Consider the following 47,255-nt stretch of genomic DNA (forward strand, 5'->3'; position numbering starts at 1 on the left):
CTTAACCATCCCCTCGTATGAGCGAGGCGTGGCGCGGCTTCTGAGGTATGATCGCCATCCTTGACCAGCTAATACCCGACAGATAATCGCCATGTTTAACCACGATCTAATCCTCAACCACATCAACGAGATATTTGGACAGGACATGCATGCCAAGCGTGTTCTTTCCCTGGCCAATGCAACCCTCGGGGTTATCGAATCCGGTTCGCTGGCCATCCACGCCATCGGGAATGGTCTCTCCTTGGCCAATGGTCTCGAGCGCAAACATGCGGTGAAACAGGTGGACCGCCTGCTCACTAACACCAAGCTCAACGTCTGGAGCCTCTTTGACGATTGGGTTCCCTATGTGGTCGGTGAACGCACCGAGATCGTGGTATCCATGGACTGGACCGAATTCGATGCCGATGATCACAGCACCTTGGTTATCAGCCTGCAAACCAACCATGGCCGCAGTACTCCGCTGCTGTGGAAAACCCATCGAAAATCGTTGCTCAAAGGGCAACGCAATGCCCATGAGAAAGAGCTGCTCACCAAACTCAAGCAGACCCTGCCAGAAGGTATCTTCGTGACGGTAGTCGCTGACCGTGGGTTTGGTTACATGGAGCTGTTCGAGCGCCTGGAACAAGAGCTAGGCTTTGCCTATATCATTAGATTTAAAGGAAATATTTTGGTTGGTTACTCTGGTGGAGAGCAGGTTCCCGCCCGCGACTGGCTAACGCCGACCGGGCGCACCCGAACCCTCAAGGAGGTGGAGCTCACTGGGCAACGACAGCCTGTCGAGCGGGTCTATTGTTGTCACAAGAGTGGCATGAAAGACGCGTGGTTTCTGGCCAGTAACCGGACCGATCTGAGTGCCGCCAAGGCGTTGCAACTATACGGCCAGCGCTGGGGTATCGAGACCAGTTTTCGGGATATCAAAGATTACAAATTCGGCATGGGTATGGGAGATGTGCACATCAGTAATCCGGTCCGGCGTGACCGACTGTTTTTGTTCAGTGCCTTGGCCATCGTCTTGCTGACGCTGCTGGGTAAGGCTGGAGACAGTGTCGGTCTAGAGAGAACGATCAAGGTCAATACCAGCAAGAGCCGAACCTATTCGTTCTTTCGGCAAGGGGTCATTTATTACCAGTTGCTGCCTAAAATGAAAGAAGCCAATGCGGTCTTGTTGATGGGTAAATTTATCTACTACCTGAAGCAACACCGCTTATATACCCGCACACTTGGAATTATTTGAGTCTCTAAAAATGAGGGGATCTCTGAGGCTTGCTGGATGACAAAAAGCCTAGGACTCGATCTTGCGCTCTTCAGCCCCAAATCAACAGCCAGCCTTCGCGCTGCGCCCTTGCCCTGTGGTGAGATGATTCGTTCAGATATCTCGTGCTACATTGCTCCCCTGATAAACGCCCTGTGAACCAATGGAGTGTCCCATGTCTGTCGTCCCCTATTCCGTGCTGGATCTGGTGCCCGTTCCCGAAGGTGGTCTGCCGGCCGAGTCGTTTCGCCACTCGCTGGATCTGGCTCGCCATGCGGAGCGCTGGGGTTACCATCGCTACTGGCTGGCGGAGCACCACAACATGCCGGGCATTGCCAGCGCCGCCACAGCGGTGTTGATTGGCCACCTGGCCGGGGGCACCACGACGTTGCGGCTCGGGGCTGGCGGCATCATGTTGCCGAACCACTCCCCCCTGGTCATTGCGGAGCAGTTCGGTACGCTGAGTTCCCTCTATCCGGATCGCATCGATCTCGGCCTGGGCCGCGCCCCTGGCAGCGATCAGCGCACCATGCAGGCGCTGCGCCGCCAGCGCAGCGGCGAGGTGGATGACTTCCCGGCGGATGTGCGCGAACTGATGAGTTATTTTGGCGACGAGGTCGGCGCCGTGCAGGCGGTGCCGGGTCAGGGACTCCATGTGCCCATCTGGCTGCTGGGATCCAGCCTCTACAGTGCCCAACTGGCAGCGGCCATGGGGTTGCCGTTCGGCTTTGCTTCCCACTTCGCTCCCGCCATGTTGCTGCAGGCGCTGGAGATCTACCGTACCCAATACCGTCCCTCTGCCCGCTGGCCCAAACCCCATGCGGTGGTGTGCGTCAATCTGATCGCCGCCGACACCGATCGTGAGGCCCGCTTCCTGTTCACCACCCTGCAGCAGCAGTTCCTGCGTCTTTACCGGGGGGATGCCGGCAAGCTGCCACTGCCGGTGCAGACGCTGGGGGATGAGTGGTCTCCCCGCGAATTGATGGCGATGGAGCAGACCCTGGCTCGCTCCCTGGTGGGGGAGCCGGATCGGGTACGCCACGGCCTCAAGGCTCTGCTGGCAGAGACTGGAGCGGACGAGCTGATGTTCAACGGCCCCATCGTCGATCATCAGGCGCGCCTGCGCTCCTTCGAGATTGGTGCCGAGCTGATGCAGGGGTTGTAACCCCCCGTGACGCCTGGCCGCCAGCGGCACGCCAAGCCTGGCTGCTCGGGGAGCAAGAGCCACGATTGCGTGGTAGTAAGATTTTGATTTTTAAAGGAAGTCAGGTGAGTGTCGGCCATCTGTCGTGTCGCCTCTCATCCCCTTTCCCTATGCTGGCCCTGTCAATCACCACAAGGAGCGCAAGATGATCGTCAGGAAGTTGAGATTGCAACGGGGATGGTCCCAGGAACAGCTGGCGACCCTCACTGGCCTGAGCGTTCGCACCATTCAGCGAATAGAGCAGGGACAACAACCCGGACTGGAATCCCTCAAGGCCCTGGCCGCCGTCTTCGAGCTCGATGTGACCCAACTGCAGGAGAGCGAGATGAAAGGGAATGAGGGCGAAGATCGGGGACGCGTGCAGGTGGCGCGGGATGAGCGGGAGGCGATGAAGTTCGTGGAGGGGCTCAGGGGCTTCTATGGCCACCTCATGAGCTATGTGCTGGTGATAGGGGGGCTGTTTGTCATCAACTACCTGAGCAACCCGGACTATATCTGGGCCTGGTGGCCCATGCTGGGATGGGGGCTGGGGCTGGCTTCCCACGCCATCAACCTGTTTCAGCCCTTCAAGCTGTTTGGCCCGGAATGGGAGCGGCGCCAGGTCGAGAAACGGCTGGGGCGCAGGCTCTGATCCGCTCATCATGAAAAAACGGGCCCGGCATTGCCGGGCCCGTTCTGTTTTCAGCTCCATTTCGCAGGAGAGGGCATTGCTCTCCTCTCAACGGCGGATCATTCCCTTGTTCCGCAGAGAGCCGCTCTACTTGGCATAGGCCGGGCAGGGGGTGGCGATCAGGGCGTCGTCCTCGTAGCGCCACAGGGTGAGGCTGTTGCCCCAGACGCACCCGGTGTCGAGTCCCTTGATATCGGATTTGCCGGTGTTGCCCATCAGGGCCGCCCAGTGGCCGAAGACCAGGATGGGGTCATCCACATGGTGCTCGCGCTGCTCGAACCAGGGGCGCAGGCCCGGGGTCGATTCGGTGGGGCCCTTCTTGCATTTGAAGTCGAGGCGCCCGTCGAAGTAGCAAAAGCGCATCCGGGTGAAGCTGTTGATGATGTAGCGGTAACGTTCTATGCCCAGCAGGTTGTCGTTCCAGCTGTCGGGCTGATCGCCATACATGTTGTGCAGCAGCCAGCTGTACTGATCCCCGCGCAGCAGGCTCTCCACCTCCCGGGCACAACTGCGGGCGGTGTGGGCGTCCCAGGCGGGGGAGAGGCCCGCATGCACCATCATGATGGGCAGGTCGGGGTGTTCTGCCAGCAGGGGACGGTGACGCAGCCACTCCAGCAGCTCGTCCCGATCCGGCGCCTCCATCAGCGCCTGCAGCTTGTCTTTCTTCTTGAGCGGGGCGACCCCGTGGGCCACCGCCAGCAGGTGCAGGTCGTGGTTGCCGAGCACGGTGACGGCCTGCTGCCCCAGTGATTTGACGAAACGCAGGGTGTTGAGGGAGTCCGGCCCCCGGGCGACGAGATCGCCGCACAGCCAGAGCGTGTCGTTATCGAAGTCGAACTCGGCAAGATCCAGCAGACGGCGCAAATCGTCGTAGCAGCCCTGAATATCACCGACGAAACAGTTCGCCATGAAACCTCAGTTGATTATGTTGGGGACGGCCAGCGTGAAGGGGGCGATGGGGGCTTCGAATTGTTGCCCCGATTCATCCTGCAGGATGTAGCTGCCTTCCATCACGCCAAGCGGTGTGGCGAGGGGAACGCCACTCTGGTAGGAAAAGGTCTCGCCGGGGGCGATCAGGGGTTGTTCACCGACCACGCCGGGACCTTCCACTTCCAGCATCTTGCCATTGGCATCCGTAATGAGCCAGCGTCGATGCAGCAGTTGCACCGTGCCCGGACCCAGGTTCTCAATCTCGATGCGATAGAGAAAATGGTAGGGATCTGCGGTTCCCGCCACATAGCTTGGGTGGGGGCGGACCACTATCCGGGCTTGGGTCATGGGATCAGGCCTGTTGCTGGTCGGCCAGCCAGTTGGCGATCGTGACGAACTGCTCGAGGGAGAGATTCTCCGGGCGCAGGTTGCCATCGATGCCAAGCTCGGTCAGCTGGGCGTCGGTGATGAAGTTGGAGAAGCTGTTGCGAATGGTCTTGCGACGCTGGCCGAAGCCTTCGGTGCAGACCCGGTTCAGGCAACGAATGTCTTTCGCGACGATAGTCGGGTTCTTGTGCGGGATCAGACGCACCACGGCGGAATCCACCTTCGGCGCCGGCTTGAAGGCGCCCGGGCCCACTTCCAGCACCGGCACTACCTGACAGTAGTACTGGGTCATCACGCTCAGACGGCCATAGGCCTTGCTGCCCGGGCCGGCGGCCAGACGCAACACCACTTCCTTTTGCAGCATGAAGTGCATGTCCTCCACCCGGTCGGCAAATTCGCACAGGTGGAAGATGAGCGGGGTGGAGATGTTGTAGGGCAGGTTGCCGAAGATGCGCAGCGGCCCCTTGCCTTCCCCCATCAGGGTGCTGAAGTCAAAGCGCATGGCATCGGCTTCGATGACGGTCAGCTTCTCTTTCAGGGTCGGGTGTTCGCGCAGACGTGCCGCCAGATCCCGGTCCAGCTCGACCACGGTCATCTTGTCCATCTGGGCGGCGACCGGCTCGGTGAGCGCTGCCAGACCCGGGCCAATCTCCACCAGATTCTGACCCGGTTGCGGGTTGATGGCGGCCACTATCTGGTCGATCACATACCGGTCGTGCAAGAAGTTCTGACCGAAACGCTTACGGGCCGTGTGGCCCATGTGCACCTTACTGCTCATATCTTTTTTTCTCTACCATCTGGATGGCGTGGTTGATCGCGGTGGTGAGGCTGCCGGGGTCTGCCAGGTTCTTGCCTGCCAGATCCAGCGCGGTGCCGTGGTCCACCGAGGTACGGATGAAGGGAAGTCCGAGGGTGATGTTGACCGAGTTGCCAAAGCCTTTGTACTTGAGCACGGGCAGCCCCTGATCGTGGTACATGGCGAGTACCGCATCCGCATCCTTGAGGTATTTGTCCTGGAACAGGGTATCGGCCGGCAGCGGGCCGACCAGATCGATCCCTTCCTGGCGCAGGGCGACCAGGGCGGGTTCGATGACATCGATCTCTTCACGGCCCAGATGACCCCCTTCCCCGGCATGGGGATTGAGGCCGCAGACATAGATCCGGGGCTGTTTGATGCCGAATTTGCGCTTGAGATCCGCATCCAGGATGCGGATCACCTTGCCAAGGCGATCCTCGGTGATGGCCTTGGCCACATAGGCAAGGGGAATATGGGTGGTCGCGAGGGCCACTCTCAGCCCTTCGGTGGCCAGCAGCATCACCACATCGGCGGTGTCGGACTGCTGGGCGAAGAACTCGGTGTGACCGCTGAACGAGACGCCCGCCTGGTTGATGATCCCCTTGTGCACCGGCCCGGTCACCACGGCGGCAAATTCGCCGCTCAGGTTGCCGTCGCAGGCGCGCTGCAAGGTAGCCAGCACATAGGCGCCGTTGCCCTCATCCAGCTTGCCTGGCACCACGGGGGCGCCGAGCGGCACGGGGCAGACGGTCAGAGTCCCCGCCCGCTGCGGACGGGTGGGGGCGCTTTCGTCATAGGGTTCAAGCTCGACGGACAGCCCCAGCAGGGCGGCCCGTTCGCGCAACAGGGCGGGATCGGCGATCACCACCAGCTGATGGGGCCAGGCCCGCTGGGCAATCTGCAGGACCAGATCCGGGCCTATGCCAGCCGGTTCACCCGGGGTGATGGCAAGCCGGTGGCAGCTCAGCTGTGCCTCGGCGTGCCCTGGATGCGCCTTGTTCATCTGCTTGTCGCCCATCAATTGGGTTCGATCTGGATGTAGGCTTCGTCGCGCAGCTCATCCAGCCAGGCCTGGGACTCTTCGGCGAAGCGGCGGTTGAAGATGAGCTGGTAGGCGCGTTGCTCCTGGGCCTTGCCGGTGGCGTCCTGGCTGCGGCGATCCTCGAGCTGCACGATGTGCCAGCCGTGGCTGGTGCGGAAGGGTTCGCTGATCTGGCCCGGTTGCAGGCGCCCCAGCATGTCGCGGAATTCTGGCACATAGACGTTGGGATCAGACCAGCCCAGCTCGCCACCCTGCACCGCAGAGCCCGGATCCTCGGAGTATTTCTCTGCCATGCTGGCAAAGCTGGCCTTGCCGCTCTTGATGTCGTGCAGGATGCCGTCCAGGGTGCCCTTGGCCTTCTCCTCGCTCAGGATGATGGAGGGCTTGATCAGGATGTGGCGCGCCTTGACCTCGGTCTGCATGACCTGTTGCTGACCCTTGGTGTCGAAGATCTTGATGATGTGCAGACCGGCGCCGGAGCGCAGCGGGCCGACGATGTCACCCTTGCCGGCCCCTTGTACGGCTTCCGCCATCAGGGTGGGCATCTCCTGCGGGCTCAACCAGCCCCAGTCACCCCCTTCCAGCGCCTTGGGACCGTTACTCTCGGCAATGGCCAGCTTGCGGAAGTCGGCCCCCTCTTTCAGGGAAGCCAGAATGCGTTCGATCTTGGCTTTGGCAGCGTTGAGCTGCTCGGCATTCGGGTTGTCCGGCAGCGCGACCTGGATATGGCCGATATGATATGACGTCTGTTGCTGGCCCTGTTTGCTCAGGGCCTCGACCACCTGCTTGACCTCCTGATCGGAGATGTTGATGCGACGGCGGACCTGGCTGCGGCGCACCTCGTTCATCAGGATCTCGCGGCGTACCTCCTCACGGTACTGGGCGTAGGTCAGGCCTTCCCGCTCCAGTTGGGCGCGCAGTTGCTCCAGGTTCATCTTGTTGTCGGCGGCGATGCTCTGAATGGCCTGTTCCAGCTGGGTGTCACTGATCTTGAGCCCCTGGCGCTCCGCCAGTTGCAGTTGCAGGCTCTCCTGGATCAGGCGATCCAGCGCCTGCTTGCGCAGGGTGACGTCATCGGGCAGGGACTGGCCGCTCTCCTGGGCGGAGGCCTTGACCTTTTGCACCAGGGCCTCCTGCTGACTGGCCAGCACCACATCCTTGTTGACCACGGCAAGCACCTTGTCCATCAGCTCGGGGGCGGCGAGGGCACCCTGGCTCATGACTCCGAACAGGCCTGCGGTCAGCAGGGAAATCAACGTCTTCTTCATATCCATCTCTCAAGGCGTTTGCCAGACCGATTACTGGTCTCGCAGGTTAAACGGACGAATGTAAGGCAGTGCTTCGGTGTCCAGGGAAGTGCCCTTGGAGCCGGTACCCACGCTACCCAATCCTTTCATTTCAAATTGAATGCCGAGGCTGCGCTCGGACGTCGGGGTCAGGTTCACGTTGTCTGGCGTGTTGACCCATTCCAGGTTGAAGTTGATGCTCCAGCAGCAGGAGTCGTATTTCAGACCCACCTTGCGGTCCACTTTGACGTTCTGATTGAGCTCCTGATAGTAGCCGCCATAAAGGTGCCAGCGATCGTCCAGCGGGGTGGTCAGCAGCAGGCCGATCTGGTTGAGATCCGTCACCTGCCCCTTGTGGTCGAGGTCGTAGTTGGCATCCCGCACGAAGCGGTGGTTCAACTGACTGATCAACTTCTCGTGACGGTACTCCAGGGCGCTGTTGGCAGAGCTTATCTGGCGCTGTTCCATATCATATTGTGCCCCCGCATGGGCATACCACTGCTCGTTGATCTTGGCGTCACCCTCGAACGACAGCGGGGAGCGGGTATTGGTACTCAGCTCATCGCTGCTGTAAAGCTTGACCCTGGGCGCCACGAAGTCGAAGGCTTGGGCAACGGCCAACCGGATTCGTTCATCCCCGGCCGGATCATAAATGCGGGTGGTGACCCCCAAGGAGAGCCGGTTGGAGTCGCTGATGCGGTCCAGACCGGCGAAGCGGCGATCGCTGAAGAGGCTGTAGTAGTCCTGGCGCATGGTGGTGGAGTCATAGACGCCGATGTTGTCCTGATCTTTATAGGGCACATAGAGGTACTGGAATTCAGGCTCCAGGGTCTGGTTGGCTCCCTCGCCAAACCACTGCTGATCCCGCTCGAAGGTCATGCCACCCTTGAGACGGAACGAGGGCAGTACCCGGGTGATGGTCCCCTCTTCCAGGGTGACGTCGCCGCCCTCTCTCGGGGTGAAACGATTGGTGAAGGTGCTGCTCATCTGGTCAGGCACCGTCTGGTCGTAACGGGTGTACATCAGCTTGTACTGGCTGTCGAGGAAGTAACCCGCCTCGTCAACGAGGGGGATGGTCAGGGTGGGGGCCGTGTAGACCCGGGTGCCGGTGTAGGCTTCACCCTTGTTCTGCTCGATGGCCTGATCGTTGTTGTAGCCGAAGTTGGTCAGTTCGGTATTCCAGGCCAGATCGTACCAGCTTCCCTGCTGGTAGTAGTTGTGGTTGATGCGCGGCATCAGCTCGTGGGGCTGCTGGGCGCTGGCCAGCAGGATCTGGTAGGTCCGTACCTCGGCATCGAGGTTCCAGTTCTGCTGGTAGTAACCCGCCTTCAGGGATTGCTGCAACTGGTTGTCGACCTGGGTCCCCACCTTGGGGGTGAAGTCGTTGAAGTAGTTGTAGTCCTGGTCCCGTACCTTGGTGTAGTCCACCGACACCCGCATGGCGTTGTCCATGAACATGGAGGTGTGGCGGGCACTGAGCAGGTAACGGTGACCATCAGAGAGATGCTGATTGAGGCTGGCCGTCTCGTCGTACTGCTTGTCGTCTGCCAGGTTCTCGAAGTAGAGGTTCCCCACGTGGGCCGGGTCCGGCATGTAGCGGAACTCGACCTGTTCCATCAGGCCCCGTCTGTCCATGAAGCGGGAGGTGATGGTGGCATCGTAGTTGGGGGCGATGTTCCAGTAGAACGGCTGGGTGATGTCCATGCCGTTCTTGGAGCTTTGGGTATAGCCCGGGTAGAGCAGACCGGTCTTGCGCTCATCCTTGATGGGGAAGTTGATATAGGGGAAGTAGAAGACCGGATAGTCATAGAGCCAGAGGCTGGCGTTCCAGGCCTCCCCGAATACCTCGGACTGATCGATGTCGATGCTGCCGGCCTTCAGGGTCCAGGCCTCCTGGCCCGGTGGGCAGGTGGTGTACTGGGCCCCTTCCAGAGTGATGTTCTGGTTGTTGTTGGTCATGGTCACCTTTTCGGCGAAGCCGCGCACCGGTGAGCCATGGACCTGATATTTGCCCTCTTCCAGCTCGGAGTTCTTGGTGTCCAGGTTGGATTTCAGGGTCTTGTCGCTGGTGACCGTGATCTGGCCATCGTTGTAATAGATGTTGCCGATGGCGATGACATCCCGGCTCTTCTGGTCGAGCTGGGCATAGTCGGAGTCGAACTTGCGCACGCCCTGGCGCACCTTGACGTCACCCTCGTAGACGGCGGTACCGCCCTGCTTGGCCTCCAGGCGATCGGCATCCACCTCGACGGGCTGGGCATTGGCGTCCTGGTCCGCACTGGGCTTCTCTATCTTGGGAACATAATCATAGCAGAGGCTGTCGAGGATCCCGGTAGCGGGTGGCGCATTGAGTGGCGCTGCCTGGGCCATGAGCGGGCTCAGGGCAGGAACAAGGCTGATGGTCAGGGCGATGGGACAGGAGTATCCCAGTGTCCATTTTGTCATGTGAAAGGCTCGCGCAATCCGTAGTAAAAACGGTGGATTCAGGGCATGCATTTTATGTCAGGATCCATCGAGTTGACATTGCATGTCATTGCTTTATGTTAGCCGGCAATGATAAAGCATTATTGCGGCCAGGGCTAACAGCCAAGTGCTGCTTTCCAATTTGGTTCCCGACTCATGCACGATCGCGCTTCCCTGCTTTTGCAATGGGCTCGCCGGATTTCCGGTGACGCCAACCTCTCGTTGACGCTTATTTCCGGTGACGCCAGTTTCCGCCGCTACTTCCGGGGCGGCGGTCTGGTGTGGGTGGATGCTAATCCGAAAACCGAAAAAAATCATGAATTCGTTCGCAATGCGGCCGCCCTGCACGATGCGGGGCTGCTGGCCCCCGAGGTAAAGGGGGTCGACTACGAGCAGGGATTGCTGGCGGTGACGGATCTGGGGGATACCCAGCTTATCGGCTGCCTGAACGAAGAGAGCGTACTGGCCTGGTATGGCAAGGCCATCGCCCTGCTGCCAGGGCTCGGCGCCGTGGCGCTAGAGCTCGAGCCCTTCGATGAGGCCTTCATGGCCCGCGAAAATGCCATCTTCCCCGAGTGGTTGCTGGGACATCACTTGCAATTGGCCCTGAGTGATGAAGAGCAGCAGTTGCTGGCGGAGACCTTCGCCTGCCTCACGGCGAGCAACCTGGCCCAGCCACAAGGAGTGATGCACCGGGACTTCCACAGCCGCAACCTGATGGTGTGCGGCGGGACGAATCCGAAGGAGAGCGACCTCGCCCTTATCGACTTCCAGGACATGGTCATCGGGCCGCTGAGCTATGACCTAGTTTCCCTGCTGAAAGACTGCTACGTGCGCTGGCCGGACGCGGTGATCGAGCAGGGCATGCGACTTGGCTTCGACACCCTGCAAGAGGCCGGCCTGCTCGGCAATCTGGACTATGCCGTGTTTCGTCGCGCAGCAGATCTCACCGGCATGCAGCGCCATCTCAAGGCGGCGGGTCTCTTCACCCGCCTCTATCACCGCGATGGCAAGGCCGGCTACCTCAAGGACATTCCTCGTACCCTGGGCTACGTGGTCGATGTCTGTCGCAGCCATGGCACCGCCTATCCGGTGCTGGCTCGCTTCGGCCAGTGGCTGGAGCAGGTGGTGCTGCCCGGATTGGCGCGCACCGGGGTGACACCATGAAGGCGATGATCCTGGCCGCGGGGCGGGGGGAGCGGATGCGCCCGCTCACCGATCTGCTGCCCAAGCCGCTGCTGGCGGCGGGGGGCAAGCCGCTCATCGTGCACCACATCGAGAAGCTGGCTGCTGCCGGGGTGACCCAGCTTGTGATCAACCACGCCTGGCTCGGACACAAGCTGGTGGCGGCCCTCGGCGATGGCAGTGCGCTCGGGGTATCCATCCACTGGTCGGCCGAAGAGAGCGCGCTCGAGACTGCCGGCGGCATCGTGCAGGCGCTGCCCCTGCTGGGCAGCGAACCCTTTCTGGTGATCAACGGCGATACCTGGCTCGACCTGGATTATCGCGCTCTGGTGAGCCAGCCGCTTGGGGAGGATCTCGCCCACCTCTGGCTGGTACCCAACCCTCCCCAGCATCCGCAAGGGGACTTCTCCCTGCAAGCGGGTCGGGTGCTGGACACCCCGGCCCTCACCTTCAGCGGCGTCGGTCTCTATCACCCCGCTGCCTTTGCTGGCTTGCCCTGCGGGGCGCGCAAGCTGGCCCCCCTGCTGCGCTACTGGATGGCGCAGGGACGGGTGGGTGGCAGCCTGCTGGCAGGCGAGTGGCGCGACATCGGCACCGTCGATCGGCTGCGCGAGCTGGACGAGAAACTGCTCGCCGGCACCCATTAACATCACGAGGTCTTGAACCATGCGTATTTGGGGCAAGGTGCTTGGCACCTTCTTCGGTTTTCTGCTCGGCAACATCTTCGGTGCCCTGCTGGGCCTGTGGATCGGCCATCGCTTCGATCGGGGCATGGGGATCCGCGGGGCCTTCCAGCGGGCACCCAGCCAGCAGCAACAGGCCGTCTTCTTCCATGCCACCTTCGCCGTCATGGGCCACATCGCCAAGGCGAGCGGCCAGGTCACCGAGCACGAAATACGGGTCGCGTCCAACCTGATGGACAGGATGCGTCTGGCCGGAGAGCAGCGGGTACGGGCTCAGGAGTCGTTCCGCCTTGGCAAGGAGAGTGACTTCCCCCTGCGCGAGACCCTGGCGGAGTTTCGCCAGGCGAGCCTGGGGCAGCGCGACATCCTGCGCTTCTTCCTCGAGGTCCAGCTGCAGGCCGCCTTCGCCGACGGTCAGGTGGAGGCGAACGAGCGGGCCATCCTGCAAACCATCGCCGACGAGCTGGGGTTCAGTCGCATCGAGCTGGCCCGCATTCTGGCCATGGCCGAGGCGCAGATGAATTTCTTCCACCGCCAGCAACAGCAGGGCGGTGGCCAGGGGCAGCAATACCGTCAGGAGCCCCCCTCCCGGGATCGCCTCAAAGATGCCTATCAGTTGCTCGGGGTGAATGAGAGCGACAGCGATCAGGAGATCAAGCGTGCCTATCGCAAGGAGATGAGCAAGCATCACCCTGACAAGCTGGCCGCCAAGGGATTGCCCCCCGAGATGATGGAGATGGCCAAGGAGAAGACCCAGGAGATCCAGCAGGCCTGGGAGTGGATCCGTGAGGCCCGCGGTATTCGCTGAGCCCTGAGCCCGCCATAAAAAAATGCCCGTCGATGACGGGCATTTTTGTTTTCAGAGTCTGGTTTTCTTTTCATGGAAGAAAAATCAGTGGGCATCGACCCAGACAAACTTGAGGACGAAGAGCAGGGCTACCACCAGCACGCAGGGGTTGATCTCGCGCCAGCGGCCGGTGCCCGCCTTCATCACGCAATAGGAGATGAAGCCCACGGCGATCCCCTCGGTGATGGAGAAGCTGAACGGCATCATCACCGCGGTCATGAAGGCCGGCACCGCTTCGGTCAGGTCTTCCCACTTTACCCGGGTCAGCTCGGAGCACATCAGCACGCCCACGTAGATGAGAGCCCCCGCTGCGGCATACGCCGGTACCATGGCGGCGACCGGAGAGAAGAAGATGGCCAGCAGGAACAGGATGCCCACCACGATGGCGGTCAGGCCGGTGCGACCGCCGACGGCGACGCCGGAGCTGCTCTCGATGTAGGCCGTCACGGACGAGGTCCCCATGAAGGCGCCGCCTACGGAGCTGACGCTGTCCACCACCAGGGCCTGCTTCATGCGCGGGAAGTGCCCCTTGTCATCGGCCAGCTTGGCGCGGTTGGTCACGCCGATCAGGGTGCCGGAAGAGTCGAACAGGTTGACCAGCATGAAGGAGAAGATGATCCCGGCGAGGCTGATGTCCAGCGATCCCATCAGGTCCAGCTGGCCGAAGACCGGTGCAATGCTCGGCGGCACGGAGACGAAGCCCTTGAAGGTGACGTCGCCGAACAGCCAGCCCAGGGTGGTGGTCACCACGATGGCGATGAGCACGGCTGAGTGGACGCCGCGGGCGGAGAAGATGCAGATGAGGAAGAAGCCGAGCATCCCCAGCAGGCAGGGCAGGGAGGTGAGGTTGCCCACGGTCACCATGGTGGCGGGGCTCGCGACCACGATGCCGGCATTGTGCAGGCCGAGCAGGGCGATGAGCAGACCGATGCCGGCGGTGATGCCGACCCGCAGTGTCAGGGGAATGTTGGCGATGAGCCAGTAGCGTACCCGCAGCAGGGTCAGGATCAGCAGGCCCAGCGCACCCCAGAAGATGGTGCCCATGCCCACTTGCCAGGAGTAGCCCATGCCGGCCACCACCACGAAGGCGAAGAAGGCGTTGAGGCCCATGGCGGGAGCCAGGGCGATGGGTAGGTTCGCCAGCAGACCCATCAGGATGCTGCCGACACCGGCGATGAGGCAGGTGGTAACGAACACGGCCTGGGTGTCCATGCCTGCCGCAGAGAGGATCTGCGGGTTGACGAAGACGATGTAGACCATGGTCAGGAAGGTGGTGATGCCGGCGATCACCTCGGTGCGGGCCGTGGTGCCATGACCGCGCAGGGCAAACAGGCGCTCGAGCAATCCCTGCCCGGCAGCCGGGCTGGCGGTCTGCCCGGTAGCGTGATGTGGTTGATTCATGTTGGATTCCAATGGGTGACGTGAAATAGGCAGCAGGGGGCCCGGCCCATCCATGCGGGGCGACGGACCCTGATTCTGGCGGTGAAGTGACCAGACTCGTCCTGATACCGTGACAGCGCGCACATTTTCACACAGGCGGCCAGGTTTACAAACCCCGGATGTGCGAGGCGGATCAATGAATAGAGTAAAAATTCAAACGTTTTCCCTCAGAGGCAGGAGAAAGGGGACCAATAGAGCCCCGTTTCCACATCGGGGTCAACGGTTTTTCTGGTAGCGTTCGATAAGCTGGCTCAGCACGGCATCGCTCTGCTCCAGCAAGGGATCGAGGGCCAACCCCATGCGTTGTAGCAGCAGGGTGGCCTGGGTTTCGCTCAAGGGACGGCCATCGAGGAAGTAGGCCTGCTCGGCCAGTTGCTTGTCATGGCGGGGCAGCAGCACCCAGTGCACTCGTCGGGGTTCGATGGCGGCGAGGATCCGGTTGGCGGCCGCGCAGAAGGTATCGATGTGCTGCTTGCCATCCGGCCCCAGACAGCCGGGTTCGAGCCGGATCTGGATGGTGAGTCTGGTGGTGGAGGCTTGGGTCATGGGTCGCTATCGCTGGGGTAGAGGTGAAGATTGTAAGTCAGAAGAGGCAAAAAAGGGGAGCCCCGGCTCCCCTTGTGACGTCATGCCTGGTGGCGCGGCTGTTGCCTCGCCTTACTTGGCAATGCGCTTGTACTTGGCGCGGCGCGGCTGGATAGCCTCGGCACCGTAGGTCTTCTTCTTCCACTCTTCGTATTCGGTGAAGTTGCCTTCAAAGAATTCGATCTTGCCCTCGTCCTGGTAGTCCAGGATGTGGGTGGCGATGCGGTCGAGGAACCAGCGGTCGTGGGAGATGACCATGGCGCAACCCGGGAACTCCAGCAGGGCGTTCTCGAGGGCGCGCAGGGTTTCGATGTCCAGATCGTTGGTCGGTTCATCCAGCAGCAGCACGTTGCCGCCGGTCTGCAGCAGCTTGGCCAGGTGCAGACGGCCACGTTCACCACCGGAGAGTTCGCCGACCCGCTTCTGCTGATCGGCACCCTTGAAGTTGAAGCGGCCGATGTAGGCGCGGCTCGGGAACTCGTAGTTGCCGATGCGCAGGATGTCCTGGCCGTCGGCGACTTCCTCGAACACCGTCTTCTTGTCGTTCATGCTGTCGCGGAACTGATCCACGGAGGCCAGCACCACGGTGTCACCCAGGGTGATGGAACCGGAATCCGGTTGCTCCTGACCCGACATCATGCGGAACAAGGTCGATTTACCGGCACCGTTCGGACCGATGATGCCAACGATGGCACCCTTCGGAATGGAGAAGGAGAGATCGTCGATCAGCTGGCGGTCGCCATAGGACTTGCAGAGGTTGGCCACCTCCACCACCTTGTCGCCCAGGCGCGGTCCTGGCGGAATGAACAGCTCGTTGGTCTCGTTGCGCTTCTGGTAGTCGTTGGTGTTGAGCTCTTCGAAGCGAGCCATACGAGCCTTGGATTTGGCCTGACGGCCTTTCGGGTTCTGACGAACCCACTCCAGTTCCTTCTCGATGGACTTGCGACGGGCAGCTTCGGAACTCGCCTCCTGGGCCAGACGGGCATCTTTCTGCTCCAGCCAGGAGGAGTAGTTGCCCTCCCAGGGGATGCCTTCGCCGCGGTCCAGCTCCAGGATCCAGCCCGCCACGTTGTCGAGGAAGTAGCGGTCGTGGGTGATGGCCACGACGGTGCCCTCGTAGTCGTGCAGGAAGCGCTCCAGCCAGGCCACGGATTCTGCATCCAGGTGGTTGGTCGGTTCGTCCAGCAGCAGCATGTCCGGTTTTTCCAGCAGCAGGCGGCACAGCGCCACCCGGCGGCGCTCACCCCCGGAGAGGTGCTTGATCTGGGCATCCCAGGCCGGCAGGCGCAGGGCGTCGGCCGCGCGCTCCAGCTGGTTTTCCATGTTGTGGCCGCCCTGGGCGGCGATGATGGCTTCCAGCTCGCCCTGTTCGCGGGCCAGCTTGTCAAAATCCGCATCTGGGTCGGCGTAGGCTGCATAGACCTCGTCGAGGCGCGCCATGGCACGTTTGACGTCGCCGACCGCCTCTTCGACCGCTTCGCGTACGGTCTGCTCCGGATCCAGCTTCGGCTCCTGGGGCAGGTAGCCAATCTTGATGCCGGGCTGCGGACGGGCTTCCCCTTCGATCTCGGTGTCGATACCCGCCATGATGCGCAGCAGGGTCGATTTCCCGGCGCCGTTCAGACCCAGCACGCCTATTTTGGCCCCCGGGAAGAAGGAGAGGGAGATGTTCTTGAGAATATGACGCTTGGGCGGCACGACCTTGCCAACCCTGTTCATGGTGTAAATAAATTGAGCCATTGGCTAATTCTCTTCCTTTCAGCAGTTTAATGTCTTGGCATTAACAAACTGATGTCGTGGTGGGGCCGGGTCGACGGGCCGTCAACCCGGTTCCAAAAAACCCGTCGATTGTAAACCAATGGGAGAGGGGCGGCAAAGCCGGGCGCCGCAGGCCGGGACGGCCGACAGGCGCGAGGGAAGAGGGGCAACCGGGCAAGCTCAGCGCGGTGAGCTGCGGCGGGCCGGTTTGTCAGGATCCTGCCCCGAGTAGTAGAGCACCCGCTGCACATACTCCTGGGTTTCCTGATAGGGCGGCACACCGCCGTGGCGCAGCACGGCTTGCTCCCCGGCGTTGTAGGCGGCGCTGATCCTCACCCAGTCCGGACCGAACTGCTTCTCCAGCCACTTCAGGTAGATCATGGCACCACGGATGTTCTGCTGGGCATCGAACGGCCGGGTCACGCCGAAGCGGGCCTGGGTTTCGGGAATGAGCTGCATGACGCCCTGTGCCTGCTTGGAGGAGACGGCGGTGCTGTTCAGATTGGATTCGGCGATGGCGATGGCCAGGGCGAGCTGGGGGTCCACTTTGTGACGCTGGGCGGCCTGGCGGATCATGACGGCCAGCTTTTGCTTGGCCTGTGACTGTCTGGCCAAGTAGCGCTCCTGATCAAAGGGAGTACTGGGGCGCACCCAGGGGGCTCCGCCACCGCCTCCGATGCCGCAGGTACCCAGGGGGGCATTGCCGACCCGCTCGTTGTAGTAACGGGCGGCCTGCTGGTTGCCAAGGCGCATGGCCATGGCCAGGTAGGCGTTGGCGCTGCGGGCATTGCGGATCCCCTGGGGGCCGCGGGCCAGCAGGCGGCCGATGCGGTAATAGGCTTCCGGGTTGCCAAGGTTGGCGGCGGTGCAGTAGTGGGCGATGGCCTGCCTCGGATTGCCCTGTTCCATGGCGGCGCCCTGGCGCAGTGCGCTCATGGCCTTGGGGGCCTGACGAAAGGGATCTGCGTGGGAAGTGGTGGCCAGCAGTATCAGGAGTCCCCAGCCCCAGAGTCGTTTTTTCATGGAAACCTCGTCTTTGGTATCCGCAACATATAGGCCCGATCCGGGGAGGGACGCCAGCCAGCAGATGGAACATCTGGTTATGTGGGTGAGCAACAGAGATGAAAACGGTATGGAACTTTTGGTGCAGGGGAGAGGCGGTATGGTTCCCGGGTCAGTGACTGCTTTGACAGATTTGTTAATTGAGGTTCAATATGCTGACACAGTTGTTTTCTAACGCCTTGTATTTGCATGATGTCAGCCAGGCCACGATGCAATGTCGTCGGGTCGGCCGGGTGAATCGATAGCGCCTCGGATGAGGGCAGGATATGCATATGGTCGAATCGGTCGATATCTCTGTCGTGGTGCCTGCCAAGGATGAGCGGGACAATCTGGCCCCGCTCGTCGGCGAAATAGATGCCGCCCTTGGGGGCAGGTTCGAGTACGAACTTATCTATGTGGACGATGGCAGTGTGGACGGTAGTCATGTGGTGCTGCGCGATTTGCAGACGCGTTTCACCAGGCTGAGGGTGCTGTGCCATGTCCATGCCGTGGGCCAGAGCATGGCGGTGCTGAGCGGGGTGCGCCACGGGCGTGGCGACTGGCTGGTGGTACTCGACGGCGATGGTCAGAACGATCCCGCCGACATTCCCGCCATGCTGGAGGAGGCGATGCGCCGCTACCAGAGCGATCCATACCAGGTGGGCCTCATCGGCCACCGGGTCAACCGCCGTGACGACTGGGTCAAGCGCCTCTCTTCAACGCTGGCCAACGGCTTTCGCGATCTGCTGCTGCGCGACGGCATTCCGGATACCGGCTGCGGGCTCAAGGTGGTGCGTCGCGACTGGTATCTGAAACTGCCTGCCTTCAATCACATGCACCGCTACATCCCAGCGCTGATCCAGGCTCAAGGGGGGCGCATGGCGCCCTGGCCGGTCAACCACAGGCCACGCCAGGCGGGCATCTCCAAATACGGGGTCTGGAACCGGCTCTGGGTCGGGCTGGTGGACGTGGTCGGGGTCTGGTGGTTGCAGCGCCGCTCCAAGGTGGTTGAAATCCGGGAGATGCTGGAGTGATGGACGCCTGGCTGTCTGCCCCCATCGACTGGCTGGACTGGACCGGGGTGCACGTCACCGGCTGGAAGCTGATCGGCTACACGGGGGCGCTGATGTTCGGCGGACGCTGGCTGGTGCAGTTTCTGGCGTCCAGGCGGGCGGGGCGACCCGTCATCCCGCGCCTGTTCTGGTACATGAGCGTGCTCGGCAGCCTGATGACGCTCAGCTACTTCACCTTCTCTCCCAAGCAGGACTCCGTCGGCGTGCTGCAAAACCTCTTCCCCACCTTCACCGCGCTCTACAGCCTCTATCTCGATATCCAGCATCGGGGCTGGCGGCGTGACAAGGGAGTGACCGGGGAGGCTCGTCATGGTGAGTGATCGCACCCTGCTCAATCAGACGTCCCTTGGCTGGTTGCTGCTGATCGCGCTGGTGGTGCTGGGGGCCGGGCTGGGTCTGCGGGACCCCTGGCCGGCGGACGAGCCGCGCTTTGCCCTGATCGCCAAGGAGATGGTGGAGAGTGGCCAGTGGCTCTTCCCCATGCGCGGCGGGGAGCTCTATCCGGACAAGCCGCCGCTGTTTATGTGGGGGATCGCGATCGGTTATGTGTTGACTGGCTCCATCAAGGTGGCCTTTCTGCTGCCCTCCCTGCTGTCTGGCTTGCTGACCATCTTGCTGGTGTGGGACCTGGGGCGTCGGTTATGGAACCCAGCGGTCGGCTTTATGGCCGGGCTATTGCTGCTGTTCACCGTCCAGTTCACCCTGCAGGCCAAGACGGCGCAGATCGATGCCCTGGCGACGGCCTTCATCACCCTCGGTCTCTATGGTTTTCTGCGCTTCCTGCTCTGCGAGGGAGGGTGGCGCTGGTACTGGCTCGGCTGGTTTGCCGCGGGGCTTGGCGTCATCACCAAGGGGGTAGGAGTACTGGCCCTGCTGGTGCTGCTTCCCGCGCTCTGGACCCACAGGTCGCAAATCCGCGCCGCGCCCTTGTCAGCCTGGCTGAAGGCCCTGCTCGGGCCGCTGGCAATGGCCCTGGCGATGGGCCTCTGGCTGGTCCCCATGCTGGAGGCCGTGACCCGAAGCGGGGATCCCCTCCTGCTGGCCTACAGAGACAACATACTGCTGCGCCAGACGGTGACTCGCTATACCAGCGCCTGGCACCACGTCAAACCCTTCTGGTACTACCTCACCTCGGTGATCCCGCCGTTCTGGCTGCCGCTCTCCCTGCTGTTGCCCTGGCTGGTGGTGGCCTGGCGGCGCGCCATCCGGGCGCAGGACAGGCGTATCCTGCTGCTGCTGGGTTATCTGGTGCTGGTGGTGCTGTTTTTCTCCTGCTCGCCGGGCAAGCGGGGCGTCTACATCACGCCCGGTACGCCCGCCCTGGCGCTCCTGACCGCACCCTTCATCGGCACCCTGCTGGTCCGGGTCTGGCCGGGGCGACTGCTGGCCGGGCTTGGCTGGCTGCTGGGGGGGGCAGGGCTGATGGGGGCTCTGGTGCTGGCATTTAGCGACAGAGTGGCCAGCCGTCTGGGGGAACTGGGGCCGGAGCCCTGGCTTCCCCTGCTGGTGCTGGGGGGATCCTTGCTGCTGATCAATGCCTGGCTTCGCCGGGCGCCACTGACCGCCATTCTCAGCTCCCTGGTGGTGGGGTGGCTGATCTACTCCTGCTGGATAAGCGTGCGCCTCAACGAGGTGCGCACCCCTCAGGCAGTCATGGCATTGGCGGCGCAGAAGGTGCCTGTGGGGGATGAACTGCTGCTGGCGGGCTTCAAAGAGCAACATCTGCTGTTTAGCCTGCAACCAGTGAAACATTACCCTTATCTAATGGGGGACGGGGAGCAGGCCAGGGAAGCTGCCGCCTGGATAGGGGCTGCCCCCGGGCGCTGGGTACTGGGGAGCGCCGACCTGATGGTGAGGTGTTTTGACCCCGCGAAGATGGAAAACCTCGGCAACCGTCACCGTACCGACTGGCTGCTGGCAGGCCCGCAAGCACTCAAACCCGCCTGTCGTGGGCTCTCCCCCACCATGGTGCCCTTCAGCTATACCCCTTCATCCTGAGCGCAGGGTCTGAACCAGGCGACCCTGCCACCTCGCCTGGCTCAGACCCGGTAGTAGTCCCGATACCAGCGGACAAAGCCGTCAACCCCTTCCTTGAGCCCGACACGGGGGCGATAGCCCGTGGCGTCAAACAACGAGCGGGTGTCGGCCCAGGTGGCGAGCACGTCGCCGGGCTGCATGGGTAGCATGTTGCGGATGGCCCGTTTGCCGAGGGCCGCCTCGATGGCATCCACGAAGTCCAGCAGCCTGACCGGGCTGCCGTTGCCGATGTTGAAGAGGCGATAGGGGGCCGGGCTGGCGTCCGGGGCCCCCTGCCAGTGGGCATCGCCCGCAGGGGGGATGTCTGAGATGCGCACTATCCCCTCGACGATGTCGTCGACATGGGTGAAATCCCGGCTGAGCTGGCCCTGGTTGTAGAGGTCGATGGGGTCGCCGTTCAGGATGGCGTGCACGAACTTGAACAGGGCCATGTCGGGCCGACCCCAGGGGCCGTAGACGGTGAAAAAGCGCAGCCCGGTTGTGGGCAGGCCGTAGAGATGGGAGTAGGAGTGGGCCATCAGCTCTCCCGCCTTCTTGCTCGCCGCATAGAGAGAGACGGGATGATCCGCCCCATGGGACGGCTTGAACGGCATCTGTTCGTTCGGCCCGTAGACCGAGCTGGAGGAGGCATAGATCAGGTGCTGCACCCGGGTCTGGCGACACCCTTCCAGCACGGTGAGGTGGCCGGTGAGGTTGCTGTCGGCATAGGCGAAGGGGTTGTCCAGGGAGTAGCGCACCCCGGCCTGGGCCCCCAGATGGATCACCCGGTCAAACTGCTCGCGGGCAAAGAGCGAAGCCATGGCCGCGCGGTCCGCGAGATCGGTGCGCTCGAAGCGAAAGCCGGGCAGAGGCGTGAGCAGGGCGAGGCGCGCCTCCTTGAGACTCACCGTGTAGTAGTCGTTGAGGTTGTCTATCCCCACCACCTGATGGCCGTCGCCACAGAGCCTGCGCGCCACATGAAATCCGATAAACCCGGCGGCGCCGGTGACGAGGTACTTCATCGCTCCTCCTGATGGGTCAGGCTATCGCCACGGCCGATGGCATAGTAGGTGAAACCGCGCTGGCGCAGACGGGCCGGATCATAGAGGTTGCGGCCGTCGAAGATGATGGCCTGCTTCAGGGTCTGGCGAAGCAGGTCGAAATCCGGTGCGCGGAACTGTTGCCACTCTGTGCAGACGAGCAGGGCATCAGCCCCCTGGAGGGCGGTTTCCTGGGTGTCGCACAGGGTCAAGTCCGCCCGCTGGCCATAGAGGCGGGCGGCCTCGGTCATGGCCTCGGGGTCGAACGCCTGCACCTTGCCTCCTGCCGCCCAGATCGCCTCCATCAGCACCCTGCTCGGGGCTTCGCGCATGTCGTCGGTATTGGGTTTGAAGGCGAGTCCCCATAACGCGAAGGTGCGCCCCGACAGACTGGCGCCAAAATGGTGGTGCAGCCGGTTCATGAGCCTGTGCTTCTGCGCCTCGTTGACCTGCTCCACCGAGCGCAGCAGGGGGGTCTCGCACCCCGCCTCCTTCGCGGTGTGGATCAGCGCCCTGACATCCTTGGGGAAGCAGGATCCGCCATAACCGCAGCCCGGGTAGATGAAGTGGTGGCCGATGCGCGGATCGGCACCAATGCCCTTGCGCACCTCCTCGATGTCGGCGCCCAGGGCTTCGGCCAGGGTGGCCATCTCGTTCATGAAGGAGATGCGGGTCGCCAGCATGGCGTTGGCGGCGTACTTGGTCAGTTCGGCGCTGCGTGCATCCATCCGCAGGATGCGGTCTCGCTTGCGGTTGAAGGGGGCGTAGAGCTCCTCCAGCAGGGAGAAGGCGTGATCGGAGTCGGTGCCGATGATGATGCGATCCGGCCGCAGGCAGTCGGCGACGGCGGCGCCCTCCTTCAGAAATTCGGGGTTGGAAACCACGTCGAGCGGAAGATCGAGACCACGGTCGGCGAGGCGCTCCGCAATGTGTCGCCGTACCCGGCTGGCGGTGCCGACAGGGACAGTGCTCTTGTTGACCACCACCTTGCCCCCTTGCATCAGGCGGCCTATGGTGTCCGCCACCGTCATTACCTGATGGAGGTCGGCAGACCCGTCCTCGTCCGGCGGCGTTCCGACCGCGATGAAGATAAGCTCGGCAAACTCCACCGCCCGGGCCGGGTCTGTGGTGAAGATCAGGCGACCGGCCTGATGGTTGCGCTGCACCAGGGGGGCGAGACCGGGCTCGAAGAGGGGAATGCGCCCCTCTTTCAGGCCCGCGACCTTGTCGGCATCCACATCCACGCAGGCCACCTTGTGACCCATCTCCGCCAGTACGGCGGCCTGAACCAACCCGACATAACCTATTCCGAATACGGTGACTCTCATCCGCTGTTGTTCCGCTGGCAGTGACAAGCGACTCATTCTAGAACGATTCGGGCGCGGGGGCAGCGGCCCGTTTCAGGTTTTTCAGCATCAGGCCGGCGGTGAGTGTGGGACATTTTGGTGCAAGGATTGTAACGCCTGGATGACGCGCACCATTTTGGCGCGTGAAGGGCGGGACTTGTGATCCATCTCACTCAAATTGGAGACTGTCGGCATAACGAAGCCCCGGTTAACGGGGCTCGCTCCGCCCGACGGGCGGCTAACACTCTCTTGCTTCGCGACTGGATACCTGGTTATGGACAACACTTCACGCTCTGCGCACCCGCTCTATGAGGATGTGCTCGCCTTGCTGACCGCAGCAGGCTTCGTTTCCCTCGGCATCTTCCTGTTCCATCAGGTCGGCCTGCTCACCGGTGGCACCGCCGGCCTGGCGCTGCTGCTGCAACAGGTGACCGGCATCAGCTTCGGCCTGCTGTTCTTCGCCATGAACCTGCCTTTCTATGCCCTGGCCTGGCTCAGAATGGGGCCGCGTTTCACCCTCAATACCTTTGCCGCCGTGGCCACCGTCTCATTCATGACGGATCACCTCAACGCCGTGCTGCAAATCGGCAAGATCGAACCCGTCTATGCGGCGCTGATCGGCGGCACCCTGATCGGCATGGGGCTGCTCATCATGTTCCGCCACAAGGCGAGCCTGGGGGGCTTCAACATCCTGGCGCTCTTCATTCAGGACAGATGGGGTGTGCGGGCAGGTAAGCTGCAAATGGGGCTAGATTGCGCCATCGTGGTCGCCTCTTTCTTCGTGGTCTCCCCCTGGCTGCTGGTGCTTTCCGTGGTGGCAGCCATCATCTGTAATCTGGTGTTGACACTCAATCACAAGCCGGGACGCTACCAGATAGCCTGATGTGCCCGTGGGAGTTGCCCTGCAGGTCAGCCCAGGGCTGGATACCGCAAAAAGACAGAGCGCCTGATGGCGCTCTGTTGCTATCTGCCCTTGGGTGTCACACCACCATGGGGACGCCGCTCTCGGGGTGGTGGATCACCTGTGCGGGGTAGTCGTAGAGGCGCGCGATGAGCGCTGGGGTCAGCACCTCGCCTGCGCTGCCGTCAGCCATCAGCCTGCCCTGCTCCAGCATCACCAGCCTATCGGCGTAGCGGGCTGCCAGATTGAGATCGTGCAACACCACCAGCACGGCGGTATTGCGACCGGCCAGTGCTCGGGCCATGGCGAGCAACTGGTGCTGGTATTTGAGATCCAGCGCAGAGGTGGGCTCGTCCAGCAGCAGCAGCCGCGCTTGCTGCGGTTCCTCCGGGGCCTGCCAGATCTGGGCCAGCACCCGGGCGAACTGCACCCGTTGACGCTCCCCGCCGGAGAGGCCGGGATAGAGGCGGTTTGCCAGATGGTCGACCCCGGCGTGGGTCATGGCGGCGCGGACTATCTCGTCGCGCCGGCTGGCAGGCTCGCTGTGGGGCAGCCGGCCCATGGCCACCACCTCTTCGCACAGGAAGGGGAAGCTCAAGGAGGAGCTTTGCGGCAGCACACCGACCCGGTGTGCCAGAGCGTTGTCGGCCCACCCCCTGCGGGTCTGGCCGAACAGGTGGATCTCCCCTTCATGTTCCAGCTCGCCGGTCAGGCACTTGAGCAGTGAGCTTTTGCCCGCCCCGTTGGGGCCGAGCAGGGCGGTCAGGCTGCCGGCATGCAGGTCGAGATCCAGGCTGTCCAGGATAAGCCGGTTGCCACGACTGAGGCGAAGACCCCGGCAACTGAGCAGGGGGGAGGGGGATCCGGGCAAAGTGACGATCTCCTGTTACAGGGTTCGGCGGCTCTTGACCAAGAGCCAGATGAAGAAGGGGGCCCCCAGCAGGGCGGTGATGATGCCGACGGGCAGCTCGGCCGGTGCGAGCAGGGTGCGTGCCAGCATGTCGGCCCCCAGCAGCAGGCCAGCCCCCAGTAGGGCAGACAGCGGGAGCAGGCGGACATGGTTGGGACCGGCCAGCAGCCGTACCAGATGGGGAACCACCAGGCCGACAAAGCCGATCATGCCCGCCACGGCCACCGCCACGCCGACACCGGCAGCGGTGAGCAGGATGAGGCGACGCTTCAGCGTCTGCACGTTCACCCCCAGATGCCGTGCCTCTCCCTCTCCCAGCAGCAGGGCGTTGAGGGGATTGGCATCGCGCATGAACAACAGCAGTAGGGCGGCCAGGGTCAGCAGCGCCAGCGTCACATCGACCGGCTTGCCTGCCGCCAGGGAGCCCATCTGCCACAGGCTCAGGTTGCGCAGCATCTGATCGTCGGCGAGATAGGTGAGCAGTCCGATGACGGCGCCGGAGAGCGCCGTGATGGCCACCCCGGCCAGCAGCATCACGGTGACCGAGGTGCCCCCTTCCCGGGTACCCAGCAGATAGACGAGGGTGGTGGTGAGGGCTCCGCCGAGAAAGGCGAGCAGGGGCAGCAACCCCAGGCCGAGCAGGCTCTGCAGGTGCGAGCCCAGCGGGGCGAGCAGCACGATGGCCAGGGCCGCGCCGAGTGCCGCGCCACCCGACACCCCTATGATGCCGGGGTCTGCCAGGGGGTTGCGAAACAGTCCCTGCATCACGGCGCCGCAGAGGCCGAGAATGCCCCCCACGGCGATGCAGAGCAGGGTTCGTGGCAGACGGATCTCCTGCACGATCAATAATTTGTGAGCCTCAATCCCGCTCTGTGGTCCGGCAAACAGGGCGCGCAGGCTCTCACCAAGGGAGAGGGACATGGGGCCGGTCGCGAGGGACCCGACCAGCAGCAACGCCAGCGCGCAGCCGGTCAGGGCGAGCAGCCAGGGCAGAGGCAGGCGCATCAGGAACCCTGCTTGATCCACTGGGCGATCTGGTTCGCCTGTTGCAAGGAACGAAGGCTGAGGCCCCCTTGCAGGGCATGTCCGTCGATGGCGTGGATAGCCTTGTTCTTGCCTGCCGGGGTGGCTGACAGGGCGGGCACCTGACTCAGGACGGCGTCGGGATCCTGATACTGCTGCCAGTCGCGGCCGCTCACCAGCACCAGATCAGGTTGCAGCTCGATGAGGGATTCGGTGGAGACGGGCTTGTAGTCGTGGAGCCCAGCCACCGGATTGACGCCGCCCGCCAGGGTGACGAGGGCGCTGGCGGTGGTGTTGCCACCGGCGATGCTGGTGGGCTGACCCTTGTGCAGCAGCAGGAAGGCGACCTTGAGGGGCTTGTTCTGCTTCGCCTGCGCCGCCAGGGTGTCGCTCTGGGCGGCAATCTCCTCCTTGAGCTTGCTCCCTGCCGCCTGGTCACCCAGGAGATGGGCCAGGGTGTCGATACGCTCGTTGAGGTTGGCCAGCGTAGGGGCTGTGGCCATGACCTCGACCTTGACGTTGGCACGGCGCAACTGATCAAGCGTGCTGTTCGGGCCCATCTCGTCGCTGCCGACCACCAGGGTCGGAGAGAGACTCAGGATCCCTTCGGCGGCGAGGGCACGGTGATAGCCGACCTTGGGCACGCCTCTGGGCTCCGGACTGCTGACATCGGTGGCGACCAGGCTCTGCTCGCCCCCCAGCGCCAGGATGAGTTCCGTGGTGGCCGGGCCTATGCTGACGATACGCTCCCCCGCCATGACGGATGGGGAAGAGAGGGAAAGGGCACAGCCGAGCAGGCTGAATGCGAGGGCAAAACGACGGCCCATGCGAACCTCCGAAGGGTGAATGAAATAGGGTTGCCGCCGAGAATATCAAGTCGCCCATCAAAATGCACTGAGAATGAAAGCGATTATCAATTGCGTTACTTGGGGCGCTTTATTACAGTATCCGCCGCGACACCGAGCACCATCGCCAGATCATCCAGGGAGAACCGATGAGCATTGCACAACGCATTCACGCGCTGCTGGAGCAAGACCCCAGCGCCCACCCGTCCACCCTCGCCACCGAGCTGGCCGTCAGCGAATGGGAGGTGGTACGCCATCTGCCTGCCGCCCTGATGACGCAAGTGCCGGCCGGGGAGGCCGAAGCCCTGCTGGCGGACCTGGCCAGCTGGGGTCAGGTGACCACCATCGTCGAATCCGATGGCTCCATCTTCGAGGTGAAGGCTCCCTTCCCCAAGGGCAAGAACGCGCGCGGCTACTACAACCTGATGGGGCGGGACGGGGAGCTGCACGGCCACCTCAAGCTCGACAACGTGGCAGGCATCGCCCTGGTCAGCAAGCTCTTCATGGGCAAGGAGGGGCACTCCTTCCAGTTCTTCGGCCACAGTGGCCGCTGCATTTTCAAGATCTACCTGGGCCGGGACGAGCAGCGTCAACTGCTGCCTGAGCAGGTGGAGCGTTTCATGGCCCTGCGCCGTCAGTATCAAGAGGAAGTGAAAGCATGAGTGAACGTCAGGAGCGCCTGCAAAACCGCCTGCAACCGGAGATCCGCGAGTTCCGCGACGGTTGCCGTACCCTGCAGCTCGCCACTGTGGATGGCGAAGGCAACCCCAATGCCAGCTATGCCCCCTTCGTGCTGCAGGAAGATGGATACTACGTGCTCATCTCCGAGATAGCTCGCCACGCCCGCAACCTGCAACAGGTGCCCAAGGTATCGCTGATGCTGATTGAGGACGAAACCGGTGCCCGCGAGCTGTTTGCCCGCAAGCGTCTGACCTTCGATGCGGTCGCCGAGGTGGTGGCCCGCGACGACGCACGCTGGGAGAAGGCCGTTGCGGCGCTGGAAGGGCGCTTCGGCGAGATAGTCAAAGGGCTCTCCAACCTCAAGGACTTCGTGCTGTTTAGGCTCAAGCCCGAGCAGGGACTGTTCGTCAAGGGATTCGGTCAGGCGTTCCGTGTCTCCGGCGACGAACTGGTGGACTTCGTTCACCTGGTGGAAGGGCACAAACGCATCGACAATGGCGCCGAGCTGACCAGCCCGGCGGATGAACCCGTTTGAGGGGACAGTTAGCGAGATGAGAAAACGGGCAGCCTGGGCTGCCCATTTTGTTGTTATGTCCCGGGTTACTCTTGCCAGCCTGCCTGGTTGGGGAAGGCATCGCGATCGGCCTGGGTGGCGCTCTCGTTGCATTCCCCGCGGATCTTCCAGGAGGTCTGGCTGAGGACGATATAGCCGCTTCGGCAATACTTGCGCGTGGCCAGCATCTGGGTGAGCTGCTCGTCCTGCAGGGCTTCCCGGCGTTCCAGCAGGCTCTTGTCGCGGCGGCTCAGCCGGTTGTCATCTCCCTCCTGCAACCGGGTGGGCAGGACGTCGAGAGGGGCGGCCTCGAAGGTGAAGCGCTTGCTCCCGTCGTCGCTGATATGGGTGTGGAACAGGGGGGCCGGGCCATCGGGTGCTGCCCCCGGCAAGCCGGAGCAGGCGGTGAGCGCCGGTAACAGCAGCGTGAGGGCAACGGCAGAGAGTAGACGCACACAAGACTCCAATCGGGTGTTCACATCAGGACGGGCAGCTTAACACGCCCGCTCGGGTTAAATGGTGGCCAGCAGCTCATCCGTCGTGAGCAGGGTCACGCTTCTGCCTTGAGGCAGGCTCAGATGCCGCCACATGAAGTGGTGGTGCTGGATGATCTGCTCCGCACTCAGGTGCGGCCTGTCCGCCGTGGTATGGGCGTCGGTCACCGCAAAGGCGTCAAAGCCCATGGCGGCGGCGCTGCGCAACGTGGTATCGACGCAAAAGTCGGTGGCACAGCCGCAGATGAGCAGTCTGTCTACCGACTGCTCTGCCAGCAGGAAGCCGAGCTCGGTGTCGAGGAAGCTGTCACAGGCGGTCTTGCGCACCCGGCTGTCGTGGGGAGACGGGGTCAGATCGGCGTGCAGTTGCCAGCCTGCACTGCCAGGTTCCAGCTCGGAACCCGGTTCGTCGTGTTGCACATAGATGACCCGTCCGTGTTGGCCCCGCACGCGATCGGCCAGACGATTGATGTTGGCGATGACCTGGGCATCCTGATGGCGGGGGTTATCGAACAACCCCTGTTGCATGTCGATGACGAGTAACACATCCATATGAAATCCTTGGGCTATTTTGAGGGTTGCAACCATTGGCTGCAGTCACGGCTTCGGGATTGATGCAGTGCGCCCATATCTTGCTTCATTTCCTTTGCATTTAGCCAGCGTTCCGGCAGGGGAGCGATCTGGACCCTGACGTCTGCGTCTCTCCCGGGGGCTGTCTCGTCACCGGTTTGCGGCACGATGAGTGCCACCTTGAGTGCCGGATTGCGGCTGGCGATGCGACTGGCGATCCCGAGCCCCCCTTCCACGTGGAAGTTGCCGGCGATATGCATGATGCGCCTGCCGGGATGCTTGCCCAGATAATCCACCATGCTTTCGGCCATGGTGTCGTCCCAGCTGGTCTGGGCGGCGAAGCGACGGGCGTTGCCGTCCGCATCCCCATGGTGCATGGAAGCCATGAACTTCTGGCGGTAGCCGTCATCCCCCAGAGTCAGCTCGCGGGCAAGCTGGCTGCGGCGATTGGCCGGCAGTTTGTCGAGCCAGGCCGATCCCTCCTGACCGACGCAGCTCACCAGAGGTTTGGGGGCATTGGCGGCAATCACTGGCAGGTGCTGCGCCTTGGCGAACTCCACCAGAGGGCGGTAATCACTCTGGTAGTTGGGCCAGGCATGGCCATCTCGAATGAGGGCCGATTCGCCGATGCGTCCGGCCAGGTAGGCATCCAGCACCGGCTGATCGGCGCGGCTGAACTGCTCCATGGAGAGTACCAGGGCCCGGCCATCTGCCTGCGACGTCTCGTCAAGCCCCGCCAGCAGACGGGCCTGCAACAGATGGATGGCCGGGTGAGTGTGAAGTTCCCCCACCAGCACGATGTCGGCATCCGCCACCCGGGCCACCGCCTGCTCGAAGGTCAACGCCTGCCCCTGGGCCGTATCGAGCCGTGCGTCATAGAGGGTCTCGGGTGGGGTGTTCTGCGGCGTGGTGGCGCAGGCGGCCAGCAGCAGGGGCAGGGCGAGCAGGGGGAGTCGTCGGATCATGGTTACTCACTCAAGAAACAGGGGATGGGAAAAGGCTGCACCATGGGATGGCGGCATGGCGAGCAAAAAGTGGCGCCAGTGTAAGGGGGAATGATGATAAAGTGAAATGAGAATGATTCACTTTATTATTGATCTTTGTCTATGGCGGGGTAATATGCCTTCCGCTTGATAATAATTCTCAATAAGGACTTTGCAGTGGCGCACAACAACACCCCCTCCCTGATAGCCCTCGCCGTGGCGGCCGGGCTGATCTCCCCCGCTTTCGCCGCAGACAAGAAAGCCGATGAAGTCATGGTCGTCAGCGGCTCACGGATGGAACAGAAGCTGGAAGATGTTTCCGGTCCCATCGCCGTCATTACCTCGGAGCAGATTGAAGAGCAGGTCGTCAGCAACGTCGCCGATCTGTTCCGCTATGAGCCCGGGGTGAGCGTGCAGGGAGGCGCAGGAGATGCCCAGACCTTCACCATTCGCGGCATGAGCGAAAACCGGGTCAAGGTGGTGCAGGACGGTGTGCGCCAGAACGATGCCTACAAGAATGGCGGCGTGGGTCAGACCTACTTCGACACCGACATGATCAAGCAGGTGGAAGTGGCCAAAGGGCCGGCCTCTGCCGCTTACGGTTCCGATGCTCTGGGAGGCGTCATTGCCATCACCACCAAGGATGCTGGCGACTTCCTCAAGGGCCGCGACAGCTATCTGGATGCGACCACGGGTTATGCCTCCAGCAGCCACCAGAGAATGGCCGGCATCACGGGGGCGCTGCGCACCGGGGAAGTCGAGAACCTGCTGCGCTACACATGGCGCGATGGCGGTGTCACCCAGAATTATGACGGCGACAAGAACGAGTTCGACATCGTCAGCCAGGCCGTGCTGTTCAAGAGCAAGTGGAATCTCTCCGATGATCAGTTCCTGAAACTGACGGTGGATTACTTCACCGAGGGGCAGGATCCGGATGCCATCGATCTGACCAAGGCGGGCTCCGTCTTCAACCAGCCCATTACCGACAAGGAGACCGACAACCTCTCCCTGGTACTGGATCATGGCCTCGCCCTGAACGCCCCCTGGGCGGATCGCGTGGACAGCAAGATCTACTACAGCCGCGCCAAGCAGACCCTGGATCAGTACGCTTCGTCCAAGTATCCGGTCATGCCGGGCAACCCCTATGTGACCAAGAACTCCCTGGATCACAACGGTTTCGAGCAGGAGAGCCTGGGCGCCCAGGTGAAGTTCAACAAGGCGCTCGCCAGCCAGCGTCTGGCCTGGGGCCTGGAATACGAGCATACCGACAACGAGCGCACCCGCTTCAAGGGGCCGACCGTTCCGGGTGACTTCGTCGGCTACAACGAGCTGAGCTTCCCCTCCACCACCAGCGAGCGCAGTGCGCTCTGGGCCTTTGACGAGATCAAGTTCGGCGAGCGCTGGGTGCTGACCCCGGGCGTGCGTTACGACTACTACAAGATGACCCCGGACGAGGATCCCGCCTACACGGGCGAGAACATGAAGAAGATCTCCGAAGGGGAGTTCTCTCCCAAGCTGGGGCTGGTGTTCAAGGCGCACGAGGCGGCGAACCTGTTCGCCCAGTACAGCCACGGCTTCAAAGCGCCCATGTATGACAACGCCTTCTCCACCCTGAACCACCAGGCGTATGGCTATCGCATCGAGCCCAACCCGAACCTCAAGCCAGAGAGCAGCGACGGCATCGATCTGGGGGTGCGCGGCAGCCGTGGCGGGTTCAGCTATGAAGTGGCCACCTTCTACAACAAGTTCGACGACTTCATCGAGCTGACGGCCGTGGGCACCGAAGGCCGTACCGCCCTCTATCAGTACCAGAACCTGGACAAGGCGACCACCAAGGGGGCCGAGGCCAAGGCGGACTACTGGTTGAACGAGCTGGTCAACGTCTGGGGCAACCTGGCCTACATCGAGGGCAAGGATGGCGAGGGCAACTACATCAACAGCCTGAGCCCCCTGAACGGCAGCGTCGGGGTGCGTCTGGAGCAGCCGAACTGGAACATCACCACCGCATTGCGCTTTGCCGACGACATGGACAAGGTGGGCAAGGATGCGCGAGGCAACGACAACATCAAGAGCGCAGGCTGGGGCGTGGTGGATCTCTATGCCCAGTTCAAGCCGGTGCAGGACCTGCAGCTCAACGTGGGGGTATTCAACCTGTTTGACAAGGAGTACGTGAGCTACGAGAGCATCACCGGCCTTGCCGCCACCGCGGATACCAGCAAGCAGACCGAGCCTGGCCGCAACCTCAGTGCACGGGTCAAGTACGTGTTCTGATGGTCGTCGATCAGCATGAAGGAAAAGGGGCCCTCGGGCCCCTTTTGTCATGAAGGTCGGCGTCTGCAAAAAAGAAACCCGCCAAGGGCGGGTGGAAGGATTGCAACACTCATCAGGAAGCGGTGTTACCCAATAGACAGGGGGATGTGACAAAGGTTCAACTTTATTGATATTTATGGTTTTTATCTGTCATGCCGCCTGGGGATCCCCGTCCCGAAATCGGTTATCATTTGTGCCCCTTGTCATGCAGCCTGAGCCTCTATGCCCGCGTTCTCCTGGTTAGCCCTGTTTTTTGGTGCCTTCTACTTCGTTTATGGCGCCTACCTGCCGTTCTGGTCGCTCTGGCTGGAAGGCATCGGGGTGAGTACTGAACAGATAGGGCTGTTGCTGGGGGTGGGCATGGCCATCCGTTTTGCCGGCAACCTGATGGTGATGGGGCGAGTCAAGGGTGCCGGCCAGTTGCTGCCCGTCACCCGGCTGCTCTGTCTGCTGAGTCTGCTGGCCTTTCTCGGTTTCTATCTGGGCCACAGCCTCTGGTGGCTGGTGGTGCTGACCCTGGCGGCCAACTTCATCTACCCGACCCTGATGCCCATGGGAGAGGCGCTTGCCACCCGCATGGTGGTTCAGACCCACCTCGACTACGGCAAGGTGCGGCTGTGCGGCTCCTTTGCCTTTATCGTCGCCTCCACCCTGGTGGGGGCCCTGGTGGGCAACTTTGGCAGCGACTGGGTGCTGCACACCATGGTGGCCGGGCTGCTGATCATGCTGGGGCTCAGCCTGCTGCCGCTGCGACCCGCCCCTCGGGAGCTGCAAGGGGAGCGGGCCAAGGCCTCGCTGCTCGTCACGCTCAGGTCGGCCCCGGTGCGCCGCTTCCTGCTCATCACCGCCCTGCTGCAAGGGAGCCACGCGGCCTACTACGGTTTCAGCGCCATCTACTGGAAAAGCGCCGGCTACAGCGGCACCCTGATCGGGTATCTCTGGGCTCTGGGAGTGCTGGCGGAGATCGCCATGTTCGCCGCGGACAAGCGCTTCCTCCAGCGCTTCGGCGCCCAGACCCTGTTTCTGGTGGGGGCCCTTGGCTGCGTGGTGCGCTGGGTGCTGCTCGGCAGTTCTACCGACCTGGCGGTGCTGGTGCTCGGCCAGCTGCTGCACGGGGTCACCTTCTGCGTCAGTCACCTCGGCGCCATCCGCTTCATGACCCGCCAGTTGCCCGCGGAGCAGCAGATCCCCACCCAGGCGCTCTATGCGGCCCTGGGCCTTGGCATGACGGTGGCGGCCCTGATGGCGATCTGCGGCGTGCTGTTCGAGCCGCTGGGGGGCGGCATCTTCTTTATCATGGTGCTGGTAGTGCTGCCGGTCTTCGTGTTGCGGCTGCGTGAAGAGAGCCCTGAACAGGGCCGATGACACAGGTCTGCCGGTCTCTGGCGCGGCAGACCTCCGACTTATCTGGAAAAGGGAAGTAGAGAGATGCACCAAGGATGGCTGCTGATCGGGTTGTCGCTCGCCTATCTGGGCTTGCTGTTCCTCATCGCCTATGTGGCGGACAAGAACAAGCGCCGTCGCCCCAAGGGGCAGCCTCTGCTCTACAGCCTGTCGCTGGCGGTCTATTGCACCTCATGGACCTTCTTCGGCACCGTGGGCCAGGCTAGCGAATCCCCCTGGTCGCCAGTGCCCATCTACCTGGGCCCCATGCTGGTGTTCCTGTTTGGCTGGCGCCTGCTGGCCCGCCTCATCCTGGTGGCCAAGCGCGAGCACATCACCTCCATCGCCGATTTCATTGCCGCTCGTTATGGCAAGTCCCAGCGCCTGGCCATGGTGATCAGCCTCATCGCCGTCATGGGGATACTTCCCTACCTGGTGCTGCAGCTCAAGGCGATCGTCACCGGGCTCGATCTGCTGATGGCCAACAGCACGGGGGTCAGCCCCACCAGCAACATGGCGGAGCTGGCGCTGGGTGTCACCCTGCTGCTGGCCCTGTTCAGCATTCTGTTCGGCACCCGCAACCTGGATGCCACCGAGCACCACAGGGGCATGGTGGTGGCCATCGCCTTCGAGTCCGTGGTCAAGCTGCTCGCCTTCATGGCGGTGGGGGGCTTTGCGCTCTGGCTCATCATCGCCAGACCGAGCGAGGCGCGTACCCTGGTGGCGGGCGACTTCCTCGATGCGGTGGTGGCGGTGACGCCGGGCGGCCTGCTGGAGCTCGCCATCTACACCCTGATCGCCATGTGCGCCGTCATCTGCCTGCCGCGCCAGTTTCACGTGACCGTGGTGGAGAACAACCAGGGACAGGATCTGCACTGGGCCCGCTGGATCTTCCCCCTCTATCTCTTCCTGATGGGGCTCTTCATCTGGCCGCTGGCGCTGGCAGGCAAGCAGTGGGTCGGGGCAGACATGGCCTCGGACACCTATGTGATAAGCCTCCCCATGTCCCTCGGATTCGACGGCATGGCGATGCTGGCATTTCTCGGCGGCACCTCGGCGGCCACCGGCATGGTGATCGTCTGCACCATCGCCCTGGCCATCATGGTGAGCAACGATCTGGTGTTGCCGGTCCTGCTGCGCCGGGTCTGGCAACAGGGGCGGGACGAACGCCTGATGCGGTTGCTGCTGCAGGTGCGTCGGGGCGCCATCTTGCTGATTTTGCTGGCGGCCTGGGCGCTCTATCTCTGGCTCGGGGATCTCACCAGTCTGTCACGCATCGGTTATCTTTCGTTCGGGGCCGTGGCGCAGTTCGCGCCAGCCCTGCTGCTCGGCCTGTACTGGCGTCATGGCAATCGCAAGGGCGTCTATCTCGGGCTCGCCCTCGGGGTCAGCCTCTGGTTCGTGACCCTGCTGGCGGAGAGCGGACTGCTGGCTGGCTCCCCTCTCGAAGCCCTGCTGGCGCCCCCAGACTGGCCGGCGGTGCGGGATCTGAGCCTGGGGGCCTGGTGCCTCTTCCTGAGTCTTCTGCTCAACCTCGCCGGCTATGTGGCGGGCTCCCTGCTGTCACGGGCGGCGGTGAGCGAGCGGCTGCAGGCAGCCAACTTCGTCGGCAAGACGAGCCGGGATACCTCGGCGCTTTATCATGCGCGGGTCTCGGTGAAGGAGCTGGAGATGCTGGCGGCCCGCTTCGTCGGTTCCAGCCGCGTCAAGCGGGCCTTCGGCCGCTTCGCCGGCGAGCGGGGAGGCACCCTGGCGCCCCAGATGCAGGCCTCCGCCGAGCTCATCGCCCACACGGAGCGACTGCTGGCCGGGGTATTCGGTACCTCGTCCGCCCGCCTGGTGCTAGCCTCTGCCCTGCAGGGACGCAACATGCAGCTCGAGGAGATCGCCACCATAGTGGACGAGGCCTCCGACATGTTCCGCTTCAACCGCGGCCTGTTGCAGGGGGCAATCGAACACATGGGGCAGGGGATCTCCGTGGTGGACAGGGAGCTCAGGCTGGTGGCCTGGAACCGACGCTACATCGAGCTGTTCTCCTATCCCCCCGGTCTCATTCAGGTGGGCCGTTCCATCGAGGAGATCATCCGCTACAACGCCGGACAGGGGTTGTGCGGTCAGGGAGACATCGAGGCCCAGGTGGCGCGGCGGGTTGCCTTCATGAAGCGTGGCAGCCCCCATGTCTCGGCGCGGGAGCGTCCCGATGGCCGGGTCATCGAGATGCAGGGCAACCCCATGCCTGCGGGGGGCTTTGTCATGACCTTCACCGATATCACCCCGTTCAGGGCGGCGGAGCGGGTGCTGCGAGAAGCGAACGAGCACCTGGAGGCGCGGGTGGCCGAGCGCACCCACGAGCTCTCCGAACTCAACCGCCAACTGCTGCTGGTAAACCAGCAGGTGGAGCGGGCCAACCAGTCCAAGAGCCGGTTCCTTGCGGCGGTGAGCCACGACCTGACCCAGCCGCTGAACGCGGCCAAGCTCTTTACCTCCTCCTTGCTGGAGATGCTGCCCCCGGAGGACGAACCGGCCCGCATCGCTCGCCACATCGACGACGCCCTGGGGGCGACCGAGGATCTCATCACGGATCTGCTGGACATCTCGCGCCTCGAGGCGGGCAAGTTCAAGGCGAAGAAGCTCGATTTCGCCCTGAGCGATGTGCTGGACAATCTCAAGGCGGAATTCGGCGTGCTGGCCCAGGCCGGTGGGATCCAGTTCTCCGTGGTGGAGAGCCGCCTTGCGGTCTACAGCGATGTGCGCTTGCTGCGGCGGGTGTTGCAGAACTTCCTCACCAACGCATTTCGCTACAACCCCGGCGGTCGGGTGCTGCTCGGCTGTCGCCGCATGGGGGAGAAGGTGCGCATCGAGGTGTGGGACAACGGCCCCGGCATCCCGGAGGGCAAGCAGGAGGCGATCTTCGACGAGTTTTCCCGCCTCGATCACTCCCGCACCGCCAGGGAGCAGGGGCTTGGCCTCGGGCTCGCCATCGCCCGCGGCATTTCGCTGGTGCTGGGTCATCAGCTCTCCCTGCGCAGCTGGCCCGGAGCGGGGTCCGTCTTTGCCATCACCCTGAACCTCGCGACCCGGCCCGTCATCCCCAGCCAGGTGACGACCCCGGCCCTGCGAGACAGCCAGCTGGAAGGGGTCAGGATCCTCTGCATCGACAACGAGGAGGATATCCTCATCGCCATGGCCTCGCTGCTGGGACGCTGGGGCTGCGAGGTGCGCTGTGCCCAGAGCCTGGAGCAGGCGGAAGAGATCATCGGCGGCGGCTTCCTGCCTGCGCTGGTGCTGTCGGACTATCACCTGGATGACGGCAAAACCGGGTTGCAGGCGTTGCACATGATCAGGCTGGCCCATGGCAACGGTATCGGCGGCATCATCATCAGTGCGGATCGCAAGAGCGAGTTGCAGGCACAGATCCGTGAGCACGGCTTTGGCTACGTGAGCAAACCGGTCAAACCTCTCAAGCTGCGCGCCCTGATGAACAGCCTGCTGATGCCGGTTCAGTGACTGGTCTCACAGAATCGAGCATTGGCTGAACATTTTCTGGATGCCATCCAGGTGTCATGATCGGCGATGATGGTGCCTCTTTCGTCGCCATTTGCCGAGTTTGGTGATAATTGAGTCTTGCTGGGTGTCACTTTTGGCAGGTGGCACCCGAGCGACTCTCCTCTATAGTCATTCGGCGATTATTTTTGTCGCAAATCAAGTTGTGCAAAAAGGCAAACCGGATGAAAGTCCGGGACGCAAAGCTTCCGGTCTAAGGGTCTGCGTACCTAGGATAGCGGGGCCACCACAGGTTGTATCGTCCATGGGCCAAGCCATGGTTGCGATGTTGTCTGCGTTACCTGGCAGGTTGCGTTGCCTTTTTCGTTGTTAATTCCAATAACGAAATAAGGAAGTTCAAATATGTTAAGTCCAAAACTTTCCCTGCTGGCGCTTCTGGTCGGGGGGCTTTGCACTACCTCCGCCTTCGCCGCTGCCCCGGGCAAACCCACCATTGGCTCCGACCCCACCAAGTTTGCCATCGTTGAAGTCAATCAGGCCGCTTCGGCCTACAACCAGCTGGTGACCGTCCACAAGGATGGCGCTCCCGTCAGCGTGACATGGAACCTCTGGTCCGGTGACGTCGGACAGACCGCCAAGGTACTGCTCGACGGCAAGGAGGTGTGGTCAGGCCCGGCCTCCGCCGCGGGTACCGCAAACTTCAAGGTCACCAAAGGGGGGCGTTACCAGATGCAGGTGGCCCTGTGCAACGCCGATGGCTGCACCCTCTCCGACAAGAAGGAGCTGATGGTCGCCGATACCGACGGCAGCCACCTGGCGCCGCTCAATGCGCCCCTCAAGGAGAACAACAAGCCCTACGCCAACAAGTCCGGCAAGGTGGTGGGGGCCTACTACGTGGAGTGGGGGGTCTATGGTCGCAAGTTCACCGTGGACAAGATCCCGGCCCAGAACCTGACCCATATCCTCTACGGCTTCACCCCCATCTGCGGTGGCAACGGCATCAACGACAGCCTCAAAGAGATCTCCGGCAGCTTCGAGGCGTTGCAGCGCTCCTGTGCGGGCCGCGAAGACTTCAAGGTCTCCATCCATGATCCCTGGGCGGCGATCCAGATGTCCCAGGGCAACCTCAGCGCCTGGGATGAGCCCTACAAGGGCAACTTCGGCAACCTGATGGCGCTCAAACAGGCCCACCCGGACCTCAAGATCCTGCCGTCTGTCGGCGGATGGACCCTCTCCGATCCCTTCTATTTCCTGGGTGACAAGACCAAGCGCGATACCTTCGTCGCCTCGGTCAAAGAGTTCCTGCAGACCTGGAAATTCTTCGACGGCGTGGACATCGACTGGGAGTTCCCGGGCGGACAGGGGGCCAACCCCAGCCTGGGCGGCCCGAATGACGGCGCCACCTATGTGGTGCTGATGAAGGAGTTGCGAGCCATGCTCGATGAACTGGAAGCCGAGACCGGCCGCCAGTATGAGCTGACCTCGGCCATCAGCGCCGGCGGTGACAAGATTGCCAAGGTGGATTATCAGGCGGCCCAGCAGTACATGGACCACATCTTCCTGATGAGCTACGACTTCAGCGGCGCCTTCGACCTGACGAATCTGGCCCACCAGACCAACCTCTTTGCCTCCAGCTGGGATCCGGCCACCAAGTACACCACCGACAAGGGCGTCAAGGCGCTGCTGGGTCAGGGGGTGACACCGGGCAAGATTGTGGTGGGGGCGGCCATGTATGGTCGTGGCTGGACCGGAGTGAAGAACTATCAGGCCGGCAACCCCTTCACCGGCACCGCCACCGGACCGGTGAGCGGTACCTGGGAAAATGGCGTGGTGGATTACCGTGACATCGTCAACAACCGCATGGGCGCAGGCTGGGAGCAGGGCTATGACGAGTCGGCCGAGGCCCCCTATGTCTTCAAGGCCAGCAGTGGCGACCTCATTACCTTCGACAACGACCGCTCGGTCAAGGCCAAGGGGCAGTACGTGCTGGCGAACCAGCTCGGCGGTCTGTTCGCCTGGGAAATTGATGCGGACAACGGCGACATCCTCAACGCCATGCACGAGGGGCTGGGCCACGGCGAGGGTACGCTACCGCCGGTCAACAAGCCGCCGGTTGCCAATGCCGGCAGCGATCTGAGTGCCACCGGTCCGGCCGAGGTGACCCTCAACGGCAGCGCCTTCCATGATCCGGAAAACGGGGCGCTGACCTACAGCTGGAAACAGGTCTCCGGACCCCAGGCCAGCCTGCTGGATGCCACCCAGGCCAAGGCCCGTGTGGTACTGGATGCCGTCAGCAGCGACATCAATCTGGTGTTCGAGCTGACCGTGACCGACGATCAGGGGCTCTCGGCCAAGGATCAGGTGGTGGTCACCAACAAGGCGCCGCAGCCGAACCTGCCCCCCGTGGTCAGCGTACCGTCCAGTGCGACCGTCGAGGCCGGCAAGCAGGTGAGCATCAAGGCCACCGCTTCCGACCCCAATGGTGATGCCCTGAGCTATCAGTGGACAGTGCCGGCCGGGCTCAGCGCCACCGGACTGGACAGCGCGACCCTGGTGGTCACGGGCTCGAACGTGACCAGTGATACGGCCTACGATCTGACCCTGGTGGTCACCGACGGGGCGCTGGATGCCACAGGCGTTACCCGCCTGACCGTCAAGCCGGCCAGTACAGGTGGTGGCTGCGAGGCCAGCGATCCGGATGCGGCCAACCATCCTGCCTGGAGTGCTGGTACCGTCTACAACACCAATGACAAGGTGAGCCACAAGCAACTGGTGTGGCAGGCCAAGTATTGGACCCAGGGCAACGAGCCGAGCCGCACCGCCGATCAGTGGAAACTGGTGAGCCAGGTGCAACTGGGTTGGGATGCCGGAGTGGTCTACAACGGCGGTGATGTCACCAGCCACAACGGCCGCAAGTGGAAGGCTCAGTACTGGACCAAGGGCGATGAGCCCGGCAAGGCCGCTGTCTGGGTCGATCAGGGCGCGGCGAGCTGCAACTGATCTGCCGTGATGAAAAATGGGGCCGAGGGCCCCATTTTTGTCTTGCTGCGTGGTCGGGTGTCTCTTCCCTGTCAGGGGAAAGGCGCACTCGGTTTGTCAAAAAGGTCCGTCAGGGCCTTTTTTCATGGTATGTCACCGGTTCACAGCGGTTTTTGCCACAGGCTGAGCAGCAGATCCTGCTCGAGGGCGTCGGGCCCCTGGTGGGTGAAGGCGTGGCGCTGCTCGCCGCTAGCACGCCAGCCGAGGCGACTGGTCTCCAGAATGTGCTCGCGCAGGCCCTGATCCAGTGCCGTACTGAACTGGGCGCGTTGCTGGGCAACACTGACGAGCCCGGTGAAGGCAGGCCAGCTCAGAGGATGTTCCATGCTCACCGGATTGAGGCTGACGCGCAATTGCCACTGATGGCGAGGGCCGGGTTGCACGTGCAGCAGATAGCCGCCCGGCGCCAGCCAGCTGACCAGGAGTTCCGTCTTGACCTTGAGGTCGTTGACCAGCAGCACCTGGGCCGTGCCAGGCAGCAGAGGGGCGCGCGCCGGGTCGGCGATGACGAACTGGCCTTCCGGTTGCGCCTTGTTGGCGGCAAAGATGGCATTCTTGGCCAGATCGAAACCGCCGACCTGCCAGCCGGGCAGCCGCTCAGCCAGGGCACGGCAGTAGTACCCCTCGCCACAGCCGAGGTGGACAAGCTCGCGCTCGCCAAGAGGAGCGAGCAGGTTCGCCATGGCGTCCACCAGAGGCAGTTGGTGGCCTTGTTCCAGGAAGCGGCGCTTGGCGCGCAGCAGGGCCCGGCTGTCGCTGTCCTTGGGGTTCTTCTTGCCGGGGATGAGGTCCAGATAGCCTTCCGGTGCGGGATCGAAGTGGTGCTTGTTGTCGCAATAGACCCCGCGGGAGGCGGCATGAAGGTGCAGGGGGCTGCGGCAAAGGGGGCATTGAAGGTGCATAGGAGTTCTCTTGGCGAAGGCCATGACGGCGGGGCGTTCGGGATTATAGGGGAGAGGATCGGAAAAGGCTGCCATGGGCAGCCTTTTTATCCAACGGCGCTGTGCGGGCGCCGTCGGCGGAACCCGGTCAGCGGGTACCAAACACCACTATGGTCTTGCCGTGGGCGGAGATGAGCTCCTGCTCTTCCAGCATCTTGAGGATGCGGCCGACGGTTTCACGGGAGCAGCCGACGATCTGGCCGATCTCCTGGCGGGTGATCTTGATCTGCATGCCATCCGGGTGGGTCATGGCATCCGGCTGTTTGGCCAGGTTGAGCAGGGTCTGGGCAATGCGGCCGGTCACGTCCAGGAAGGCGAGGTTGCCGACCTTCTGGCTGGTGTGTTGCAGGCGCTTGGCCATTTGACCGGATAGACGCATCAGGATGTCCGGGTTGACCTGGATCAGCTGACGGAACTTCTTGTAGGAGATCTCGGCGACTTCACAGGCACCTTTGGCGCGCACCCAGGCGGAACGCTCCGGATTCTCGTTCTCTTCGAACATCCCCATCTCGCCCAAGAAATCCCCCTGATTCAGGTAGGAGAGGATCATCTCCTTGCCTTCGTCATCCTTGATCAGGACGGCGACGGTGCCCTTGACGATGTAGTAGAGGGTTTCCGCTTTTTCACCGGCGTGGATCAGGGTGCTCTTGGCGGGATACTTATGAATGTGGCAATGCGACAAGAACCACTCAAGGGTGGGATCGCTTTGCGGTTTGCCAATGATCATGAGACTTCCTCTGTAGTGTCATTTTTATGGACTGTGCGTCCAGGCAAGTTGCCAAGCTTGCCATTCCTTACTCTTTGGTCGCAGTAGAATAAGAGCCTTTGCCTGTGCTGACAAGGCTTTGGGGTTTTGCCGTCCACCGGTGAGCCGCCATCTGCTGCGTCGTCCGGGGCATTCTAGGCAAGAAGAGGAGGTCGGATGTTGATTTCGATCTATTTCCCTTTGGGTCGTTGTCCGTTTCGCAGGAGAGACTGCTGTCGCCACAAACGGGGCTTTATCGCCGGGAACGGGCAAGATCCTGGCGCATGTGCCACTCGACCCCGGCTTGAGGTATGCTATGGGCGTTAGAACCGTCGTCATTGAGAGGAAAGTGAGAGATGAAAGCCAAGGTCAGCTGGGTGGAAGGCATGAAGTTTGTGGGAGAGAGCGAGTCCGGTCATCAGGTGACCCTGGATGGCGCCAACCCGGGTGAAGGTGCCAGCCCGATGGAGATGATCCTGCTGGCTGTCGGCGGTTGCAGCTCCATCGATGTGGTCTCCATCCTGGAGAAGGCCCGTCAGTCCGTGACCGCTTGCCATGTCGAACTGGAAGGGACCCGCGCCGATACCGTTCCCCGGGTATTTGAGCAGATCCACCTCAAGTTCGTGGTGACCGGCAAGGGTCTGGCGGAGAAGCAGGTCGCCCGTGCGGTGGATCTGTCCATGGAAAAATATTGTTCAGTTTCCCTGATGTTGGAAAAAGCGGTAGAAATTACCCATAGTTATCAAATTCTTGAGGGTTGACCGCTATAGTTTATCCCGTCGATAACGCCATGACATAAGGAAAGTGCGATGAAAAAAATGATGATGTTGCTTCCCCTGTTCGGTCTGGCCGCCTGCAGCATGCCGCAGCCGACCCAGTATCAATACAGCCAGTATCAGTGCGGGGAAGAGTTGCTGGCCATCACCTATGATGCCCAGGCCGACATGGTGCAGTTCCCTTATGCCGGTGTCTATCACAAGCTGGGGCGCATCGAGTCGCCCAAAGAGACTGCCAGCTATTCCGACGGGGTGACTACCTTCTCCCGTCAGGACAAGCAGGCCACCCTGGTCAAGAGCGGTGTGACGCAGCTGACCTGCGAGTTGAAGTGACCCTGATGCCGTCACGGCGTGTATGGAAAACGGCCTGCATGAAGCAGGCCGTTTTTGTTGAAAGAGACATCACTCTGACGGTAGCGAGCCCAGCAACTGGGCGGCCAGTTGCTGGCTAAGCTGGCCACGGGCTTCCTCTGCGACGGGTACGTCGCTGGCGAGCTGGATGGCGCTGCTCCACACCGCTTTCTGGCTATGCCCGTCGAGCAGCACGACGGCCAGGGTCCCCTTGCGGGCATTGGCGGCGGCGTTCAGGCCCGGTGTCATGCCGAGGCGGGAGAAGATCTCGCCATCGCTCATGTCCTGGCTGCCAGCTACCCCGATGGCGACCCAGACGTCGGCCTCATCCAGGGGAACGCTGCGCCAGCCTTTGCCGTCCAGTTGCCGGATGACGGCCTGCTGTACCGGTTCGAGCCAGGGCGCGGCGCTGTTGCCCGCATACTGGAATTGTTCGGCCAGCGCATAGCGTGGTGTCGCCCCGTAGGTCCAATGCTCCGCCGGGCGAACCACCATGGTGCCCGTTTCGACCGTGGGTGCGGCGGGGCCGGAGCTGCAACCGCCCAGCAGGGTTGCCAGCGTGAATGAGAGAAGTGCAGCGCGCATCGTTAAGCTCCTTGGCTCAGGTGATCTTGCCCGTTTCGATCAGTTGCTGGATCAGGGGGCGCAGGATCAGTTCCATTGCGAAGCCCATCTTGCCACCCGGCACGACGATGGTGTTCATCCTGGACATGAAGGCGCCGTCTATCATCGACAGCAGGTAGGGGAAGTCCACCTGCTTGATGCCCCGAAACCTGATCACCAGCATACTCTCGTCCAGGCTGGGTATCACCTTGGCGCTGAAGGGGTTGGAAGTATCGACGGTCGGCACCCGCTGGAAGTTGATGTGGGTGCGGGAGAACTGCGGCGTGATGAAGTTGATGTAGTCGTCCATGGAACGCACGATGGAGTCGGTCACCGCCTCGCGGGAGTGGCCGCGTTCCGAGGTGTCGCGAATGAGCTTCTGGATCCACTCCAGGTTGACGATGGGCACCACGCCGATGAGAAAGTCCACGTGCCGCGCCACGTTGTGCTCCCCCGTGACCACGCCGCCATGCAGTCCTTCGTAGAACAGCAGATCCGTCTCGCCGGGCAGATCCTGCCAGGGGGTGAAGGTGCCAGGCATCTGGTTGAAAGGCACTGCCTCGTCGAAGCTGTGCAGATAGCGCCGGTACTGGCCTGTGCCGCTCTGGCCATACTCCTGGAAAAAGGACTCCAGCAGACCGAAATCGTTGGCCTCCGGGCCGAAGTAGCTGATATGCCGCCCCTGCTCCCGGGCCTTGCGGATCGCCACGTCCATCTCGGGCCTGGTGTAGCGGTGAAAACTGTCCCCCTCGACCACGGCCGCCTTGTATCCAAGCTGGTGGAACATGGAGCGAAAGGCGTTGGTGGAGGTGGAAGTACCGGCACCGGACGAACCGGTGACCGCGATGATGGGATGCTTGGCCGACATAGAATTCTCTCTTCCTTGGGAGTTCCGTTATAAGGGGTGGCCCAAAGTGCGGTCAAGTGCGCCGTCATCCTCCTGCAGCCACCACGCTTCCCGGCAATAGCGGTGAACAAGGGCTGCCCTGTGCTCTGGGTACGTTGGAATAGGTGCTGCTGGATGGCGAACTGGCCATGCGGCCTGATGGTGCGAGTTGGATAGGGGGAGGGCGGGGTGAGCCGCCCGATAAGCCGTGACCGCGTTACGCTTGGGGGAAGTCGTCAGTGGGTGACTTGCTTAAATGAGTCTTTGGGACGACATTGACACTTTCGTGCAGCTCGCTGTAGACAAGCACGGCGCTACCTTGTAGCAATTGTTGCCTGACTGCTTCGACCTTGTCGGTCAGGCTGACATCCTGTTCACCGTATTCGGTGCCTTCTTGCAGCACAAAGTGTTCGAGCAGGTTGGTGAGGGTGTCCGGCTCCAGTTCTTGCCAGGGGATAATCATGATTTCATCTTCACTCAGTGGGTTGCGGATATTGTCGGTGTCTGGTCGGCAAGCGCAAGGGATTTGTCTCGTTTTGGACGAGGGGTGCCATGCAATCCATTGACGCACGCCGACCCTCCAGTCAATTCGAACAGCACCTGTTCGATGCCCGCCGCCGCGCCCTGAGCGCCGGTTTGCGCTGGTACTGGGTCATCAATCTCATCGCCCTCGTATTTCTGCTGACCCGCTTCTACATCTATCGGGATGCACACCTGGTACTGGTCGGCAACCTGCCCTGGTCCTACAAATGGCAGCTCTTTGCCATGATAGGTGTTGGCCTGCTGCTGCCGCTCGGGTGGGGCTGGCTCTCCCGTCAATCCCATGCCATCTGGCTGGTGTCCCTGTGCGTCTGTGCCCTGGCCTGGGGGCTGGCCTGGGCCATGGTGGGTTACACCATCTCGATCGTCGACTTGAAGGGGGGCTTCAGTTTCATTTTCAACATGGTCAGTCTGTTGCTGCTGACCGGTCTCGTCGCCGCGTATTGCGATGTGCGGCTGTTTTACGCACTGGTTTCTGTCCCCCTGCTGTTCTTGTTGGTGAGAGCCTCCTGGAGTCCTGAGCCCTTTGTTCTGGTCAACACCATAGTGGTCGGGGTTTTGCTGGTGGTGCTGGAGACGGGGCGGCGCATGCTCAACGGCTGGTTCGAGCTTGCGGTGTCAAGGGAACACGACAACCTGATGCTGGCAAACAAGATGAATGCCATGGCTAACCGGGATCCCCTGACCGGCATAGCCAACCGTCGCCACTTCGATCAGGCGTGCAAGCGTGCCATTGCGCAAGGCACCACCCAGGATGTACCGCTCACCGTGATCCTGCTCGATGTGGATTTCTTCAAGCGCTACAACGATCGCTATGGGCATCAGGCGGGGGATGAGTGCCTGATCCTAGTGGCTGAGTGCCTGGAGGAGAGTGTGCGGGAGCCCGGCGATCTGGTGGCGCGCTATGGGGGAGAGGAGTTCGTGGTGTTGCTGCAGGAGACGACGCTGGCCGGTGGCCAGGAGGTGGCGGAGCGCATTCGCGCCACTCTGGCGGCCAGGGCTCTGCCCCATGAGGATTCCGACGTAGCCCCCTACCTCACCCTGAGCCAGGGGATAGCCCAGTGGCGAACCGGGGAGAGCCTCGTCATGCTGCTCGAGCGGGTCGATGGCGCCCTCTATCAGGCCAAGGAAGAGGGGCGCAACGGTTATCGGTTCGCGCCCTGAGTCTGCTCCCGCAACCACTGGCTGATGCGCTCATCCAGCCAGAAGCGGGGGCGCCAGGGAGAGCCGTGCAGGAAGCCCACGTGGCCGCCCTGTCTGCTCAGCTCGTAGCGCACCAGAGGGGAGAGCTGCTCTGCCGCCGGAATGACGGCATCGGTCATGAAGGGATCGTCGGCGGCGTGAATGATGAGGGTCGGGATGGGAATGCGGGCCAGCAGGCCCAGGCCGGAGCAGGTCTGGTAGTAGTGATCGGCGCTTTCGAAACCATGGAGCGGTGCCGTCACCAGCTCGTCGAACTCCCTCAGTGTGGCGATGCGGGTGATCTGGGCCGGCTGCCAGCGCGCCCGTGCTGCGCTCTGGCGCCGGATCTTGCTTTGCAGGTTGGTTCGCATGGTGCGCAGCAGGTAGTTCTGATAGACCCGTGAGAAGCCCTGATTGACCCGATCGGCACAGCTTGCCAGTTGCAGCGGGGCCGACACTACCACCGCCGCTTTCAATGGTGCCGGGCAGGCCCGCGCCAGCAGATTGACCAGCATGTTGCCCCCCAGGGAATAGCCGATGGCGACCAGAGGCCGGCCTGGAAAACGCCGCTCCAGTTCGGCAATCACCGCCTGGGCGTCCTCGATGGCGCCCGAGTGATAGGCCTGCAGCAGCCGGTTAGGCTCGCCACTGCACCCCCGAAAGTGCATCAGCACCGCCTCGTTCCCTTGCCGCTGCAGGTGGGCAAAGAGTCCCTTGGCATAGTGGGAGTGAATGCTCCCCTCCAGTCCGTGGAACACCACCACCAGGGGTTGTTCATCCTGGCCGGATTCGCCGCTCCAGGCCAGATCGACGAAATCGCCGTCCGGGAGTTCGAAGCGCTCCTGGATGAAGCGGGCAGGCGAGCGGCGCAGCCACTTGGGCAAAATGGTTTGCAGATGGGGGTTGCGGGCCCACCAGGGGGCGTGGAAGTGGCTTTCTGTCAACATGCAGCGACTCGGAAGAGCAGGGAGGAAAAGGGGGCGGCGAGCCC

General features: G+C 62.5%; 43 protein-coding genes and 1 riboswitch. Of the genes, 19 read left to right on the top strand and 24 right to left on the bottom strand.

Going from position 1 to position 47,255, the window contains the following annotated elements; genetic code table 11:
- The first annotated feature begins 91 nt into the window (after positions 1-91).
- The 3 genes from AB5Y54_RS03960 (at position 92) to AB5Y54_RS03970 (ending at position 3,087) form a co-directional block, all read left to right on the top strand.
- A complete protein-coding gene (locus AB5Y54_RS03960; RefSeq protein WP_053288703.1) occupies positions 92-1,234 on the top strand; it encodes an IS4 family transposase in 1,143 nt (380 codons plus the stop codon).
- Positions 1,235-1,427: 193 nt separating this feature from the next.
- Positions 1,428-2,417: a luciferase-like monooxygenase gene (locus AB5Y54_RS03965; protein WP_010673203.1), complete on the top strand. Its 990-nt coding sequence runs from the start codon at positions 1,428-1,430 to the stop codon at positions 2,415-2,417.
- Between the two features lie 184 nt (positions 2,418-2,601).
- Positions 2,602-3,087: a 2TM domain-containing protein gene (locus tag AB5Y54_RS03970; RefSeq protein ID WP_041211140.1), complete on the top strand. Its 486-nt coding sequence runs from the start codon at positions 2,602-2,604 to the stop codon at positions 3,085-3,087.
- A 126-nt stretch (positions 3,088-3,213) separates the two neighbouring features.
- On the opposite strand, the gene AB5Y54_RS03975 is transcribed toward AB5Y54_RS03970, so the two are convergent.
- The 6 genes from AB5Y54_RS03975 to lptD are packed head-to-tail and all read right to left on the bottom strand — an operon-like array spanning position 3,214 to position 10,012.
- Complete coding sequence (locus tag AB5Y54_RS03975) at positions 3,214-4,035, bottom strand: symmetrical bis(5'-nucleosyl)-tetraphosphatase (protein WP_039040022.1); 822 nt, start codon at positions 4,033-4,035, stop codon at positions 3,214-3,216.
- Positions 4,036-4,041: 6 nt separating this feature from the next.
- Positions 4,042-4,404 (bottom strand): Co2+/Mg2+ efflux protein ApaG, encoded by a 363-nt coding sequence (gene apaG / locus AB5Y54_RS03980; RefSeq protein ID WP_010673206.1) that lies wholly within the window; start codon positions 4,402-4,404, stop codon positions 4,042-4,044.
- A 4-nt stretch (positions 4,405-4,408) separates the two neighbouring features.
- Positions 4,409-5,221, bottom strand: coding sequence for a 16S rRNA (adenine(1518)-N(6)/adenine(1519)-N(6))-dimethyltransferase RsmA (rsmA, locus tag AB5Y54_RS03985; protein ID WP_010673207.1), 813 nt, complete (start codon positions 5,219-5,221; stop codon positions 4,409-4,411).
- Positions 5,211-6,206: a 4-hydroxythreonine-4-phosphate dehydrogenase PdxA gene (gene pdxA, locus AB5Y54_RS03990; RefSeq protein WP_128342040.1), complete on the bottom strand. Its 996-nt coding sequence runs from the start codon at positions 6,204-6,206 to the stop codon at positions 5,211-5,213. The genes rsmA and pdxA overlap by 11 nt, the downstream gene beginning before the upstream one ends.
- 50 nt (positions 6,207-6,256) lie before the next feature.
- Entirely contained in the window at positions 6,257-7,549 is a 1,293-nt protein-coding gene (gene surA / locus AB5Y54_RS03995) for a peptidylprolyl isomerase SurA (RefSeq protein WP_010673209.1), read from the bottom strand.
- A gap of 30 nt (positions 7,550-7,579) precedes the next feature.
- The gene (gene lptD / locus AB5Y54_RS04000; protein WP_128341981.1) at positions 7,580-10,012 is read right to left on the bottom strand and encodes an LPS assembly protein LptD; all 2,433 of its coding nucleotides are present in this window, start codon (positions 10,010-10,012) and stop codon (positions 7,580-7,582) included.
- A gap of 174 nt (positions 10,013-10,186) precedes the next feature.
- Here lptD and AB5Y54_RS04005 point away from each other — a divergent pair, with 174 nt between their 5' ends.
- From AB5Y54_RS04005 to djlA, 3 genes are read left to right on the top strand one after another with little or no spacing between them, the layout of a single operon-like run.
- Positions 10,187-11,197: an aminoglycoside phosphotransferase family protein gene (locus AB5Y54_RS04005; RefSeq protein WP_201920601.1), complete on the top strand. Its 1,011-nt coding sequence runs from the start codon at positions 10,187-10,189 to the stop codon at positions 11,195-11,197.
- Complete coding sequence (murU, locus tag AB5Y54_RS04010; protein ID WP_201920598.1) at positions 11,194-11,862, top strand: N-acetylmuramate alpha-1-phosphate uridylyltransferase MurU; 669 nt, start codon at positions 11,194-11,196, stop codon at positions 11,860-11,862. The genes AB5Y54_RS04005 and murU overlap by 4 nt, the downstream gene beginning before the upstream one ends.
- Before the next feature lie 19 nt (positions 11,863-11,881).
- Complete coding sequence (gene djlA / locus AB5Y54_RS04015) at positions 11,882-12,706, top strand: co-chaperone DjlA (protein WP_201920594.1); 825 nt, start codon at positions 11,882-11,884, stop codon at positions 12,704-12,706.
- Positions 12,707-12,790: 84 nt separating this feature from the next.
- Here the strand turns inward: djlA and AB5Y54_RS04020 are convergent, their stop codons facing one another.
- The 4 genes from AB5Y54_RS04020 to AB5Y54_RS04035 all read right to left on the bottom strand — a co-directional run bounded on the left by AB5Y54_RS04020 (position 12,791) and on the right by AB5Y54_RS04035 (position 17,551).
- Positions 12,791-14,146 (bottom strand): NCS2 family permease, encoded by a 1,356-nt coding sequence (locus tag AB5Y54_RS04020; RefSeq protein WP_201920590.1) that lies wholly within the window; start codon positions 14,144-14,146, stop codon positions 12,791-12,793.
- 255 nt (positions 14,147-14,401) lie between these two features.
- Positions 14,402-14,731: a hypothetical protein gene (locus AB5Y54_RS04025; RefSeq protein WP_039040029.1), complete on the bottom strand. Its 330-nt coding sequence runs from the start codon at positions 14,729-14,731 to the stop codon at positions 14,402-14,404.
- 111 nt (positions 14,732-14,842) lie between these two features.
- Positions 14,843-16,510, bottom strand: a complete 1,668-nt coding sequence (gene ettA / locus AB5Y54_RS04030) for an energy-dependent translational throttle protein EttA (protein ID WP_201984546.1) — start codon at positions 16,508-16,510, stop codon at positions 14,843-14,845.
- 198 nt (positions 16,511-16,708) lie between these two features.
- A complete protein-coding gene (locus AB5Y54_RS04035; RefSeq protein ID WP_045523764.1) occupies positions 16,709-17,551 on the bottom strand; it encodes a lytic transglycosylase domain-containing protein in 843 nt (280 codons plus the stop codon).
- Positions 17,552-17,862: 311 nt separating this feature from the next.
- Here AB5Y54_RS04035 and AB5Y54_RS04040 point away from each other — a divergent pair, with 311 nt between their 5' ends.
- From AB5Y54_RS04040 to AB5Y54_RS04050, 3 genes are read left to right on the top strand one after another with little or no spacing between them, the layout of a single operon-like run.
- On the top strand, positions 17,863-18,603 hold the full coding sequence (locus tag AB5Y54_RS04040) for a glycosyltransferase family 2 protein (protein ID WP_103244355.1): 741 nt from the start codon (positions 17,863-17,865) through the stop codon (positions 18,601-18,603).
- The gene (locus AB5Y54_RS04045) at positions 18,603-18,962 is read left to right on the top strand and encodes a lipid-A-disaccharide synthase N-terminal domain-containing protein (protein ID WP_045523761.1); all 360 of its coding nucleotides are present in this window, start codon (positions 18,603-18,605) and stop codon (positions 18,960-18,962) included. Before AB5Y54_RS04040 ends, AB5Y54_RS04045 begins: the two co-directional genes overlap by 1 nt.
- The gene (locus tag AB5Y54_RS04050) at positions 18,952-20,640 is read left to right on the top strand and encodes a glycosyltransferase family 39 protein (RefSeq protein ID WP_201984525.1); all 1,689 of its coding nucleotides are present in this window, start codon (positions 18,952-18,954) and stop codon (positions 20,638-20,640) included. The genes AB5Y54_RS04045 and AB5Y54_RS04050 overlap by 11 nt, the downstream gene beginning before the upstream one ends.
- A gap of 41 nt (positions 20,641-20,681) precedes the next feature.
- Here the strand turns inward: AB5Y54_RS04050 and AB5Y54_RS04055 are convergent, their stop codons facing one another.
- Both AB5Y54_RS04055 and AB5Y54_RS04060 read right to left on the bottom strand, forming a co-directional pair.
- A complete protein-coding gene (locus AB5Y54_RS04055) occupies positions 20,682-21,680 on the bottom strand; it encodes an NAD-dependent epimerase (protein ID WP_201984524.1) in 999 nt (332 codons plus the stop codon).
- Entirely contained in the window at positions 21,677-23,026 is a 1,350-nt protein-coding gene (locus tag AB5Y54_RS04060; RefSeq protein WP_223931682.1) for a UDP-glucose/GDP-mannose dehydrogenase family protein, read from the bottom strand. Before AB5Y54_RS04060 ends, AB5Y54_RS04055 begins: the two co-directional genes overlap by 4 nt.
- A gap of 292 nt (positions 23,027-23,318) precedes the next feature.
- On the opposite strand from AB5Y54_RS04060, the gene AB5Y54_RS04065 reads away from it, so the two are divergent.
- Positions 23,319-23,927 carry a YitT family protein gene (locus AB5Y54_RS04065; protein WP_010673223.1) on the top strand — a complete coding sequence of 203 codons (609 nt, stop codon included), beginning with the start codon at positions 23,319-23,321 and terminating at the stop codon, positions 23,925-23,927.
- A gap of 97 nt (positions 23,928-24,024) precedes the next feature.
- Here the strand turns inward: AB5Y54_RS04065 and AB5Y54_RS04070 are convergent, their stop codons facing one another.
- Genes AB5Y54_RS04070 through AB5Y54_RS04080 form a run of 3 tightly spaced genes read right to left on the bottom strand, consistent with a single transcriptional unit; the run spans position 24,025 to position 26,705 of the window.
- A complete protein-coding gene (locus AB5Y54_RS04070; protein ID WP_042016790.1) occupies positions 24,025-24,816 on the bottom strand; it encodes a heme ABC transporter ATP-binding protein in 792 nt (263 codons plus the stop codon).
- A 15-nt stretch (positions 24,817-24,831) separates the two neighbouring features.
- Positions 24,832-25,863, bottom strand: coding sequence for an iron ABC transporter permease (locus AB5Y54_RS04075; RefSeq protein WP_039040072.1), 1,032 nt, complete (start codon positions 25,861-25,863; stop codon positions 24,832-24,834).
- Positions 25,860-26,705: a hemin ABC transporter substrate-binding protein gene (locus AB5Y54_RS04080; RefSeq protein WP_103260746.1), complete on the bottom strand. Its 846-nt coding sequence runs from the start codon at positions 26,703-26,705 to the stop codon at positions 25,860-25,862. Before AB5Y54_RS04080 ends, AB5Y54_RS04075 begins: the two co-directional genes overlap by 4 nt.
- Before the next feature lie 167 nt (positions 26,706-26,872).
- Between AB5Y54_RS04080 and hutX the strand changes: the two genes are divergently transcribed.
- Both hutX and hutZ read left to right on the top strand, forming a co-directional pair.
- Positions 26,873-27,385: a heme utilization cystosolic carrier protein HutX gene (gene hutX, locus AB5Y54_RS04085; RefSeq protein WP_041214612.1), complete on the top strand. Its 513-nt coding sequence runs from the start codon at positions 26,873-26,875 to the stop codon at positions 27,383-27,385.
- On the top strand, positions 27,382-27,939 hold the full coding sequence (gene hutZ, locus AB5Y54_RS04090; protein ID WP_010673228.1) for a heme utilization protein HutZ: 558 nt from the start codon (positions 27,382-27,384) through the stop codon (positions 27,937-27,939). The genes hutX and hutZ overlap by 4 nt, the downstream gene beginning before the upstream one ends.
- 65 nt (positions 27,940-28,004) lie before the next feature.
- Here hutZ and AB5Y54_RS04095 read toward each other — a convergent pair whose 3' ends face one another.
- From AB5Y54_RS04095 to AB5Y54_RS04105, 3 genes are read right to left on the bottom strand one after another with little or no spacing between them, the layout of a single operon-like run.
- Entirely contained in the window at positions 28,005-28,412 is a 408-nt protein-coding gene (locus AB5Y54_RS04095) for a hypothetical protein (RefSeq protein WP_041211184.1), read from the bottom strand.
- A 57-nt stretch (positions 28,413-28,469) separates the two neighbouring features.
- The gene (locus tag AB5Y54_RS04100) at positions 28,470-29,003 is read right to left on the bottom strand and encodes a cysteine hydrolase family protein (RefSeq protein ID WP_368153266.1); all 534 of its coding nucleotides are present in this window, start codon (positions 29,001-29,003) and stop codon (positions 28,470-28,472) included.
- A 14-nt stretch (positions 29,004-29,017) separates the two neighbouring features.
- Entirely contained in the window at positions 29,018-29,986 is a 969-nt protein-coding gene (locus tag AB5Y54_RS04105; RefSeq protein ID WP_368153267.1) for a ChaN family lipoprotein, read from the bottom strand.
- 195 nt (positions 29,987-30,181) lie between these two features.
- Here AB5Y54_RS04105 and AB5Y54_RS04110 point away from each other — a divergent pair, with 195 nt between their 5' ends.
- The 4 genes from AB5Y54_RS04110 (at position 30,182) to AB5Y54_RS04125 (ending at position 40,201) form a co-directional block, all read left to right on the top strand.
- Entirely contained in the window at positions 30,182-32,275 is a 2,094-nt protein-coding gene (locus tag AB5Y54_RS04110; protein ID WP_368153268.1) for a TonB-dependent hemoglobin/transferrin/lactoferrin family receptor, read from the top strand.
- 261 nt (positions 32,276-32,536) lie between these two features.
- Positions 32,537-33,679 carry a 3-phenylpropionate MFS transporter gene (locus AB5Y54_RS04115; protein ID WP_368153270.1) on the top strand — a complete coding sequence of 381 codons (1,143 nt, stop codon included), beginning with the start codon at positions 32,537-32,539 and terminating at the stop codon, positions 33,677-33,679.
- Between the two features lie 63 nt (positions 33,680-33,742).
- The gene (locus tag AB5Y54_RS04120; RefSeq protein WP_182957157.1) at positions 33,743-37,204 is read left to right on the top strand and encodes a PAS domain-containing hybrid sensor histidine kinase/response regulator; all 3,462 of its coding nucleotides are present in this window, start codon (positions 33,743-33,745) and stop codon (positions 37,202-37,204) included.
- A 201-nt stretch (positions 37,205-37,405) separates the two neighbouring features.
- Positions 37,406-37,492: riboswitch (cyclic di-GMP riboswitch) on the top strand.
- A gap of 111 nt (positions 37,493-37,603) precedes the next feature.
- The gene (locus AB5Y54_RS04125) at positions 37,604-40,201 is read left to right on the top strand and encodes a glycosyl hydrolase family 18 protein (protein ID WP_368153271.1); all 2,598 of its coding nucleotides are present in this window, start codon (positions 37,604-37,606) and stop codon (positions 40,199-40,201) included.
- Between the two features lie 140 nt (positions 40,202-40,341).
- Here the strand turns inward: AB5Y54_RS04125 and AB5Y54_RS04130 are convergent, their stop codons facing one another.
- A complete protein-coding gene (locus AB5Y54_RS04130; RefSeq protein ID WP_069651817.1) occupies positions 40,342-41,142 on the bottom strand; it encodes a putative RNA methyltransferase in 801 nt (266 codons plus the stop codon).
- A 127-nt stretch (positions 41,143-41,269) separates the two neighbouring features.
- Entirely contained in the window at positions 41,270-41,908 is a 639-nt protein-coding gene (gene crp / locus AB5Y54_RS04135) for a cAMP-activated global transcriptional regulator CRP (protein ID WP_010673237.1), read from the bottom strand.
- Between the two features lie 374 nt (positions 41,909-42,282).
- Between crp and AB5Y54_RS04140 the strand changes: the two genes are divergently transcribed.
- On the top strand, positions 42,283-42,687 hold the full coding sequence (locus tag AB5Y54_RS04140) for an OsmC family protein (protein ID WP_010673238.1): 405 nt from the start codon (positions 42,283-42,285) through the stop codon (positions 42,685-42,687).
- Positions 42,688-42,735: 48 nt separating this feature from the next.
- Positions 42,736-43,035: a hypothetical protein gene (locus tag AB5Y54_RS04145; protein ID WP_010673239.1), complete on the top strand. Its 300-nt coding sequence runs from the start codon at positions 42,736-42,738 to the stop codon at positions 43,033-43,035.
- Positions 43,036-43,104: 69 nt separating this feature from the next.
- Here the strand turns inward: AB5Y54_RS04145 and AB5Y54_RS04150 are convergent, their stop codons facing one another.
- From AB5Y54_RS04150 to AB5Y54_RS04160, 3 genes are all read right to left on the bottom strand, one after another.
- Positions 43,105-43,638 carry a lipoprotein gene (locus tag AB5Y54_RS04150; RefSeq protein WP_042881272.1) on the bottom strand — a complete coding sequence of 178 codons (534 nt, stop codon included), beginning with the start codon at positions 43,636-43,638 and terminating at the stop codon, positions 43,105-43,107.
- Positions 43,639-43,654: 16 nt separating this feature from the next.
- Positions 43,655-44,524: a phosphoribulokinase gene (locus tag AB5Y54_RS04155; RefSeq protein ID WP_010673241.1), complete on the bottom strand. Its 870-nt coding sequence runs from the start codon at positions 44,522-44,524 to the stop codon at positions 43,655-43,657.
- Between the two features lie 235 nt (positions 44,525-44,759).
- Entirely contained in the window at positions 44,760-45,005 is a 246-nt protein-coding gene (locus AB5Y54_RS04160; protein ID WP_010673242.1) for a YheU family protein, read from the bottom strand.
- Positions 45,006-45,094: 89 nt separating this feature from the next.
- Between AB5Y54_RS04160 and AB5Y54_RS04165 the strand changes: the two genes are divergently transcribed.
- Positions 45,095-46,246, top strand: a complete 1,152-nt coding sequence (locus AB5Y54_RS04165; protein ID WP_201920548.1) for a GGDEF domain-containing protein — start codon at positions 45,095-45,097, stop codon at positions 46,244-46,246.
- On the opposite strand, the gene AB5Y54_RS04170 is transcribed toward AB5Y54_RS04165, so the two are convergent.
- Entirely contained in the window at positions 46,228-47,211 is a 984-nt protein-coding gene (locus AB5Y54_RS04170; protein ID WP_143237991.1) for a hydrolase, read from the bottom strand. The genes AB5Y54_RS04165 and AB5Y54_RS04170 overlap by 19 nt on opposite strands.
- Between the last annotated feature and the right edge of the window lie 44 nt (positions 47,212-47,255).

It is taken from the genome of Aeromonas sp. s9, from assembly GCF_040907765.1.
Taxonomy (GTDB): domain Bacteria; phylum Pseudomonadota; class Gammaproteobacteria; order Enterobacterales; family Aeromonadaceae; genus Aeromonas; species Aeromonas caviae.

Coding starts and splice junctions, on each gene's coding strand:
- AB5Y54_RS04040 (WP_103244355.1), top strand. CDS start 17,863: ATGGTCGAATCGGTCGATATCTCTGTCGTGGTGCCTGCCAAGGATGAG.
- AB5Y54_RS04050 (WP_201984525.1), top strand. CDS start 18,952: ATGGTGAGTGATCGCACCCTGCTCAATCAGACGTCCCTTGGCTGGTTG.
- crp (WP_010673237.1), bottom strand. CDS start 41,908: ATGATCATTGGCAAACCGCAAAGCGATCCCACCCTTGAGTGGTTCTTG.
- AB5Y54_RS04170 (WP_143237991.1), bottom strand. CDS start 47,211: ATGTTGACAGAAAGCCACTTCCACGCCCCCTGGTGGGCCCGCAACCCC.
- AB5Y54_RS04140 (WP_010673238.1), top strand. CDS start 42,283: ATGAAAGCCAAGGTCAGCTGGGTGGAAGGCATGAAGTTTGTGGGAGAG.
- AB5Y54_RS04160 (WP_010673242.1), bottom strand. CDS start 45,005: ATGATTATCCCCTGGCAAGAACTGGAGCCGGACACCCTCACCAACCTG.
- AB5Y54_RS04020 (WP_201920590.1), bottom strand. CDS start 14,146: ATGAATCAACCACATCACGCTACCGGGCAGACCGCCAGCCCGGCTGCC.
- ettA (WP_201984546.1), bottom strand. CDS start 16,510: ATGGCTCAATTTATTTACACCATGAACAGGGTTGGCAAGGTCGTGCCG.
- AB5Y54_RS04150 (WP_042881272.1), bottom strand. CDS start 43,638: ATGCGCGCTGCACTTCTCTCATTCACGCTGGCAACCCTGCTGGGCGGT.
- AB5Y54_RS04080 (WP_103260746.1), bottom strand. CDS start 26,705: ATGGGCCGTCGTTTTGCCCTCGCATTCAGCCTGCTCGGCTGTGCCCTT.
- apaG (WP_010673206.1), bottom strand. CDS start 4,404: ATGACCCAAGCCCGGATAGTGGTCCGCCCCCACCCAAGCTATGTGGCG.
- rsmA (WP_010673207.1), bottom strand. CDS start 5,221: ATGAGCAGTAAGGTGCACATGGGCCACACGGCCCGTAAGCGTTTCGGT.
- AB5Y54_RS04115 (WP_368153270.1), top strand. CDS start 32,537: ATGCCCGCGTTCTCCTGGTTAGCCCTGTTTTTTGGTGCCTTCTACTTC.
- lptD (WP_128341981.1), bottom strand. CDS start 10,012: ATGACAAAATGGACACTGGGATACTCCTGTCCCATCGCCCTGACCATC.
- AB5Y54_RS04035 (WP_045523764.1), bottom strand. CDS start 17,551: ATGAAAAAACGACTCTGGGGCTGGGGACTCCTGATACTGCTGGCCACC.
- AB5Y54_RS04145 (WP_010673239.1), top strand. CDS start 42,736: ATGAAAAAAATGATGATGTTGCTTCCCCTGTTCGGTCTGGCCGCCTGC.
- AB5Y54_RS04025 (WP_039040029.1), bottom strand. CDS start 14,731: ATGACCCAAGCCTCCACCACCAGACTCACCATCCAGATCCGGCTCGAA.
- AB5Y54_RS04120 (WP_182957157.1), top strand. CDS start 33,743: ATGCACCAAGGATGGCTGCTGATCGGGTTGTCGCTCGCCTATCTGGGC.
- AB5Y54_RS04005 (WP_201920601.1), top strand. CDS start 10,187: ATGCACGATCGCGCTTCCCTGCTTTTGCAATGGGCTCGCCGGATTTCC.
- AB5Y54_RS03965 (WP_010673203.1), top strand. CDS start 1,428: ATGTCTGTCGTCCCCTATTCCGTGCTGGATCTGGTGCCCGTTCCCGAA.
- AB5Y54_RS04130 (WP_069651817.1), bottom strand. CDS start 41,142: ATGCACCTTCAATGCCCCCTTTGCCGCAGCCCCCTGCACCTTCATGCC.
- AB5Y54_RS04105 (WP_368153267.1), bottom strand. CDS start 29,986: ATGATCCGACGACTCCCCCTGCTCGCCCTGCCCCTGCTGCTGGCCGCC.
- hutZ (WP_010673228.1), top strand. CDS start 27,382: ATGAGTGAACGTCAGGAGCGCCTGCAAAACCGCCTGCAACCGGAGATC.
- AB5Y54_RS04055 (WP_201984524.1), bottom strand. CDS start 21,680: ATGAAGTACCTCGTCACCGGCGCCGCCGGGTTTATCGGATTTCATGTG.
- AB5Y54_RS03960 (WP_053288703.1), top strand. CDS start 92: ATGTTTAACCACGATCTAATCCTCAACCACATCAACGAGATATTTGGA.
- AB5Y54_RS03975 (WP_039040022.1), bottom strand. CDS start 4,035: ATGGCGAACTGTTTCGTCGGTGATATTCAGGGCTGCTACGACGATTTG.
- AB5Y54_RS04125 (WP_368153271.1), top strand. CDS start 37,604: ATGTTAAGTCCAAAACTTTCCCTGCTGGCGCTTCTGGTCGGGGGGCTT.
- AB5Y54_RS03970 (WP_041211140.1), top strand. CDS start 2,602: ATGATCGTCAGGAAGTTGAGATTGCAACGGGGATGGTCCCAGGAACAG.
- AB5Y54_RS04165 (WP_201920548.1), top strand. CDS start 45,095: ATGCAATCCATTGACGCACGCCGACCCTCCAGTCAATTCGAACAGCAC.
- AB5Y54_RS04060 (WP_223931682.1), bottom strand. CDS start 23,026: ATGAGAGTCACCGTATTCGGAATAGGTTATGTCGGGTTGGTTCAGGCC.
- AB5Y54_RS04100 (WP_368153266.1), bottom strand. CDS start 29,003: ATGGATGTGTTACTCGTCATCGACATGCAACAGGGGTTGTTCGATAAC.
- djlA (WP_201920594.1), top strand. CDS start 11,882: ATGCGTATTTGGGGCAAGGTGCTTGGCACCTTCTTCGGTTTTCTGCTC.
- AB5Y54_RS04045 (WP_045523761.1), top strand. CDS start 18,603: ATGGACGCCTGGCTGTCTGCCCCCATCGACTGGCTGGACTGGACCGGG.
- hutX (WP_041214612.1), top strand. CDS start 26,873: ATGAGCATTGCACAACGCATTCACGCGCTGCTGGAGCAAGACCCCAGC.
- surA (WP_010673209.1), bottom strand. CDS start 7,549: ATGAAGAAGACGTTGATTTCCCTGCTGACCGCAGGCCTGTTCGGAGTC.
- murU (WP_201920598.1), top strand. CDS start 11,194: ATGAAGGCGATGATCCTGGCCGCGGGGCGGGGGGAGCGGATGCGCCCG.
- AB5Y54_RS04065 (WP_010673223.1), top strand. CDS start 23,319: ATGGACAACACTTCACGCTCTGCGCACCCGCTCTATGAGGATGTGCTC.
- AB5Y54_RS04155 (WP_010673241.1), bottom strand. CDS start 44,524: ATGTCGGCCAAGCATCCCATCATCGCGGTCACCGGTTCGTCCGGTGCC.